Here is a 56,163-nt window from a genome sequence, read left to right as displayed (position 1 = left end):
CGCGGAGCTGGCCGGGCAGGGCATCGGCGTGACCGCGGTCTGCCCCGGCATCGTCAACACCAACATCACGTCGACAGCCACGTTCGCGGGCGTGGACGACGAGGAGCAGCGGCGCCGCCAGAAGCGGGCGGCGCGACTGTACGGACTGCGCAACTACCCGCCGGAGAAGGTCGCCGAGGCGATTCTGCGCGCGGTGGTGCGCAACGAGGCTGTGGTGCCGGTGACTCCGGAGGCACGCGGCGCGCGTCTGCTGTCGCGATGGATGCCTGGGGCGTTGCGGGCGTTGGCGCGGGTGGAGCCGCCGGTTCGGTAGGGCTCTGTCTGCGACTGGGACTGGTTCTGGGACTCGTCCGGGCTCTCGTCCGGGCTCCGGCTCGGGCTCCGGCTCAAGTTCTGGTTCCGCTTGTAGTGAGGGGGCGGCCCGCTCGTGCACCGCGGGCGGTCGTCGGCACTGATATCGGGCACTCCACGAGGACACGTCACATGGTCAACTCCCCGGCTGACGAACCGTCGTACCGCATCGAGGACCTGGCCCACCTGAGCGGGGCCACCGTCCGCACCATCCGTGCGTACCAGGACCGCGGCCTGCTCCCCCGCCCCGAACGCCGAGGCCGGGCCAACGTCTACGCGGACACCCACCTCACCCGTCTCCACCAGATCGCCGCCCTCCTCGACCGCGGCCACACCCTGGCCTCCGTCAAGGAACTCCTGGACGCCCACGACACCGGCCGTGGCCTGGGCGGAATCCTCGGCCTGGTCACCGAGGTGGAGGGCCCCTGGACCGACGAGGAACCCTCCCGTGTCTCCCGCGCCGAACTGACCGCCCGCTTCGGCTCCACCCCCGACGACTCCGCGATCGCCGACGCCGTCGACCTCGGCATCCTGGAACCGGTCCCCGGCGAGGACGACACCTTCCTCGTTCCGAGCCCCCAAGAGCTGGCAGTGGCAGCCGAGTTGCACGCGGCCGGTGTCCCCCTCTCCGCGATCGCCGCCCACCTGCGGGAGTTGAGGCTCCAGGTCGAGCACATCGCCTCCCGCTTCCTGGAGTTCACCACCGAGCACGTCTTCGCCCGCTACCTCGCCGGACCACACCGTCCGACCGACGCCGACGCGGCCGAGGCGGCCTCCCTCGTACGCCGCCTGCGCCCTCTCGCACAGCAGACACTGGACGCCGAACTCGCCCGGGCCATGCGCCTGTTCGCCGCCAGTCAGCTACGACGGCACCTCGGTACGGACGTCGCGCCGCGCCCTCGGAGCGGAACGCGTTCGGTGCCGCTGCCCGAGGAGACAATGCGAGCCGTGGAAGCACTGGTTGGCCTGGAGCAGGCGTCGACCTTCGTCGCTGTGGCCGCCCAACGGGAACTGCAGGCACGCGCCTTGGACCGCCTCGCCACAAGTCACGCCACATCAGTCGATCTTGACGAAACCACCTGAATCGACGGGCGGTTGTCCACAGATTCTCCAATTCCCCTGTGGATAACTACAGTTGGTTGTGGATCAAACATCAACCTCAAAACAAAATGCGTGATCCCCGTCTCGCGCGTCATGCTGTCCGGATGGATGAAAGACGCACCGTGAAGGTGTCGAAGTACCTCTCGAAGCACCTGCGCCACCAGCCCGAGCGCATCGGCCTGACCCTCGACGACGGCGGCTGGGTCGAGATCGAGACCCTGATCGCGGCCGCCGCCGCACACGGGTTCCGCTTCACCCGGGACGAGCTGGACCACGTGGTCGCCGCCAACGACAAGAAGCGCTTCGCGATCGAGGGCACCCGGATCCGGGCCAGCCAGGGCCACAGCGTCGAGGTCGACCTCGGACTGCCGACGGCGGCCCCGCCGCCGTACCTCTACCACGGGACCGTGGCCCGCTCCCTGGACGCGATCCGCGCCGAGGGCCTCCGGCCCATGAACCGCCACGACGTACACCTCTCGTCCGACCGGGAAACGGCGACCCGCGTCGGCGCGCGTCGCGGGCGGCCCGTCGTGCTCTCCGTGGACGCCGCCGCCATGCACCGCGACGGCCACGTCTTCCACGTCAGCGCGAACGGAGTATGGCTGACGAAGGCGGTGCCACCGCAGTACCTGCGGTTTCCTCAGACGCACTGAACGCACTGAACGCACTGAACGCACTCGACGCACTGGACCGTCTGGCCGCCGGACCACTGGACCGCCTGGCCGCCTGGCCAGCGAGCCGCCGAGCCGCCGAGCCGCCGAGCCAGTGAGCCGCCGAGCCACCGAGGCCACCGAGGCCACCGAGGCCACCGAGCCGATTCTCCGGCCGCCTGACATCCGCCACCCCCTCACCGGCATGATCACCGGTATGGACCACCTCCCCACCACCGAGGCCGCCGTGTCCGCCCTCCGTGCCATCGCCGCCACCTACCACCGCGAGATCGAGGTCACTCATGACATCGGCGCCGACCGAACCTCACGCCGCAGCGCCGCCGGCGTGGGTGTCACCACGGACCCGGACGGTTCCCTGCCCCATGAGGCCTACGTCGAGTTCGGTGGCCTGCCCCGGCTGAGCGTGCGCCTCTTCCCCGAGGACGACGCTCTGATCACGGTCGAGGGCGTCGAGTGCCCCGACATCCCGCGCGACGACGTACCCGCCTTCCTTCGCTCCGTCTTCGACGGTCTCGCCCACGTCAAGGCCCGCCGCTTCCCGCCGGGCTACTTCCTGATCGTCCCGCTGCCCGGCGACCGCGGGGTCAAGCAGTACCTGCCGATGTTCGGCCTCAGTCCGTGGCTGAGGCGATGCGTAAGGTGACCGTTTCACGTGAAACCGAGGGGGCGCATACGCTCGCTCCATGAGCCTGCGTCTGAGCACCGTGATCCTCCCGTACCGCCGCTGGAACGAGGGCGGCCGTTCGACATGGACGCGTGCCGAGCAGCTCGGTTTCCACACCGCGTACACGTACGACCATCTGTCCTGGCGCAGTTTCCGGGACGGGCCCTGGTTCGGGGCGATTCCGACACTGACGGCCGCCGCTGCCGTGACCGATCGGCTGCGGCTGGGCACGCTGGTGACCTCGCCGAACTTCCGGCATCCGGTGACCCTCGCCAAGGAGCTGATCTCCCTCGACGACATCTCCGGCGGCCGCGTCACCCTCGGTATCGGAGCGGGCGGCACCGGATTCGACGCCACCGCCCTCGGCCAGGAACCGTGGACCCCGCGTGAGCGGGCCGACCGGCTGGCCGAGTTCGTCCCGCTGCTCGGTCGACTCCTGACCGAGGACTCGGTGTCGCACGAGGGCACGTTCTACTCGGCGCACGAGGCCCGCAACATCCCCGGGTGTGTACAGCGCCCGCGGCTGCCCTTCGCCGTGGCTGCCACCGGCCCGCGCGGGCTGAAGCTCGCGGCGAGCCACGGACAGGCGTGGGTGACCACCGGCGACCCCAGGCTGTACGAGAACGGCACCCCCGACGAGTCGGTTCAGGCCCTTCGCGGCCAGGTCGGGAAGCTGGCCGAGGCCTGCACGGCGGTCGGCCGGGACGTGAACGAGCTGGACAAGATCCTGCTCACCGGCTTCACCCCGGACCGCGGCCGTCCCCTGGAGTCGCTCGACGCGTTCGTGGACTTCGCCGGCCGGCACCAGGAGCTGGGCTTCACCGAGCTGGTGCTGCACTGGCCCATTCCCGATTCGGACTTCGCCGCGGACGAGAAGGTCTTCGAGCAGATCGCGATGGAGGCCCCGACGCAGCTGCGCTGACCGGGACAGCTGGCCGCGACAACAGGTCACCTACGTCTCACCCCTCCGGGCCCCCGCACGGCTGTGCGGACCTATGCGCGAGAATGGCCGGGTGACCTCAGCGACCAGAGAACCCGCGACCCCGGCCGCCGCCGTTCCGCCCCGGCTGATCGCCACCGATCTCGACGGCACCCTGCTGCGCGACGACAAGTCGGTGTCGCCGCGCACGGTCGCCGCCCTCGCCGCCGCCGAGGAGGCGGGCATCGAGGTCTTCTTCGTCACCGGCCGCCCGGCCCGCTGGATGGACGTCGTCAGTGACCACGTCCACGGCCACGGCCTGGCGATCTGCGGAAACGGCGCCGCCGTGGTGGACCTGCACGGCGGTCCGGGAACGCACCGGTTCGTGAAGGTACGGGAGCTGGCGCGGGAGAACGCTCTGGACGCCGTACGGCTGCTGCGCGACGCGGCCCCCGGCACGGTCTACGCCATCGAGCAGACCTACGGCTTCTACCAGGAGCCGAACTATCCGAAGCTGCATCTGGAGATCCCCGACAACCTGGCGCCCGCCGAGAATCTGCTGGCGCCGGACGGGCCCGGTGCCGCCGAGCCGGTGCTGAAGATCCTCGCGTACCACCCCGACCTCGATCCCGACGCCTTCCTCACGGTCGGCCGCCTCGCGATCGGCGCACGCGCCAACGTCACCCGCTCCAGCCCGAGCGCCCTGCTGGAGATCAGCGGCCCCGGGGTCTCCAAGGCCAGCACCCTCGCCCTGTGCTGTGCCGAGCGCGGCATCTCGCACGAGGAGGTCGTCGCTTTCGGGGACATGCCGAACGACGTGGAGATGCTGACCTGGGCGGGCCAGTCGTACGCCATGGGCAACGCCCACCCGGACGTCGTCGCCGCGGCCTCCGGACGGACGGTCGCCAACAACGACGACGGGGTGGCGGTCGTGATCGAACGGATGCTGTCGGAACGGGGATAGCCGCCTGCGGCCGGCCGCACGGAGGGGACGGTCACCTGTAGGACGGGGTGGCTAGGCGGCCGGAGGGTGACGGCGCGCGGTTACCCGACCGCCACCCCGTGATCCCCGAGCCACGGCACCGGATCCAGCGCCGAGCCCGTCTGCGGGGTGACCCGCACCTCGAAGTGCAGGTGCGGGCCGGTGGAGTTCCCGGTGGTGCCGGACTGTCCGATCCACTGGCCGGCCGCCACCCGGTCGTCCTGGGCGACGCTGACGGCGGCCAGGTGGGCGTACTGGGTGTAGTAGCCGTTCTCGTGCCGGACCACGACCTGGATGCCGAACGCTCCCCCGCAGGAGACCTTCACCACGCGGCCCGCACCGGCGGCCCGCACGGGTGTTCCGATCGGCACGGCGAAGTCCTGCCCGGTGTGCCGGTGCGCCCAGCGCTCGCCGCCGCTGCCGAAGCTCGCGGACAGCCGGTACGTCTCCACCGGCGCGACCCACGCTCTCGTCGAACTCGTCCGCGGCCGGTCGAGCCGGACCGCGCTGCCGCAACTGCCCCTCGCGACCGAGACGTCCGCCCGCCCCTGCAACCGCCGCCGGGCCTCGTCCAGCTTCGCCTCGATGGTTCTCTTCACGTCGGCGAGTTCGCGGTTGCGCCTCGCCACCGTCTGCCACCGCGCTGCCGCCGCGGCCTTGTCGGCGGCGAGCCGGGCCTCGGTCCTGCGGCTCCTGCCGATCGCGATACCGACCGCCGGATTCGCCTGCGGTAGGGCACGTCGCAGCTGCGCCGACTGGTCGGGGCCGCCGTATCGGGCGCGGGAGTCACGCCCCAGATCCTCGTGCAGGACGGCGAGCTCGCGGCGTTCGCGGTCCAGGAGCTGCCCGGCCCGCCGCAGCCTGGCCTCCTGCTCGTCGGCCTCGCGCAGCCCCGCCTCGTACTGCTGTGTCACCAGGATGGCGTCCTGGTACAGCCGCGCCACCTCCGAGCCGGTTCCCGAGCCCCGCCCGCCCGGACCGTCCCCGGCTTCTTCGTCGGCCCCCGTGGGACGCGCCACGAGTACCGCGAACGCGCACAGCAGGACGGGAACGAGCAGCGGGTGACGACGAGACAGACGCATGTGACTGATCGTCACCTGATCCGGACGGCCCGGTCCTGTTCACGTCGTACGCACGGGGGACCGACCGCCCCGGACGGCTCAGTACGGGCCGTTCGGACCGTCCGTCGGACCGGGGTTCAGCGGTGCCTGCCAGACCACCGTGGTACCGCCGCCGTCCCCGGTACCCGGCCCGTACCGGCTACCGCCGCCGAGGGACTCGGCCCGCCGTTCGAGGTTGCGCAGCCCGCTGCGCCGGCCGCCCTCGACGATGCCCACGCCGTCGTCCGCGACGGTCAGGCGGACGCCGGGCCGCCCGTCCGGCAGGGTCACCGTCGCGTCGACCACGACGTCGATCCGGGACGCCCCGGCATGCCGGAAGGCGTTGGAGAGGACCTCACGCAGAGCGGCCACGAGGTTCATACCGGTGAGGTCGCCGACCCGTTCGTCGACGGCTCCGACGAAGCGGTGCGAGGGCCGGAAGCCGAGCGGTACGGCCGCCATGTCGATCTCGCGAAGGACGCGCGTGCGCAACCCCGACGCGGCCTGTGCGGGGCCCTGTTGCAGCGCGAAGATCGCGGTACGGATCTCCCGGATGGTGACGTCCAGTTCCTGGACCGCCTTGCCGACACCCTCCCGCACCTCGGGCACGACGGAGCCGCGCCGGGCGCTCTCCAGCATCATCCCCGTCGTGAACAGCCGCTGGATGACGAGGTCGTGCAGGCCGCGGGCGATGCGGTCGCGGTCCTCGTACACCGCGAGCCGCTCCCGGTCGCGCTGTGTCTCTGCCATCATCAGGGCGAGCGCGGCCTGCGAGGCGAACTGCTCCGCGAGGGTGCGCTCGGTCCGCGTGAACGGCCGCTCACCACGCTCGCGTGGTGTGACGAGGCCGCCCAGGACCCGTCCCTCGCTCTCCAGCGGAAGCAGCATGATCGGCCCGTAGGCATGCGCGAACCCGGCTTCCAGACGCGGGTCGGTGGCCGCGTCGTCGGCGAAGACGGCGCGTCCGTGGAGGAGTTCGGCGACGATCCCGTTCTCCGCCGGTACGACCATGCCCAACAGGGCCGACGGCCGGTCGGAGGCCACCGCGACGACCTCCAGGCCCCCCTCGTCGGCGGGCAGGAGCACGGCTCCGGCGGCCGAACCGGAGAGCCGGCAGGCCTGTTCGGCGACGACCTGGAGGGCGTCGTCGGTGTCACCGCCGGACAGCAGGGCGGTGGTGACGGCGACCGATCCGTCGATCCAGCGCTCACGCTGCTGGGCGGCTTCGTACAGCCGGGCGTTGCCGACGGCGATGCCCGCCTCCGTCGCCAGCACTCTGACCATGTCGAGGTCGTGGTCGTTGAACGGCCCCCCGCCGCGCTTCTCGGCCAGATAGAGGTTGCCGAAGATGTCGCCGTGGACGCGGATGGGGACGCCGAGGAAACTGCGCATCGGCGGATGGTGCCGGGGGAATCCGCAGGAGCGCGGGTCAGTGGCCACGTCGGTGAGCCGGACGGGTTCCGGGTCTCGGATGAGCGCGCCCAACAGCCCCTTGCGCCCGTCCGGCAGCCGCCCGATCTGCCGGGCCGTCGCTTCGTCGACCCCGTGATGGACGAAGTCGGACAGCCCTTCCCCGTCCTCGGCGACGACGCCGATGGCCGCGTACCGGGCGTCGGTCAGGTCGGCCGCCGTCGCACAGATCCGGTCCAGCGTCGAATGCAGCTCCAGTCCGCTGCCGACGCACCGCATAGCGTCCAGCAACCGCGCCACCCTCGCGGCCGGCTCGGCAGACAGGTCCGACGGGGGTTCGGAAGGCGACGCGGAGGACATGACCCGAGCCTAATCAGCTGCATTTGTCGCGGAAAGTCGAGTTCCTTCCGGCGGCCGTCCCGCAGCCACGGAACGGCACCCCGTCACCCCGCCCCCACCAGCAGTTCCGACTCCGCCTCCCGCCGCACCATCCCGCGCAGCGGTCCCGCGACCACGGCCAGTTCCGCGTAGGTCCCGCGCTGCACCACCCGTCCCTCCGCCAGGACAAGCACCTCGTCCACGGCCTCCAGGCCGGCCAGCCGGTGAGTGATGAGCAACGTCGTACGGCCCTCGGTGGCGGCCAGCAGATCGGCGGTGAGCTCGTCGGCCGTCGCCAGGTCGAGGTGCTCGGCGGGCTCGTCCAGCACGAGCACGGGAAAGTCGGCGAGCAGCGCGCGAGCCAGCGCCAGACGCTGCCGCTGCCCGCCGGACAGCCGGGCCCCGTGCTCGCCGATCAACGTGTCGAGCCCGTCGGGCAGGCTGTCCGCCCAGTCCGACAGCCGGGCCCGCGCGAGCGCGTCACGCAGGTCGGCCTCGGTCGCGTCCTTCCTGGCGAGGAGCAGGTTCTCGCGCACCGAGCTGTCGAAGAGGTGCGCGTCCTGCGCGCACAGTCCGATGTGCCGCCGCACGTCGTCGCCGTCCAGCGCGTACGCGTCCACACCGCCCAGCGTGTACGAGCCAGTGTCCGCGTCCAGGAAGCGCAGCAGGACCTGCGCCAGTGTCGTCTTGCCGGATCCGGACGGCCCGACCACGGCGATCCGGCGCCCTTCCTCCAGAGTGAGGTCGACTCCGTCGACCGCGTCCCGGGTCTGCCCGGCATGCCGGGCGGCCAGCCCCTTGACCACGACCGGGAACGGTGACGCCGGCGGAGTTCGGGGCCGCTCCGGTTCACGCACGGGTTCGGGAGTGTCGAGCACCTCGTACACACGCTCCGCGCTCCTGCGCACCCGCTGCCTGAACTGCCCGGCGACCGGCAGCCCGAGGACCGCCTCGAAGGCGGCCAGCGGGGTGAGGACGACGACGGCCATCGCCACCCCGCTCAGCCGTCCGGCGGCGACCGCCTGGGCACCGACGACGGCGGTGGCGGCCACGGTCAGACCGGACAGCAGCGCGGTGAGCCCGTCGCCGAGCGCCGTGGCGGTGGCGGCCCGCGAGGCGATCCGGGTGAGCGTGGTGTCGGCCTTCCGGGCCGCGGCGCTGCGCGCGGGCAGCGCGCCGGCGACGGTGAGCTCCGCGGTACCGGTGAGCAGGTCGGCCACCCGGGTGGCGAGCGCACCGCGGGCCGGGGCGAGACGGTCTTCGGCTCGACGGGCTGCGGCAGCGGTCACCAGCGGTACGCCGACTCCGGCCGCGAGCAGCCCGGCCGCGAGCACAGCACCCGCCTCGGGCAGCAGCCAGGCCGTGAAGGCGACGGACCCGGCGGAGACGAGCGCGGCGGCACCGGCGGGCAGCAGCCAGCGCAGCCAGTAGTCCTGCAAGGCGTCCACATCGGTGACGAGGCGCGCGAGCAGGTCGCCCCGGCGGGTCCGGCGCAGTCCGGCGGGCGCCAGCCGTTCCAGCCGCCGGTACACGGCGACCCGGGTGTCGGCCAGCATCCGCAGCACGGCATCGTGCGACACCAGCCGTTCCGCGTACCGGAAGACGGCCCGACCGATGCCGAAGGCGCGCGTCGCCGTCACCGCCACCATCAGATAGAGCACGGGCGGCTGTTGCGAAGCCCGCGAGATGAGCCACCCGGAGGTTGCCATCAGCCCGACGGCGCTCCCGAGCGCGAGGCTGCCGAGCAGCAGGGCGAGCGCGAGCCGCCCCCGCCGCGCACCGGCCATGGCACGGACGCGGGCCAGGACACCGCACGTGCCCGTCGCGGGACGCATCTCGGCCTCGGCCTCCGCGGCGACAGGCGTTCGCCCGGCCTCGAGCTCGACCGGACGCACCTCGGCGTTCCCGCCCCCGGCCACCTCGTGGACGTCGAGCCTCGGCTCGGCCAGGCGCACCACCCGGTCCGCCACAGCCAGCAGCGCCGGCCGGTGCACCACGAGCAGCACGGTCCGTCCCACCGCAAGCCGGCGCACCGACTCGACCACCTCGGCCTCGGTCTCCCCGTCGAGTGCGGCGGTCGGCTCGTCGAGCAGCAGCACGGGCCGGTCCGCGAGAAACGCCCGGGCCAGGGCGAGGCGCTGTCGCTGCCCGGCGGACAGACCCGCCCCGTCCTCCCCGAGCAGGGTGCCGGTCCCGTCCGGGAGAGCGTCGACGAACTCCAGCGCGCCCGCGTCCCCCAGCGCCCGCCGTAGCGCGCCGTCGTCCGCGTCGGGGCGCGCCAGCCGTACGTTCTCGGCGATCGTCCCGGCGTACAGGTGTGGTCGCTGCGGCACCCAGGCGATCCGGGAGTGCCACTGTGCGAGGTCGAGGTCGGCCAGGTCCGTCCCGCCGACCCGGACCCGTCCCTCCGTCGGGCTGACAAAACCCAGCAGGACGTGCAGCAGCGTGGACTTGCCCGCACCGCTCGGCCCCACCAGCGCGACCGTCTCACCGGTTTCGACCGTGAGGGAGGTGTCGGTGACGGCGTCCGAGGACCGCCCCGGATACCTGACCGTCACCCCCTCGAAGGCCACGGCCCCCGTCGGTACGGCGGACGCTCCCGACGCCGGGAGGGGCGCCTCCAGAACGGCGAAGATCTCCTCGGCCGCCGCAAGGCCCTCCGCCGCCGCGTGGTACTGCGCCCCGACCTGGCGCAGCGGTAGATACGCCTCGGGCGCGAGCACGAGGATGACCAGTCCGATGTACAGGTCCATCTCGCCGTGGACCAGCCGCATACCGATGGTCACGGCGACCAGGGCCACCGAGAGCGTCGAAAGCAGCTCCAGCGCGAAGGAGGAGAGGAAGGCGATCCGCAGCGTGCGCATGGTCGCCTGCCGGTACTCGCCGGTGATACGCCGGATCGAGTCCGCCTGCGCCTTGGCGCGCCCGAACACCTTGAGGGTCGGCAACCCCGCGACCACGTCGAGGAAGTGTCCCGAGAGACGGGACAGCAGCCGCCACTGGCGATCCATCCGGGACTGGGTGGCCCAGCCGATCAGCATCATGAACAGCGGGATGAGCGGCAGGGTGCCGACGATGATGGCCGCGGAGACCCAGTCCTCGGTCACGATCCGCGCGAGCACCGCCACCGGCACGACCACCGCGAGCCCCAACTGCGGGAGGTAGCGGGCGAAGTAGTCGTCGAGGGCATCGACTCCGCGGGTGGCCAGGGCGACCAGTGACCCGGTCCGCTGGTCACTCAGCCATCCGGGCCCCAGGGCGGTGGCCCGTTCCAGCAACCTCCCCCGCAGCTCCGACTTCACCGCCGCACTCGCCCGGTGGGCCGCCAGTTCGGTGAGCCAGGAAACCAGGGCACGCCCGCCCGCGACCACCACCAACAGCAGCAGGGGGGTGCGGAGTTCACCTGCCGACATCCCGTGCTGAAAGGCGCCGACCACTACCTCGGCGATGAGCATCGCCTGCGCGATGACCAGCCCGGCACCGAGAGCTCCCAGGCCGACGACCGCCACCAGGAAGATGCGGGTGGCTCGGGCGTACCGCAGCAGACGCGGATCGATCGGTTTCACGTGAAACATGCCCTTCGGCCCAGAGGGGTGTGTTTCACGTGAAACGCACCCCTGGTCGGACTCAGTGCGCGGCTTCGGCGATGTGCTGGGTGCCGATCCGCTTGCGGAACACCCAGTAGGTCCAACCCTGGTAGAGCAGGACGATCGGCGTGGCGATCCCTGCGCACCAGGTCATGATCTTCAGGGTGTACGGGCTCGACGAGGCGTTGGTGACCGTGAGGCTCCAGTCCGCGTCGAGCGAGGACGGCATGACGTTCGGGAAGAGCGACAGGAAGAGCATGGCCACGGCGGCCACGATGGTGACGCCGGACAGGGCGAACGACCAGCCCTCACGCCCGGCCTGGATCGCCACAAGAGCCGCGACAAGCGCCACCACCGCCACGACCAGGGCCACCAGACTCTGGCCGTCCCCACTGTCGACCTGTGTCCACAACAGGAAGACGAGCGCCAGCACGGCAGCCACCAGGCCGACCCCGAGCGCCAGCTTCCGCGCACGTTCCCGGATGTCCCCGACGGTCTTGAGCGCCGTGAACACGGCACCGTGGAAGGTGAACAGCGACAGCGTCACCAGGCCGCCGAGCAGCGCGTACGGGTTGAGCAGATCCCAGAGGTTGCCGACGTACTCGAAGTTCTGGTCGATCTTCACGCCCCGCACGATGTTGCCGAAGGCCACACCCCACAGGAAGGCCGGGACAAGCGAGGTCCAGAAGATCGCCGTCTCCCAGTTGCGCTGCCAGTTCTCCTCCGGCCGCTTGGCCCGGTACTCGAAGGCGACGCCCCGGACGATCAGACAGACCAGGATGACCAGGAGGGGCAGGTAGAAGCCGGAGAACAACGTGGCGTACCACTCGGGGAACGCCGCGAAGGTCGCGCCGCCCGCCGTGAGCAGCCACACCTCGTTGCCGTCCCAGACGGGGCCGATGGTGTTGATCAGTACCCGCTTCTCGGTCCGGTCCCGGGCGAGCAGCTTGGTGAGGATGCCGACCCCGAAGTCGAAGCCCTCCAGGAAGAAGTAGCCGGTCCACAGGACGGCGATCAGGACGAACCAGACGTCGTGCAGTTCCATGACTGTGCAGCTCCCTCGGCCTAGTACGAAAAGGCCATCGGCTTGTCGGCGTCACGAGGGTCGCCGCCGATCTTCGTGGGCGGATTGAGGTCGGCCTCGGTGAGCTCCGGCGGTCCTGCCTTGACGTACTTCACGAGCAGCTTGACCTCGACGACGGCGAGGACGGCGTACAGCGCGGTGAAGACGATCATCGAGGTGAGGACTTCGCCCTGGGAGACACCGGGGGAGACCGCCTGACGGGTCTGGAGGACGCCGTAGACGACCCACGGCTGGCGGCCCATCTCGGTGAAGATCCAGCCCCAGGAGTTGGCGATCAGCGGGAAGCCCAGGGTCCAGATCGCCACCAGCCAGTACAGCCTGCCGATCTTCGGGCTGAGGGCCTTGTTCTTGAAGAGCACCAGGTGCGGCACCTCGTCGTCACCGACCCGCAGATGCTCGGGCAGCATGAACTTCTTGCGGGTCAGCCAGAGTCCGACCAGGCCGATGGCGAAGGACGCCATGCCGAAGCCGATCATCCAGCGGAACGCCCAGAAGGTGACGGGGATGATGGGCCGGTAGTCGCCGGGACCGTACTTCTCCTGCTCGGCCTTGTTGGTGTCGTTGATACCGGGGACGTACGAGGTGAAGTTGTCGTCGGCGAGGAACGACAATATCCCTGGGACGGACAGCTCGACGGTGTTGTGGCCCTTGCTCACGTCTCCGTACGCGAAGATCGAGAACGGCGCGGAGTCCTGGCCGTCCCACAGGGCCTCGGCGGCGGCCATCTTCATCGGCTGCTGCTTGAACATGACCTTGCCGAGGGTGTCGCCGCTGATCGCGGTGAGCAGGCCGGCGATGACGACAGTGACCAGGCCCAGCCGCAGCGAGGTCTTCATCACGGAGATGTGCTTCTTACGGAACAGGTGGAAGGCGGCGATGCCGACCATGAACGCGCCGCCGGTCAGGAACGAGGCGCTGAGCGTGTGGAACGCCTGGGTGAGCGCCGTGTTCTGGGTCAGCACGTGCCAGAAGTCGGTGAGTTCGGCACGCCCCCTCACCTTGTTGATCCGGTAGCCGACAGGGTGCTGCATCCACGAGTTGGCCGCGAGGATGAAGTACGCCGACAGGATCGTGCCGATCGAGACCATCCAGATGCAGGCCAGGTGGATCTTCTTGGGCAGCTTGTCCCAGCCGAAGATCCACAGACCGATGAAGGTGGACTCGAAGAAGAAGGCGATGAGGGCTTCGAAGGCCAGCGGGGCGCCGAAGACGTCACCGACGAAGCGGGAGTAGTCGGACCAGTTCATGCCGAACTGGAACTCCTGCACGATGCCGGTGACGACGCCCATCGCGATGTTGATCAGGAAGAGCTTGCCCCAGAACTTCGTCGCCCTGAGGTACTTCTCCTTCTCGGTGCGCACCCAGGCGGTCTGGAGGCCGGCCGTGAGAGCGGCGAGCGAGATCGTCAGGGGGACGAACAGGAAGTGGTAGACGGTGGTGATGCCGAACTGCCAGCGCGCCAGTGTCTCCGGCGCCAGAGCCAAATCCACGTCGTCAGTCTCCTTACGTCGCCGCAGCAAAGCGGCAGTTTGCCCCTTTTGTCACACGCGTCATCGGAACAAACGGGACACGCTTGTGAACGCGTTCACATTCACAAGCAATTATGACGCATGGCCGTTCGAAGCCGGAGCGGCGGGGGCCCCTAAGGAAGTCCTGCACAGAAACGGGCGCCCGTTCCACGTGAAACGGACGCCCGGCGCTCCCCGCAGACCCTGCGGAGTTCCCTGTGGGTTCTACAGCTCCTTGCGGAACCCCTCCGCCACCTTCAGGAAGATGTCGTTCGCCTCGTTCTCCCCGATCGTCACCCGGACACCCTCACCCGGGAACGGGCGGACCACGACGCCCGCCTGCTCGCACATCGCCGCGAAGGCGGCGGTACCCTCGCCCAGCCGCAGCCACAGGAAGTTGGCCTGGGTATCGGGGACCGTCCAGCCTTGAGCGCGCAGGGTGTCGACCACGCGTGTGCGCTCACAGACCAGCGAGCCGACCCGGCCGAGCAGTTCGTCCTCGGCGTTCAGGGAGGCGACCGCCGCGTCCTGCGCGAGCTGACTCACGCCGAACGGGACCGCCGTCTTGCGCAGCGCCGCCGCGACGGGCTCATGGGCGATGGCGAAGCCGACGCGCAGGCCGGCGAGGCCGTACGCCTTGGAGAACGTGCGCAGGACGCAGACATTCGGCCGGCTGCGGTACAGCTCGACGCCGTCCGGCACCTCGGGGTCGCGGATGAACTCGCGGTACGCCTCGTCGAGCACCACCAGCACATCGCCGGGCACCCGGTCCAGGAAACGTTCCAGCTCGGCCCGCCGCACCGCTGTGCCCGTCGGGTTGTTGGGGTTGCAGACGAAGATCAGCCGAGTGCGGTCGGTGATCGCGTCGGCCATCGCGTCCAGGTCGTGCACGTCGCCCGGCGTCAGCGGTACCCGCACCGACGTCGCACCGCTGATCTGCGTGATGATCGGGTACGCCTCGAAGGAACGCCAGGCGTAGATCACCTCGTCCCCCGGCCCGGCGGTCGCCTGGATCAGCTGCTGGGCGACGCCCACGGAGCCGGTGCCCGTCGCCAGATGGGAGACCGGGACGCCGAAGCGGTCGGCCAGCTCGTTCATCAGGGCCGTGCACGCCATGTCCGGGTAGCGGTTGAAGGCGGAGGCCGCGGCCGTCACGCTCTCCATCACACCGGGCAGCGGCGGGTACGGATTCTCGTTGGAGGACAACTTGTAGGCCACCGGACCTTCGGCCGCGGCGGCCTTGCCCGGCTTGTAGGTGGGGATCCCCTCCAGCTCGGCGCGCAGCTTGGGGCTCGTCTCGCTCACCGCAGTCCTCCTTGTGACCACCACCGCTTCCAATACTCCTCACCTTATGAGGATTCGGCCCGGCTGCGTACTGGTGGTGCCCAACCTCCTCGGCACAGCGGGCCGCATCCCGCACCGATCTCACCCGTCCCACCAACATCAGGGGCATCACCGTATGAAGGCGTACGAATCAGGGGGCGCGCCATACATATATCTATGCGCCGGTAGCTCACGCCGTGGCGCGCATCGCCCGTGCAGGTGAGTTGAGACCTCTTCGAAACATCGGACACTTGGCAGGTCCGTGCACGCCGACAAGACAGGTATTGGCATTGAATCGTTCAACTGACTTATTTTCTAGGATAGTTGACGCCAAATGACCATGCAGAAACGTGCCTGTCAACGCGTGCATATGCGTCCGCACTACCCCACCGCATGAGCCCTACTATCGGCTCGCCATGACAGCAGCAGGGAAGCACCAGGTGAGCCGCGCGGAAACCTCACGCCGAGGCAACCGGCCGGGCCGGGCGGGTATCAGGGACGTGGCCGCCGCCGCCGGGGTCTCCATCACGACCGTCTCCGATGCCCTCAACGGCAAGGGCCGGCTCCCCGACGCCACCCGACGCCATGTCCGCGAGGTCGCCGACCGACTGGGCTACCGCCCCTCGGCCGCGGCCCGAACCCTCCGTACCGGCAAGTCGGGCCTCATCGGCCTGACCGTGACGACCTACGGGGATGAACCTTTCACCTTCACCGAGTTCGCGTACTTCGCGGAGATGGCCAGAGCCGCCACCTCCGCCGCGCTCGCCCGCGGCTACGCCCTCGTCATTCTGCCCGCGACCTCGCGTCACGACGTGTGGTCGAACGTCGCCCTGGACGGCACGGTCGTCATCGACCCCTCCGACCAGGATCCGGTCGTCAGTGAGCTGGTCCGCCAGGGCTTACCGGTCGTCTCCGACGGCCGCCCGGCCGGCTCGCTGCCGGTCACCGCATGGGTCGACAACGACCACGAGGCCGCCGTACTCGGCATCCTCGACCACCTGGCCGACGCGGGTGCCCGACGGATCGGCCTGCTCACCGGGACGACGACCGACACGTACACCCGCCTGTCGACCACGGCGTATCTGCGCTGGTGCGAGCGCGTCGGCCAGGACCCGGTGTACGAGGCCTACCCGGCACACGACCCGTGCGCGGGCGCCGTCGCCGCCGACCGACTGCTCGCGCGCCCCGACCGCCCCGACGCGGTCTACGGTCTGTTCGACCCCAACGGCACCGATCTGCTCGCCGCCGCCCGGCGTTACGGACTGCGCGTCCCGGACGACCTGCTGCTGGTCTGTTGCAGCGAGTCCACCGTGTACGCCAACACCGAGCCGCCCATCACCACGCTCTCGCTGAAGCCGCGCCGCATCGGCACGGCGGTGGTCCAGCTCCTCATCGACGCCATCGAGGGGGTCGATTCGGACCTGCCGGTCGAGCAGGTGATACCCACTGAGCTGATCGTGCGCACCTCCTCCGAGCGACGCCCGCCTCGCACGACGGTGAGCCCGCCGAGGGCGCCTGAGAAGGGGTGATGTGGCAGGGCGCGGAGCCTCCGGGGCGGTCGGGAGGACGGCAGGGCAGCCGGCCGGGAAGCCGGCCGGGCCAGGCGCATCGGCCCCCGAGTGCTGGACCGGTGTCCCGCCCGGATGTCGTGTCCGGGTGCTGCGCCGGGTGGCGCGCCGCCCGGACACGACATCCGGGTACCGCGGCGGCGGTCGGCTCGTTCGGTCGGCGGCGCCGACGGCGGGCACTCGGCCGCGGCGCGGCAGGCGGCGGACCGCCTGCCCCCCAGGAGCACTGCGGGTTCCCTGACGGGAGCCCTGCCTGCTCGCCGGCACGGGCGGGGGCGCTGCGCGTGTCTCTCCGGCGAGTGACGGTGGACCGGTACCGGGCCGGAGGGACGCCGGCCGGATCCTGGTGACGGTAGAAACCCCGGGGCCGGCCTCCGCGCGGTCCCCGCTTCGTCGACATGGTGGACCGCGGCACACCCGATCGTGGGAAGCAGCTGTGAAAACGGCGTCCGGCGCACCCCTCAGCCCGGCGAACCCCTAGTCAGCAGGTGGTCGAAGCCCTGCCCAATCGGGGCGAAAGCCGCACCGAACTGGAGTCGTGCGCTGATTCACCACCCCTGGGTCATCACACGGCCCGATCCGCATTCCTATGATGGGCCCACGGCACCCCGGGCCGCTGCGACCAGGCAGTCCGAAGCGGTGCAGATGCGGCGCGATGGTGGAGGGGTCTGATGACTCAGGGGGCCGGTCAGGGACCCGAGGTGGAGCGGACGGCGACGTTGCGCGACTTCCGGGTACCCGCGTACGTCCACGAGACCGGTCCGTACGCCCACAGCACCCACCCCGGTGAGGCCGTCGTCCCGGTCGAGGAGCCGGTGGAGCACCCTGACGGGTACACCCCCACCCAGCGCGACCTGCCCGTCATCAACCGGGGTGACACCCTTCAGGTGGCGGTCGAGCCGGCGATCACGACGGCCCCGCAGCCGAGTGTCGGCCCCGGCCCGCTGTACGTCGTCGGAGACGTGCACGGCTACATCGACGAGCTGCTGGCCGCCCTCCAGGCCCAGGGCCTGATCGACTCCGCGGGCCAGTGGTGCGCGGGCACCGCGCGGCTGTGGTTCCTGGGCGACTTCACCGACCGCGGTCCGGACGGCATCGGCGTCATCGACCTCGTGATGCGGCTGTCCGCCGAGGCCGCCGCGGCCGGCGGCTACTGCAAGGCGCTCATGGGCAACCACGAGCTGCTGCTGCTCGGCGCCAAGCGGTTCGGCGACACCCCCGTCAACTCCGGCGCGGGCACGGCCACCTTCCAGGCGGCCTGGCTGCTCAACGGCGGCCAGAAGACCGACATGGACCGCCTCCAGGACCACCACCTCCAGTGGATGGCCCGCCTCGACGCCATCGAGGAGGTCGACGGCCACCTGCTCGTCCACTCCGACACCACCGCCTACCTCGACTACGGCGACTCGATCGAGGCGGTCAACGACACCATCCGCGAGACTCTCACGCGCAACGACGCGGACGAGGTCTGGGATCTGTTCCGCAAGTTCACCAAGCGCTTCTCCTTCCGTGACGAGGGCGGCGCCGACGCCGTACGCTCCCTGCTCGATACGTACGGCGGCGCCCGCATCGTTCACGGCCACAGCCCGATTCCCTACCTGCTGGGCGAGGTCGGCTCCGAGGACGACGAGGACGGCACCGGCCCCGTGGTCGACGGACCGCACGTCTACGCCGAGGGGCTCGCCATCGCGATGGACGGCGGCGTGACCATGGCCGGAAAGCTGCTGGTCCAGCAACTGCCACTGAATGCCTGAACGTTCACCGGACATATGTCCGGCGGCCGACGTCCGTGCAGGCCGTCACCCAATTCTGGAAACCCCCTGTCACCCCGAGCCGTAGCCGCTCTACTATCGGCTTATCCGTAGCAGGCTCCCCTCCGTTTCTGCCCGACGGCTCGTCGCCATGCGAGCCTCAAGCCCTACGGAGCATCGGGGGATGCACATGAACAGCGTTCCGCAGCACCTGCTGAGCGAGGACCGCCAGGAATACGAGCGGATCCTCGGTGAGGCGCTGCGCTCCGCACCACAACGCCCGGAACTGGCCGCGGTAGGACAGCGGCTCAACGCCGAACAGCTGCGCACCATGGCGCTCAACGCCACCGCACTCATCACGGTGGCCGCGGCGACCGAGTACCAGCACTACGTGAAGGTCCGCGAGGAACTGCGCCAGCCGGCGCAGTCCACCCCGTCGTCCGTGTCCGCAGTCGGCTCGGCGGAGCCGGGCGCGGGTGCGATGGGGCTCGCCGCCACCATGGGAGAGGTCGCCGAGACCGCCGGCGCGGGTGCCGTCGCCGTCGTCGCCGTCCTGGCCCCCGTCCTCGCCGGAACCGCCGCGGCGATCTTTCTGCTCGTGGGCTACCTGCTCAAGATGCTCGACCCCGAGCCGACGTTCGCCCAGACCATGATCACCGCCGGGTGGGTGTTCGGCGCCATGACGGCGGCCGCGATCCTCGTGGCCACCGTCGGGCTGCTGCTCACCGCACTGCGCAACCGGCCCTCCGAGAGCGGACCACACTCCGAACTCCTCGAGGAAGTCGCCCAGGCCAAGGCAGCCTGGTGCGAGGCCCTCCTGGAACGGGGCATCCTGCCGTTCCTGCGGGAAGCACTGGCCGACCCCGGCACGGCGGTGGCGGGGTATCGCACGCCCCCGCCGACGCCGACCGGTCGCATGCCGCGCCTGGGCTACGACCGTCCGGGCTTCACCAGCCCCGACGACGGCCCCGCCGCGGGACCACGCCCGAGCTACACGAGCCCGGACTTCACCAGTCCGGACTTCGGCGGACCGGAGCACCAGCCGGAATAGCCCCTCGGCTTGCGCCCCCGCAGGGGAGGCGCAGGCCGAGCATCCGCCTCCGTCTGCCGGGTTTGGCGCGTGCTCATGCCGTCGACAGTTCCTCGGCGACGTCCGTCGTGGCCCGTACGAACTCGCGTACGCGCTCCGTGGTGTTCCCTTCCAGCCAGACCGGACCCCGTTCGATCGGCCGCGCGTCGTGAAGGGACACGTAGGAAACGTCCGGGCGGGGGTAGTAGCGGCGGGAGTGCTCGCCGACCGGAAGGACGCCCCTGCCCATCGCGACCAGCGTGAGCATCTCGGAGAACGAGCCTCCGGCCGGCCCCTTCGGCACCGGTCTGCCCGACGGGGTGTGGTCCGGAGTGCGGTCCCGCTTGAACGCCGCCGAAGTCACCTCGGGGTACTGCACCACAGGGTGTTCCGCGAGCACTTCGAGCGACACCGACTCCTCATCGGCGAGCGGATGCCCGGCGGCGACGGCGAGTACCCGCTCCTCCGTCAGCAGTACCGGCCCACGGGCCATCCCGTCGAACGGGTACGAGGCGATGAGGACATCGACCGAGCCGTCGAGCAGGCTCGCACGGGAATTGGACAGCTGAACCTCCCGCACAGCCACCCGGCAGTCGGGGTGCCGCTCGCCGAACAGCGCGACCGCTTTCAGAAGAGCCGGCGCCGTCCACTCGCCGAGGAAGGCGACCCGCAGTTCTCCCGTGACACCGCGGCCGGCGTCAGCGGCTCTTCGGACCGCATTCTCGATCCCGGCGACCAGCGGTATCAGGTCGTCGGCCAACTGCCGCCCGATCGCCGTGAGCCGTACGGTTCTGCTGTTCCGCTCGAAGAGTGGGCCGCCGATCCGACGCTCCAACTTCTTGATCACCTGGCTGACCCGCCCGGTCGTGATGTGCAGGCGCTCGGCGACACGGCCGAAGTGCAGCTCCTCGGCAAGCGTCAGGAAGATCTCGATCTCCACCCGTTCCAGCATGATCCCCCACCGTTTAATCCGACTCAACGATCGTATGCCGATCGCGTCTTGATGACGGATTTCCCCCGGCGGATCGTAGAAGGCGTCCACCCGCACTCCACGAGCCGAGGAATCCCCTTGACCGTCTCCGCCACCGCCACCTCTCCGGCCGGGCCCGACGACGTGAAGCTGATGACCGTCGACGACATGGACCCCGACCTGCTGACCGACCGGCCGCACCGCGCCATCGCCCTGGAGACGACATGACCTCTCTGCGCGTCAAGGCATTCGACCATCTGGTCCTCAACGTCCAGGATGTCGAACGGTCCCTGGAATTCTACACCGGGCTCCTCGGTCTGGATCCGGTCCGCGTGGCCGAGTGGCGGTCCGGCCGAAGCCCGTTCCCCTCGGTACGGATCACCCCCGAGACCATCATCGACCTGGTCAGCGGTCCTCGTGGGGAGTCCAACGTCGACCACATCTGTCTCACCGTGGAACCGCTGGACTGGGCGGAGGTCATCGAGTCAGGGGCCTTCACGGTTCTCGAAGGCCCCGTTCAGCGCTTCGGCGCACGCGGCGCCGCCACGTCGGTCTACGTCCAGGACCCGGACGGCAACACCGTGGAACTCCGCTGGTACCCGCAGGACGCCGTGGTCTGACCACGGTCCGGCTTCCCCGGTCCGGGTCGGCTCACACCCGGACCGGGATCCGCCACGACGACCTCGGTCGGCCTGGGCCCGTGTCAGTCCGCCAGGGGCAGGTAGACCCGGTTGCCGCTCGCCGCGAACTCCTTCGACTTCTGGAGCATCCCCTCGGCGATCTCCTCCGGAGAGGCCCCCTCGGCCGCCGCCCCGCCGAACCGCTCCGTGATGGTCTGGCTGATCTTCATCGAGCAGAACTTCGGCCCGCACATCGAGCAGAAGTGGGCCGTCTTGGCGGGCTCGGCCGGCAGGGTCTCGTCGTGGAACTCCCGTGCCGTGTCCGGGTCGAGGGCGAGGTTGAACTGGTCCTCCCACCGGAACTCGAAGCGGGCGTCGGACAGCGCGTCGTCCCACTCCTGCGCACCCGGGTGTCCTTTGGCGAGGTCTGCTGCGTGGGCGGCGATCTTGTAGGTGATGACGCCGGTCTTGACGTCGTCACGGTCAGGGAGGCCCAGGTGCTCCTTGGGCGTGACGTAGCAGAGCATCGCCGTGCCCCACCAGGCGATCATCGCGGCACCGATGCCGGAGGTGATGTGGTCGTACGCCGGCGCGACGTCCGTGGTCAGCGGGCCGAGCGTATAGAACGGAGCTTCATCGCAGATCTCCTGCTGAAGGTCGATGTTCTCCTTGATCTTGTGCATCGGGACATGTCCCGGGCCCTCGATCATGGTCTGTACGTTGAAACGCTTGGCGATCGTGTTGAGTTCCCCGAGCGTGCGCAACTCCGCGAACTGCGCCGCGTCGTTGGCGTCCGCGATCGACCCCGGCCGCAGACCGTCGCCCAGCGAGTAGGTGACGTCGTAGGCGGCGAGGATCTCGCACAGTTCCTCGAAGTTCTCGTACAGGAACGACTCCTTGTGGTGCGCGAGGCACCAGGCCGCCATGATCGAGCCGCCGCGCGAGACGATGCCGGTCTTGCGGTTGGCCGTCAGCGGCACGTACGGCAGCCGGACCCCGGCGTGGACGGTCATGTAGTCCACGCCCTGCTCGGCCTGTTCGATGACCGTGTCCTTGTAGATCTCCCAGGTCAACTCCTCGGCCCTGCCGTCGACCTTCTCCAGGGCCTGGTAGAGCGGCACCGTCCCGATGGGGACGGGGGAGTTGCGCAGTACCCACTCCCGGGTGGTGTGGATGTTGCGTCCGGTGGACAGGTCCATGACCGTGTCGGCGCCCCACCGAGTCGCCCAGGTCATCTTGTCGACCTCCTCCTCGATGGAGGAGGTCACCGCGGAGTTGCCGATGTTGGCGTTGACTTTCACCAGGAACCGCTTGCCGATGATCATCGGCTCGATCTCCGGGTGGTTCACGTTCGCGGGCAGCACAGCCCGGCCCGCCGCGATCTCCTCCCGGACCACCTCGGGCGCCACGTTCTCCCGGACGGCCACGAACTCCATCTCCGGTGTGATCTCGCCGCTGCGCGCGTAGGCGAGCTGGGTGACCGCCTTGCCGTCGCGGCCGCGGCGGGGCTGGCGCGGTCGTCCGGGGAAGACCGCATCGAGGTTGCGCAGGCCGCCACGCGGCGAGGTGTGCTTGATCCCGTCGTCCTCGGGACGGACGGGACGGCCCGCGTACTCCTCGGTGTCTCCGCGCCCGATGATCCAGTTCTCCCGCAGCGGTTGCAGACCCCTACGGACATCGGTGGCGAGGAGGGGATCGGTGTATGGGCCCGATGTGTCGTACAGCGTGACCGACTGCCCGTTGGTGAGGTGCACCTGACGGACCGGCACGCGCAGGTCGGGGCGCGAGCCCTCGACGTACGACTTGTGCCAGCCGATCGACTTCCCGGCCTCCTGGGGCTGTTCGCCCTGGTCGGAGACAGGCGTGCGTACGTCCTTGTTGGTCATGAGACCTACTCCCTACGCCGGCATTACCCGGTAACAGGTTCAGCGGTCGACGCAGCGGCTTCCGTCGGCAGACGTTTCATGTGAAACATCACTCGTTCCACGTGAAACATCGCGAAGACGAAGGTCAGCGCCCTCTCAGCCCGGTGCTCCGAGCTCCCGCGTGTGCAAAGGTGCCTCCACGCTAGCGTCATTTGTGGCGCGGTGAACAGTGGGCCTCTGCCGTTCTTGCGATGATCGGTCGGTGACCACGACACACGAGCCGCCGTACCCCTCGCCGGAGCCGCCTCGCGGACCCGGAGCCGACCACGGCACCGGGAGCGGCAACGGCCCCGGATACGGCCATGGTTCCGGTGCAGGGCACACCCACGGACATCACCCCGGACACGGCACCGGACCTGGGCAGGGGGCGGTACATGGGCCGGGGCCCGGGCACGGCCCCGGACCAGGACACGGACCGGAGCGGGGGCACGGGCACGGACCCGGGGATCAGGATCCGGGGTCGGGCGGCGGACACGGTCCCGGATCCGGTGGCGGGCACGGTCATTCGCACAGCCATGGCCCCGCCGCCCCCGTCTCCAAGCACCTGCGCAAGGTCATCGCGGCGATCCTCGTGCCGTTCGCGGCGGCGGTGGTGGTCGGCCTCGCGGTGCTGTGGCCCGGTGGCGCCCCGGCACACGAGCGCACCGGGGTCGGGTTCGACCGGCAGACCCAACAGGCCACGGTCACCACAGTGGACGGTGTGAGCTGTCGTTCGGTGAACGCCTCGGGGGACACCCCGACCGGCGACACCTCGACCGCCGAGGGTTCCTCCGCCCAGCAGGAAGCGAACGGCACCTGCAAGAAGGCGACGATCCGGGTCGACACCGGTTCGGACAAGGGTCGTACGTTCACCGAGATCGTCCAGCCGGACCAGTCGCGCCAGCTGCACCAGGGTGAGAAGGTCGTGGTCGCCTACGAGCCCTCCGCGCCGAAGGATCTCCAGTACTCGGTCACCGACGTCAACCGCCGGATCCCGATGACGCTGCTCGCGGGCATCTTCGCGCTCGCCGTCGTGATCGTCGGGCGGCTGCGTGGCGTGATGGCGCTGGTGGCACTGGCCATCAGCTTCCTGATCCTGAACTTCTTCATCCTGCCCGCCATCCTCCAGGGTTCGAACCCGCTGGTCGTGGCGGTGGTGGGGTCGAGCGCCATCATGCTGATCGCCCTGTATGTCTGCCACGGACTGTCGGCCCGCACATCCGTGGCGGTGCTCGGCACTCTGATCTCACTGGTGCTGATCGGCATCCTGGGCTCGCTGTTCATCGACTGGGCCTCGCTCACCGGCAACACCGACGACAGCACCGGTCTGATCCACGGTCTGTATCCGGCGATCGACATGAGCGGTCTGCTGCTCGCCGGCATCATCATCGGGTCGCTCGGTGTCCTCGACGACGTGACGGTGACGCAGACGTCGGCGGTCTGGGAGCTGCACGAGGCCAATCCGTCGATGGGCTGGCGGGGGCTGTACCGGGCGGGCATCCGCATCGGCCGTGACCACATCGCCTCGGTCGTCAACACGCTCGTCCTCGCCTACGCGGGCGCGGCGCTGCCCCTCCTGCTGCTGTTCTCCATCGCGCAGAGCAGTGTCGGCACGGTCGCCAACAGCGAGCTGGTCGCGGAGGAGATCGTGCGCACGCTGGTGGGCTCCATCGGCCTGGTCGCGTCGGTGCCGGTCACCACCGCGCTCGCGGCGCTGGTGGTCGCGGCCGACCGGTCGGGTCAGGACGGCGCCGTCACCACGGGCCCGACGGGTGCCCCGCCGGCTCCGGCACGCGCGGGAAGGGGCCGACGGCGCAAGCGGTGACGCACGCCTGACATCACCCGAACGCCTCGGCCCGGCGTCACCCGAACGCCACAGCGGCAGCGCCGTGGCGTTCCCACCCGACTTCCACAGAAGCGTTCCTGCAGGCCCTCAGGGAGCCCACAGAAGCGTTCCTGCATGCCCTCCACGCGCCGTTCTGACGCGTCCGACGCCCCCAGGCGCCCTCGCTTCAGCCCGCGCTCTGTTCCTCGGCCAGGATGCGGTCCAGCGCCTCGTCGAGATGGGCGTCGAAGTCGGCGAGCGAACCTTCCTGGCCCAGCGGCACCAACTTGTCCGTGCGGTCGAGGAAGGCCACGAGCGGCGCGGTCGACGAGCGGAACAACGCCTGATCCACGCCGACCTGAAGCCGGATCAGGACCTCGCCCAGCGAGTCGGGGTCGACGGGCGAGACCCGCACGTCCCCCTCACCGCACGCCCGGCCCACCCCGTCGATCAGGAGTTCCCGCCCGAACGCCCAGGTCACCGGGGCGTCTCCGGGAAGGTGGAAGGTCAACCGCACGGCGTACGGATCACAGGACTCGTAGCGCAGTTCCACCGGGATGCGGAAGGAGAGCTCCTCGGAGACGAGAAAGCTCATCATGACCTCTGCCTGTACGGACTCGCGCATCGCCTACCCCGTCATATGCCGTCGAATGGCCGGGAATGAACCCCTGACATTTGGTGGCATCTTGCTGAACGTACATGGCAGATCACAAGGAGTGATTTTTCAGATGCTGATAGAGAGCCCGAACGACCCCAGCAGGCGTCCGATCTCGGCCTGCAACTGCTGCACGGCGGGGAGCAGCCGGTCGGCCTGATGGGAGGGCAGCGAAATGGCCATCGTCGCGGCCGTCGCACCCAGTGTGATCGGGATAGCCGCGCACACCGTCCCCAGCGCGTACTCCTGACGTTCGGTCACCGGGCCGGTCCTCCTGGTGCGTTCCAGCCGTCGCAGCAGTGTGTGGCTGTCACGCACCGTGTACGGGGTGAGGGACTGCACGGGATAGCGGTCCAGGTGGTCGCGGCGGGATTCGTCGTCCAGCTGGGACAGCAGACACTGCCCGATGGCATGCGCGTGCCCGGTCTCACGGAAGTCGGCCCACTCCTCGACCGCCGGATTGCCCGGGGTGTCGGAGACGCACAGGAGCTCGATCTCGCCTCCGCGGTACACGGCGTAGTACACGGGCACACCGATGGAATCACGCCATCGCGCGAGCGCGTCGACGACCGTGCTGCGACGTTTCTGCCCCGCTCCGCTACTGCTCAGCAGTTCGGCGGCCTCGCCGAGGAAGAACAGCCCCTTGTCACGGCGCAGATAGCCCTCGTACACAAGGGTGCGCAGCAGGTGGTAGGCCGTGGGCAGGGCGAGTCCGGTCTCACGGGCCAGCTGCTTGGCCGGGGCTCCGTGTGCGTGCGTGGCGACGGATTCCAGCAGACGCATCGCGCGCTGCACCGATCCGATGAGGGTGGTCGTCGCGGAATGCGGCTGCTCGGGAACCGACGTGGAGGGCGGACGCTGAACCAGGGAGGGGGCGGAGCGCGGCCGCGCGAAGGGAGCCTGCGGATCCGCGGATGCGGTGTCAGCCGTGGCCAAGGGTCACTCCGGTTGCACGAGGGGGCAGCCCGCGCGGGGAACACGGGTGGGGGGTGTACGCCGCCCGCGGGGTCCGCCCCGCGTGGGATTCCGGACTTTATCCGGCTCCCACCGCTTGCAGCCGGGCTGTCCGGAAAACTTCCCCCGCCCGAGGGAACCGGTGATTCCTGTTACCGGTCACCGATTGCCCGCGCGGTCACCAGTCGCTGCGCGACGAGGAGCTCGAGGTGAACTTACGCACGACGTAGATCAGTCCGCCGACCAGGGCCACGAAGATCAGCGCCTTGAAGAGCAGGCCGATCACGATGCCGACGACCGTGGCTATGAGGCTGCCGAACACGAACAGAGCGATGACCGGCACCGCGATCCACTTCACCCACCACGGCAGTCCCGCGAAGATCTCTCGCATCGCCCTCGTCCTTTGCTTCTCCGCCCGGTTGTCCGGGACCTGTTGATGTCCTGCCGTCGATGCTAGGGCCGGCAGGGGGGCCGGCGGGGGCCGCGCACCCCTTGTCCTCCCCTGACCGTTCCCCTAGGGAACCCCGAGGGAGAGGCTCAGGCCTCGGGCGGAGAGAAGACCACCAGGACCCTGAGGTCCTCGCTGATGTGGTGGAACTTGTGGGCGACCCCGGCCGGAACGTACACCACGCTGCCGCGCGCCACCGGCGTCGTCTCCAGGCCGACGGTGATCGAGGCGCGGCCGCTCACCACGAAGTAGATCTCGTCCTGGTTGTGCGGCTTCTGTGCATCGTGATCACCGGCGTCGAGCGCGTACAGGCCGGCCGACATGTGCCGTTCCCGCAGAAACTGCAGGTAGGCGCCGTCGTTGGCGGCGCGCTCCGCCTCCAGTTCGTCCAGCCGGAATGCCTTCATCGCTCTTGTCCGCCCTCACACCACTGCTCGTATCCGATCTCTTCTGCCACGATCAGACACATGAAGAATTTCGTAGTCAAGACGATCGCCAACGCGGGCGCTCTGGCGGTCGCCGTCTGGCTGCTCGACAAGATCACCCTGACCGGTGACAGCACGGGCAAGAAGGTCGGCACCCTGATCCTCGTCGCCCTGGTCTTCGGACTGGTGAACTTCCTGGTCAAGCCGGTCGTGAAGGTACTCACCTTCCCGCTGTTCATCCTCACGCTCGGCCTGATCACCCTCATCGTCAACGCGCTGATGCTGCTGCTGACCTCATGGGTGTGCGACAAGCTCGACCTGAGCTTCCACGTCGACGGCTTCTGGACCGCCGTCCTCGGCGGCCTGATCATCTCGGTCGTCTCCTGGGCCCTGAACGTCGTCCTGCCCGACGGCAAGGACTGAGCGAGCGATGACCTACCGCGTCTGCTTCGTCTGCACCGGCAACATCTGCCGCTCGCCGATGGCCGAGTCCGTCTTCCGCGCGCGCGTGGCGCAGGCCGGGCTCGACGACCGGGTCGAGATCGACAGTGCCGGCACCGGCGGCTGGCACGAGGGCGACGGAGCGGACCCGCGCACCGTCGCCGTCCTGGAGGACAACGGCTACGCCAGCGGTCACACGGCCCGGCAGTTCCGCTCGTCCTGGTTCTCCCGCCTCGACCTCGTGATCGCCCTCGACCACGGCCACCTCGCGGCGCTGCGCCGCCTCGCACCGACCGAGGAGGACGCGCGGAAGGTACGGCTGCTGCGCTCGTACGACCCTGCCGCCGTCGACGACCTCGACGTGCCGGACCCGTACTACGGCGGCACGGACGGCTTCGAGGAGTGCCTGGAGATGGTGGAGGCGGCGAGCACGGGGCTGCTCGCCGCGGTACGTGAACAGGTGGAAGGGCGGGCGGCATGAGCGACTCTGCCGGGGACCACGCGACCGGGGACAACAGAAACGGTTCGGCGGGGGCTCCGACCGACGGTGACGGGACGCGCGCGGTGCGGGCGGGACTGCCGGCGCCGGTCAAGCACGAGCCGACGTTGCCGGGGCCGGTGTTCGCCGCCCACTTCCATCTGCCGGGTGACCCTACGGGCCCCTACACCTACGGCCGCGACGAGAACCCGACCTGGACGCTTCTGGAGCGGGCCATCGGCGAGTTGGAGGCGCCGGCCGAGGACGGCGCCCAGACGCTCGTCTTCGCCTCCGGGATGGCCGCCATCTCGTCGGTGCTCTTCTCCCAGCTGCGCGCGGGAGACACGGTCGTGCTGCCCGGCGACGGGTATCAGGCGCTGCCCCTGGTGCGTGCCCAGTTGGAGGCGTACGGCATCGAGGTGCGTACCGCACCGACCGGCGGCGACGCCCAGCTCGACGTCCTCGACGGCGCCAGGCTGCTGTGGATCGAGTCCCCGTCGAACCCAGGACTCGACGTGTGCGACATCCGACGGCTCGTCGAGGCGGCACACGCGCAAGGTGCCCTGGTGGCCGTCGACAACACCCTCGCGACACCGCTCGGACAGCGCCCGCTGGAACTCGGCGCCGACTTCTCGGTGGCCAGCGGGACCAAGCAGCTGACCGGGCACGGCGACATCCTCCTCGGATACGTCACCGGTCGCGATGCCGAGACCATGGCCACCGTACGCCGCTGGCGCAAGATCGTGGGGGCGATCCCCGGGCCTATGGAGGCCTGGCTCGCGCACCGTTCGATCGCCACACTCCAGCTGCGCGTCGACCGGCAGAACGCCTCCGCCCTGACCCTCGCCGAGGCGCTGCGGGGGCGGCCCGAGGTGACCGGACTGCGCTATCCGGGGCTGCCCGACGACCCCTCGCACGAGATCGCCGCGCGGCAGATGCGACGCTTCGGGTGTGTGGTGTCCTTCACGTTGCCCACGCGCGCGCGTGCCGACCGTTTCCTCGGCGCGCTGCGGCTCGTGGACGACGCGACGAGCTTCGGCGGAGTGCGCTCCACAGCCGAGCGGCGCGGCCGCTGGGGCGGCGACGCGGTGCCCGAGGGGTTCATCCGCCTGTCCGTCGGTGCCGAGGACCCCGTGGACCTGGTGGCGGATGTACTGCGTGCGCTGGAGGCGTCGGCGGACTGACCGGTCCGCCGACGCCCCATCGGTGTCCTGCTACGTACAACGGACGGTCCGAGCCTCCCCCCTCGTGGCTCGGACCGTCCTCGGTTCCACTCGCCGAGAACCGCGCGCACAAGGCTAGTTGACTCTGTGTCAGTGTCCAATCACAGTAGCGACAGAGACCTATCGACATATTTATAGTTGGCCCGGCCGGGGGGCCTGGGCGGGCGGTGAGAGGGGAGGGCGCGGCATGGATCTCGCGTTGCTGCGCACCTTCGTGACCGTGCACCGCGCCGGCTCCTTCACTCGTGCCGCGGCCCTGCTCGGGCTCTCCCAGCCGGCCGTCACCTCACAGATCCGCACCCTGGAACGACAGGTGGGCCGGCCCCTTTTCCTGCGGCAGGCCCGTGGCGTGACACCGACGACCATCGGCGACGAACTCGCCCACAAGGCCGCGCCCCATCTCGACGCCCTGGTCGAGATAGCCGAGACCGGCCTGGACGACGAGTCCTCCTTACGCACCCTGCACCTGGCCGGCCCCCCGGAGTTCACCGCGGAGCGGGCCCTGCCCGCGCTGACGGCGCTGACCGGCGACGACGGTCAGCGCCTCGCCCTGCGGGCCTCCTTCGGCAACACCGAGGAGATCCTCGAAGGGCTGGCGGCCGGACATCATGATCTGGCCATCACCACGGCCCGTCCGCGCGGTGCCCTGCTCACCGCGACTCCGCTGTGCGACGAGGAACATGTCCTGGTCGCGGCCCCCGGCTGGGCCGAGCGGATCGGGCACTGGAAGCTGCGCCGCAAAGGCGCACCCGCCCTGAAGAACCTCCCCGTCGTCGAGGTGCACGAGTCGCTGCCCTTCGTCTCCCGCTACTGGGCCTCCGTCTTCGACTCCCGGCCCGCCACTTCCGGTGCCGTCGTCGTCCCCGACCTGCGCGCCGTCCTGGCCTGCGCGTGCGCGGGCGCCGGGCTGGCGGTGCTGCCGCGTTATCTGTGCGCCCCGGCTCTGGAGCGCGGTGACGTGGTCACGCTGCACGAACCCGTGGTGCCGCCGCTGCGGACCTACTTCCTCGTGGTGCGCACCGGCACGCTGGCGATGCCGCACATCGCCCGGGCGCACGAGTGGTTGCAACAGGCTTCAAGCGACTGGTGTTGACCCTGATCCCGCGCGCTGTCACGGGGCGGGCTCGTCCGATGACGGTTCGCGATGTTTCACGTGGAACCAACCGGGCCACATTTCTCCCATGACCGTCCGACCCGTGGTCAAGCGCACCGCCCGAGCCGTCCTCCTGGACGGCGACTACCTGATCCTGATCAAGCGCACCAAACCCGGCGTGGATCCCTACTGGGTCACGCCCGGTGGTGGGGTGGAGCAGGAGGACACCACCGTCGTCGACGCCCTGCACCGTGAGGTGTACGAGGAGCTCGGCGCCAAGATCACCGATGTGGTGCCCTGTTTCGTGGACACCGTCGAACACATCGGCGCGGACAGCAGCACGACCGGGGTGAAGGTGCAGCACTTCTTCGTCTGCCGCCTGGAGTCCATGGACCCGGCCCTGCGGCACGGCCCCGAGGTCGACGAGCCCGCCGGTGAATACGAGATCGTCAGGGTTCCGTTCACCCGGGTCGGGATCGCCTCCGTGCACCTGGTGCCGCTGTCGCTACGGCACTACCTGGACGGCAACATCGAGGGCGTACGGGCCATGCACGCCCCCGACCTGGGCTGACCGGCCGCGATCGGCTCAGTTCCCGGTGACGACGAGTTCCTCCACCGAGTCGTGGCGTATGCGGTTCGAGGGGATGCCGATGTCCCGCAGCGCGTCGACCCCACTGCGGATCATTCCGGGTGGGCCCGACAGATACGCGTCGAACTCGTTCCAGGGGCCGTAGGCGCGGATCGCGTCCGGAAGCTGGACGTGCGCCTGCTGGTCGACGACAGTCCGCACGGAGAGCCAGGGGTGGGACTGCTGAAGCCTCAGCATCGTGTCGATGTCGTACAGGTCGTCGCCGGTGCGGGCGCCGTAGAACACCTCTACCGGCCGGCGTTCGCCGTGCTCGGCGACGTCCTCGACCAGTGCCTTGATGGGGGCGATGCCGGTCCCGCCACCGAGGCAGAGCAGTCCGCTGTCGGAGCTGTGGTCGACGGTCATCGAGCCGGTCGGCGGGCCGAGGCGGATGACGTCGCCGGGCCGGGCGCGATGCACCAGCGCGTTGGAGACCCAGCCCGCGGGAACCGCCTTCACGTGGAACGTCAGCAGTCCGTCCGAGCGGGGCGCGGAGGCGAAGGAGTAGTGCCGCCAGACCCTGGGCCACCAAGGGGTCTCCACACTCGCGTACTGCCCGGCGAGGAAGGGGTAGGGCTGGTCCGGTCGGACGGTGACGACCGCGACGTCCGGGGTCCTGAGATCGTGCGAGACGACCTGCGCGTGCCACCAGGCCGGGGCGCGCATTTCGTCGACGGCCGCTGCGTCGATCATGACCTGGGAGATCGTCGTGTACGCCCGCACCCAGGCCGCCTCCGTCTCCGCGTCCCAGACGGCGGAGGCGAACTTGTCGAGCGCACCGATGAGGCACTCGCCGACGGCCGGATAATGCTCGGCCCGGGTGCCGTATTTGCGATGACCGCGGCCGAGGTTCTGCAGGTAGTCGACGAGGACCGGCGTGTTGTCGATGTGTTCGGCGGCGGTGAGCAGCGCCTTCAGCAGCCGGTCGCGCTGGGTGTCCATCGCAGCCGGGAACAGCGAGCGCAGCTCGGGATGGCGCACGAAGAGCAGAGCGTAGAAATACGAGGTGACCTTGTCGGCCACGGGTGCGACCTCCGCCATCGTCCGGCGGATGAGAAAGGCGTCCGGGGACTCCTGCACCGCGGGCGTGGACCGCTGGGCGGGCACGCGGTGCTCTGCGGACGCGGCTCCACTCGAGACGGACGGCTCCGCGCCGGGCGCAGGCGCCCCGGCGGGCGCGGCCGGTACCAGGGTCGGCGCGGCAGACGGTGCGGCGGTCGGAGCCGGGCCCGGGGCCATCGACCGGGTGACCGACGGGTCGGTGGGCGCCGGCCGGGGTTCGGTGGGCCGAGACGCGGGTGCCGTCGGCGGGGTCCGGGGGAAGACCGGTGCAGCGGCCTCTGCCGACGGTGTCCGGGGGGTGGTGTGCGGCGCATCCGCCGGCGGCCGTATTCGGGGGTCGGTCGGCGCGGCCACGCGGTCGGTGCCTGCCGTGGCCTCCGTCAGCGGGCCGCTGCCCGAGGCCGAGTGGGTCCGGCCCATCGGGCGCATCGCGGCCAGGCGGCTGCCCTCGGTCGTCTCCCGTTCGCCGCCCGGAGCCGACTCCGGCTCCTTGCGCGGGGTGAACCAGCCGCTCCCGCCGCCGGAAGTGCCGTTGTCGGCCGACGCGGTGGTCTGAGCGTCCATGGTGTGCCTCGCCTCGAACATCTTTCGGTCGGTCTGCGCGCTTCCTCGGTCGGAAGGTGCCTGCTTTCCCCCGTAGACGGCTTTCGGTGCCTGTTCGGTGCCATGGCCAATGCGGCCATATTCAACCCACAATCCCACTCCGTACCGACAAGTAGGGCGGGAGTGTGACATGAGCCGCAGTGCACACAACAGCGTCCCGCTCCGGGCGGCCGCCCTCGTCGCATAGTCGAAAATGCGAGTCTTCGATCTCTCCGTCCCTTACGCTGCACTGCTCTCCGTCCGCGCAGGGTGTACACACCCCGCCCAGGACCGAACCCGGCCACGAACCGGAGTCGACCCTACCGGCCACCGCTCCGCACACAAGTCCCGCCTTCCTCAGGGTGGGCGGCGGTGTCGGGCGAACCGTGAATTTCTCAATTACCGGGCGCCACGCACCAATTCATAGGCATCCCATAGATCCTTCCCCTCGTAGGCATGGGTCGCGAGACCGGACAGATGGCCGTCCCCATTGATCGAAACCGAGACGGATACCACTCCGAACAGGTCCTTGTCCGACAGCGAGTCGCCATAAGCGACACAGTCGGCTCTCGTCACCCCGAACTCCCGACAGAGCACATCGGCGACCCGTACCTTGGCCGCGGGATTGAGCACTCCGGCAGGGTCCACGGGTTCGGTGAAGGGAATCGCGGGAAAACGCGAACCGTATGCGGCGTGCGCACCCCAGCCCAGAAGCCGTTCCACGAAGAAGGACGGCGAGAGGGATACGACGGCGCAGTAGTCGCCCTCCTGTCTGATCGCCGCCCAGACCTCACGAATGCGGGTCAGCCACGGTGCTCCCTCGAAAGCCGCTGTGACGTGCGCCTCCGTGAGATGCGCCCACAGGGCGCGGACCTGTGCCGCGTACTCCGGCGGTTCCACCCGCCCCGTCGAGGCCGCCAGGTCCAGCGCCATCGCCTCGGCTTCCCGACCGAGTTGCCGTGAGATCTCCACCGGAGCGGAAGTGCCGTGCAGCAACGTGCCGTCGAGATCAAAGAGATGAAGGCGCGCCATGGTTCCTGAGGCTAGTGGCATGCCCTGTCAGCGCCGAGCGGGGCCACGCATCGCCGGTCGCTCGCCGATGTTTCACGTGAAACGCCCTTTGCCCGGTTCGCCTTCTGTGGGGGCTGGCCGCGACATGGCCAAAAGCACGTGCGTCTCCCCTGAAACAGGTGGACGCCGAGGGTCCCCGTCGGACAGCCTGACCTGCGTGCCCACTCCTTCCCCCGCCGCTCTCCCCATCCGCCGGCTGACGCTTCGCGATCTCTCCGCCTGCGCCGACCTGTCCGAGGATCGGAGGTGGCCCAGGGAGGAGCACAAGTGGGGTTTCCTGCTCACTTCCGGGAAGGGTTACGGCATCGACGACCCCGTCGGCGGACTTGTCGCCGCGTGTGTCGTCACCGAGTACGGCCCGCGGGACCAGCCCGATCTGGCGGCCATCGGCATGGTGCTGGTCGCCGAACGGCACGCTCGGCAGGGCGTTGGGCGTGGTCTGATGCACCACGTGGTCGCCGCGACGGGACCCACCCCGCTGACCCTCCACGCCACACCGAACGGCCGTCCGCTGTACGAGGAGCTGGGCTTCAAGGCCATCGGACGGGCCGAGATGGTGGCCGGTCACTTCACGCCCGGGGGGACACAGTCCGGCGTCGTCACGCGTGCGGCCACCGCCGAGGACCTGACGGTGATCCTCCGGCTCGACGAGGAGGTGTTCGGCCTTGATCGCACCCACATCGTCACGCGTCTGCCGGCCTTCGCCGACCAACTCCGCGTGGCCGTGGAAAACGGCCGGATCATCGGTTACGCGGCCGCCTGGCCCAACATGGACACCCATGTGGTGGGCCCGCTGATCGCCCGCGACACGGAGACGGCCAAGGCCCTCATCACCTCCCTCGCCGCCCACACCGACCGCCGGTTGCGGACCGACATCGACGTACGGCACGAGGAACTGCTGGCGTGGGTGAAGGAGCGGGGCCTCGCACCGGTCGCCTTCAACGCGGTCATGGCGTACGGCATCCCGGAACTACCGGGCGACTGGACTCGGCGCTTCGCTCCCGTGACCGTGGCGGCGGGCTGACGCTCGCGACGAAAGCGCCGGTCCCCCGTCGGGAACCGGCGCTTCCTGCCGCACGGGCTGCGTCAGACGAGTGTGTCCGCGGCAGCCGTGGCGAAGCCGTGATCCTGCTCCGGCGCGCCACCGCCGACGCCGATCGCGCCGATCAGACGGCCGTCACGACGCACGGGCACGCCACCCGCGATGAACAGCAGCGGCCGGTCGAGCGCGGTGGGCAGGGTGTGGAAGGGACCTCCGGGCTGTACGGCGTCGACGAGGTCGGCGGTGGGCGCGTTCAACTGGAGCGCCGTGTACGCCTTGCGGGTGCTCGTCTCCCCGGAGATCAGCACGGCCCGGTCGTCCCGCCGGAAGGCGAGGAGGTGGCCGCCCGCGTCCAGGACGGTGACGCTCACCGTGACCCCGGCGGACTCGGCGGCCTGCCGGGCGACAGTGACGAGGGCCTCGGCGTCCTGGATGGTCAGCGGGGCGAAGGTGGTGGTGCTCACGTGGGTTGTCTCCTTGCGGGTGTTTCTCGAGGGGCGGTGGACCGAGGGGTGCGGGGCCGGTACCGGCCTCGCATCCCGGGGGCTCAGTGGTGGACGGCCGTCCGCTGCTCGGCGGGCGCCGCGTCCGCGACGACGGCGCCGGACGCGCTGTCGCGGCGCTCCAGGCCGGCTGAGAGCAGGGCGAGGAGCAGGGCACCCGCGGCGAGGGCGGCGCCGACCCAGTTGGGAGCTGTGTAGCCGAGGCCGGCCGCGATGACGAGGCCGCCGAGCCAGGCCGAGAGGGCGTTGCCCAGGTTGAAGGCGCCGATGTTCACAGCCGAGGCCAGGGTCGGGGCGCCGTGCGCCTGATCGAGGACGCGCTTCTGGAGCGGCGGGACGGTGGCGAAGCCCAGGGCGCCGATCAGACCGATCGTGACGGCCGCCAGCACCTTGTTGTGTGCGGTGAGCGTGAACAGGGCGAGGACGACGGCCAGGGCGCCGAGAGAGACGTACAGCATGGGCATCAGGGCACGGTCGGCGAACCTGCCGCCGACGAGGTTGCCACCGACCATGCCGAGACCGAAGAGGACCAGCAGCCAGGTGACGGAGCCGTCGGCGAAACCGGCGACATGGGTCATCATCGGCGCGATGTAGGTGATGGCCGCGAAGACGCCTCCGAAGCCGAGGACGGTCATCGCCATCGCGAGCAGGACCTGGACGTTCTTGAAGGCGGCCAGTTCATGGCGCAGGCGTACGCCCTCGGGCCGAGGCATCTCCGGGACCAGCCTGGCGACCCCCGCCAGGCCGACGACGCCGAGCGCGGCGACAAGGCCGAAGGTGACGCGCCAGCCGACGTTCTGTCCCACGAGGGTGCCCAGCGGGACGCCGACGACGTTGGCGACCGTCAAGCCGGTGAACATCATCGCGATGGCTCCGGCCTTCTTGTCCGGGGCCACCAGGTCGGCGGCGACGACCGAGCCGATGCCGAAGAACGCGCCGTGGGCGAGGGAGGCGACCACGCGGCCGATCAGCATCACGGCGAACGTGGGGGCGAGAGCGGAGAGCAGGTTGCCGGCGATGAACAGGACCATCAGCAGCATCAGCATCCGCTTGCGGGAGACCTTGGTGCCGAGGACGGTCATCAGCGGAGCGCCGAACATGACGCCGAGCGCGTAGCCGGTCACGAGGAAGCCGGCGGTGGGGATGGAGACCCCGAAGTCGCCTGCGACCTGGGGCAGCAAGCCCATGATCACGAATTCGGTCGTCCCGATTCCGAAGGCCCCGATCGCGAGGGCCAGAAGCGCGAGAGGCATGGAGGGTCCAACCTTCCCAAACGATTGCAGATGCGCTTTGCGTGCGCCCACAATAGTTGCACACGCGGGTTATATGCAACAGCGGGCTATTGCGGGCGTGCCCTATCCTGGATTCAGCCGCTCCGGGACGGAGGAACCCATGACAGCGACGGACCCCGCGCTCACCGCCCTCTCCCAAGGCTGGTGCGCCCTCTCCCTGCTCCACGGGAGGATCGAGGCCAACATCGAGCGCGCCCTACAGGCACGGCACGAACTGAGCGTGCGCGAGTACTCCCTGCTCGACGTGCTCAGCCGGCAGCACGACGGCGAGGGCGGTCATCTGCAGATGAAGCAGGTCGCCGACGCGGTCGTCCTCAGCCAGAGCGCCACCACGCGGCTGGTCACCCGGCTCGAGGACCGTGGCCTGCTCGAGCGCTACCTGTGCCCCACCGACCGGCGCGGCATCTACACCAACGTCACCGAGGCCGGCCTCGAGCTGCTGTCGGAGGCGCGGCCCACCAATGACGCCGCCCTGCGCGAGGCGCTCGACGAGGCCGCGAAGAGCCCCGAGCTCGCACCGCTGGTCCGGGTCGTGGAGTCGCTGAACGTGCCCGCATAGGCTGCGACCATGGCAGATCTCGAAATACGGCCCGCCACGGCGGAGGACGTCCCGGCGATCGTGGCGATGCTCGCCGACGATCCGCTGGGCGCACAGCGTGAGTCACCGGAAGACCTGACCCCGTACCTGACGGCGCTGGAGCGGCTGGCCGCCGATCCGAACCAGCATGTGATGGTCGCGGTGCGCGAAGGCCGTGTCATCGGCACCCTTCAGCTGACGGTCAATCCCGGCCTCTCCCACAAGGGCGCCGCCCGCGCGATCATCGAAGGCGTACGGATCCACACGGACGAACGCGGCAGTGGCCTGGGCACCCAGCTCATCGAGTGGGCCGTCGACGAGTCCCGGCGCCAGAACTGCCGGATGGTGCAGCTGACATCCGACAACTCCCGCACGGACGCACACCGTTTCTACGAGCGGCTCGGCTTCACGGCGTCACACGTCGGTTTCAAGCTCCAGCTCTGAACGACCGGGGGCGGCCTGTTTCACGTGAAACAGGCCGCCCCCGGTCGTCGACGCATACCCGCGCAGCGCCGAAGGCCCTACTTGACGCCTCGCCACCCCTCCGGGTCCACACCACCGGGCACCGAAGCCGCCTCGTCGTACGGCTGACGCGTGAACGCGAACGACCCGAGGTCCAGGTGGTCCACGGACCCGTCCGGGCGCCGTACGGCCCGGAGAAGCTCTCCGGCGAAGTACCCCTCCAGCCCCGTCCAGGTGCCGTCGCCGTTCGCCCGGAACCGCGAGCGCCGACCGTTGCCGGTCAGCGGCTCCAGCGAGGCCAGTCCGTAGGCCGTCAGCCGCCACGCGAAGGCATGGGTCCCCCAGTACCACTGCCCCGCCAGCTCCAGTACCGCCGGGTCGACTTCGGGAAGCGGGCGCCAGGGCGCCGGGATCCGTGGCTCTGCCTCCGCGACGATACGGACGAGGTCGGCTCCCACCGCGCCCAGTAGCGGCCCGGAGGTGCAGTTGGCCAGCACCACCGCGGCAATGTCGTCGTCCACGCTGATCGTGAGGTTCGCGAGGAAGCCCGGCAGTGAACCCGAGTGGCCGACGAGCAGCCGTCCGTCCCGCTGTTGGATCTGCATCCCGAGGCCGTAGCTGACACCGTCCGCCACATCCGCGGCTTCGGGCGGCGCAGCCGGCGTGCGCATCTCCCGTACGCTCTCGGCGCTCAGCACCCGCTCGTCGCCCCGGGCCAGGAAGGTGGCGAACCTGGCCAGGTCGCCCGTGGTGGACCAGAGTTGACCGGCCGGTGCCATGCGCCCGAGATCCTCTACGGGTTCGGGAAGCAGCGCGTCGGCCCAGGGATGTACCGCCCACCCGCCCGCGTGGGGCGCCAGAGGCTGGGCACTTGTCCGGTCCAGGCCCAGGGGTTCGAGCACTTCTCGCCTGAGAACGTCCTCCCACGGGGCGCCCCGCAGTTCCTCCACCAGCGCGCCCAGCAAGGTGTAGCCCGGGTTCGAGTAGTGGAAGCGACGGCCGACGGGGTGCAGGAAGGGCTGCTCACCGAGCACGTCGGCGAGTTCGGGGCGCATGGATCCGGGGGTGCGCTCCCACCATGGCGCGGGCGACTCCGCCGCGAGCCCGCTCGTGTGGGCGAGGAGGTCGGCGATGGTGGCTTCCCCCGCGCCGGTGCCCGGCAGATGCTTCTCCAGCGGATCGGCCAGGTCGAGCACGCCCGCGTCGCGCAGCCGCAGGACGAGAACGGCGGTGAAGGTCTTGGTGATCGAGCCGATCCTGTACTGCACGTTCTCGTCCGGCCCGTGCCCGTCCACCGAGGTACGCGCACCGTGCCACAGGGCCTGCCCGTCCCGTACGACGGCCGCGACCAGCGACGGCGCACGCCCCTCGGCCTGCGCCACGGCGATCCGGTGGAGCAGCGCACGGCGCGTGCCGGGAAGGAGTTGTTCGTGAGAAGACGTCATGGGCCCAGTCCACCCGGCCGGACACCCCGCGTCGAGCGCATTTCGCCGGTTGCGGGCTCTCGTCACGTGTGACGCGTGGGTCTTGGCTGACCTGCGGGTTCCCGACCCGTCCCAGGAGGCGTGCCGGATCAGGTCTGTGCCATGTCCACGAAGCGCGAGTAGTGACCCTGGAAGGCGACGGTGATCGTGGCCGTCGGGCCGTTACGGTGCTTGCCGACAATGATGTCCGCCTCGCCCGCCCGGGGCGACTCCTTCTCGTAGGCGTCCTCACGGTGCAGCAGGATCACCATGTCGGCGTCCTGCTCGATGGAGCCGGACTCACGCAGGTCGGACACCATCGGCTTCTTGTCCGTGCGCTGTTCGGGACCACGGTTGAGCTGAGAGAGCGCGATCACGGGCACCTCGAGCTCCTTGGCGAGGAGCTTGAGGTTACGGGACATGTCCGAGACCTCCTGCTGACGGCTCTCGGAGCGCTTGGAACCACCGGACTGCATCAGCTGGAGATAGTCGATGATCACGAGCTTGATGTCGCTGCGCTGCTTGAGCCGCCGGCACTTCGCGCGGATCTCCATCATCGACAGGTTCGGGGAGTCGTCGATGAAGAGCGGCGCGGACGACACCTCGGGCATACGGCGGGCCAGCCGTGTCCAGTCCTCGTCCGTCATGGTGCCGGAACGCATGTGGTGCAGGGCGACACGAGCCTCTGCGGACAGCAGACGCATCGCGATCTCGTTGCGGCCCATTTCGAGGGAGAAGATGACGCTCGGCAGGTTGTGCTTGATCGACGCGGCCCGGGCGAAGTCCAGCGCGAGGGTGGACTTACCCATGGCGGGACGCGCGGCGATGACGATCATCTGGCCCGGGTGCAGGCCGTTGGTCAGTGAGTCGAGATCGGTGAAGCCGGTGGGCACACCGGTCATCTCGCCGCTGCGGGAGCCGATCGCCTCGATCTCGTCGAGTGCGCCCTCCATGATGTCGCCGAGCGGCAGGTAGTCCTCGCTGGTGCGCTGCTCGGTGACCGCGTAGATCTCGGCCTGGGCGCGGTTGACGATCTCGTCGACGTCGTCGTCGGCCGCGTATCCCATCTGGGTGATGCGCGTACCCGCCTCGACGAGACGGCGCAGCACGGCCCGCTCGTGAACGATCTCCGCGTAGTACTCGGCGTTCGCAGCCGTCGGTACGGTCTGGACGAGCGTGTGCAGATACGAGGCGCCGCCGACCTTGTTGATCTCGCCACGTTTGGTGAGCTCGGCGGCAATCGTGATGGGGTCGGCCGGCTCGCCCTTGGCGTAGACGTCCAGGATCGCCTGGAAGATCGTTTCGTGCGCCGGCTTGTAGAAGTCGTGGCCCTTGAGGACCTCGACGACGTCCGCGATGGCGTCCTTGGACAGGAGCATGCCACCGAGAACGGACTGTTCGGCGTCGAGGTCCTGCGGTGGTACGCGTTCGAAGGACGTCCCCCCGCTCTCCCACTCGCTGTCGTCCCGACCCCGGTCATGCTGCTCGCCTCGGCCTCGGCCCCCCTCACCGCGGCGACGAGAGGCGGGCAGACGATCACTCGGACCGCTGTCGGCCCACGGATCGTCCAAGGGCTCGGAAATGCTCACCGAGCCACCTCCTCCCGTCCGCCGGAGCGGACCTCGCCGTGCCTGTCTTTTCTACGGCACGGCACTGACAAATAAGAGGCCCTTCTCCGGTTCGGACGCGTCGGTTTTGTGACGGTTTCACGGCCGACGGACGGAGCGGGCGCCGCACCACGGTAGGCCTGTCGGCACCGTCAGCCAATCTGGTTATCCACAGGCCATGTGGACGACGGCCCGGATGCTGTGGAGAACTCCGCAAAACCTGTGCACGACCCGGTGGACAGGCCTGTGAACAAGCTCCCACCCACCTGGGGAGAGCTGCCCTGAGCTGCGAGTATCCCGTCCACCGGCTGTGCAGAAGAAAAACTTTCCCAGCCGGACCAAGATCGGCTCGAACGGTGCGCGAAAGTCCATACGACCAGAGGGCCAGTAAGGGTCAGTCGCACATTGCATCTCTTACCTGTGGACGATTAGATTAGTGCTCATGACACAGGCTCCCGCGCCCGCCAGGACCCCTCGGCGACAGCACGACCGTGAGATCGTGGCGCTGGCCGTTCCGGCCTTCGGCGCACTCGTCGCCGAGCCCCTTTTCGTCATCGCCGACAGCGCGATCGTGGGCCACCTCGGCACCGCGCAACTCGCCGGACTCGGCGTCGCCTCGGCCCTCCTCACGACGGCAGTCAGCATCTTCGTCTTCCTCGCTTACGCCACCACGGCCGCCGTCGCCCGCCGCGTCGGCGCCGGCGATCTGAAGGCGGCCATCCGCCAGGGCATGGACGGCATCTGGCTGGCGCTGCTGCTCGGCGCCGCGGTCATCATCACCGTTCTGCCCACGGCCCCGGCCCTCGTGGACCTCTTCGGCGCCTCGGACACAGCAGCCCCCTACGCGACGACCTATCTGCGTATCTCGTCTCTCGGCATCCCGGCCATGCTCGTCGTGCTCGCTGCCACCGGTGTTCTGCGCGGCCTGCAGAACACCAGGACACCGCTCTACGTCGCCGTCTCCGGCTTCGTCGCCAATGCCGCCCTGAACGCGGGCCTCGTCTACGGCGCCGGCCTCGGCATCGCGGGCTCCGCCTGGGGCACCGTCATCGCACAGGTCGCCATGGCCACCGTCTACCTCGTAGTGGTCGTGCGCGGAGCCCGCAGGCACGGCGCCTCGCTGCGCCCCAATGCCGCCGGCATCAAAGCCTCCGCGCAGGCTGGTGTACCTCTGCTGGTCCGTACGCTCTCCCTGCGGGCGGTCCTGATGATCGCCACGGCCGTCGCGGCCCGTCTCGGCGATGCCGACATCGCGGCCCACCAGATCATCCTGTCCCTGTGGAGTCTGCTGGCCTTCACCCTCGACGCCATCGCCATCGCGGGGCAGGCCATCATCGGTCGCCACCTCGGTGCCGGTGACACCAAGGGCGCCCGCGAAGCCTGTCGCCGCATGGTGGAGTGGGGCATCGCGGCAGGCTTCGCACTCGGCCTGCTCGTGGTGATCGCCCGGCCGCTCTTCCTGCCCCTGTTCACCAGCGACACCCTGGTCAAGGACACCGCCCTGCCCGCGCTCCTCATAGTGGCGCTCGCCCAGCCCGTCTGTGGCATCGTCTTCGTCCTGGACGGGGTCCTGATGGGAGCGGGAGACGGCCCATATCTGGCCGGGGCAATGGTGGTCACCTTGGCGGTCTTCACCCCGGTCGCTCTGCTGGTCCCGGTTCTCGGCGGTGGCCTCACCGCGCTGTGGGCAGCCATGACGCTGATGATGGCCGTGCGGATGCTGACCCTCTGGTTGCGTGCCCGTTCCGGACGCTGGATCGTCACGGGCGCCACGCGCTGACCGTTTCACGTGAAACCGGCGTTTCACGTGAAACACGCGCGCAGCCTGACGGCATCGGGCCGGCGAAGGCCCACTGGCTCTCGCGTGCGCAAGAACAAGGGCGTGGACCAAGCACGCAGAAGGGGCCGCACCCGGCAGGGCGCGGCCCCTTCTTTGGCTGTTCAAGCCAAACGCAGCGGTCAGGCCGCGACGACCTCGATGTTGACCTTGGCGGCAACCTCGGGGTGCAGACGCACGAACGTCTCGTGGGCGCCCAGCGTCTTGATCGGCGCGCCCAGCTCGATGCGGCGCTTGTCGACCTCGGGGCCACCGGAAGCCTTGATCGCCGAGGCGACGTCGGCCGGGGTGACGGAACCGAAGAGACGACCGGCGTCGCCGGAGCGGACGGCCAGACGGACCTTGACACCCTCGAGCTGGGCCTTCACAGAGTTGGCCTGCTCGATGGTCTGGATCTCGTGGATCTTGCGAGCGCGACGAATCTGCTCGACATCCTTCTCGCCACCCTTGGTCCAGCGGATAGCGAACTTCCGCGGGATCAGGTAGTTGCGAGCGTAACCGTCCTTGACGTCGACAACGTCGCCCGCGGCACCGAGGCCGGAGACCTCGTGGGTGAGGATGATCTTCATTAGTCGGTCACCCTTCCCTTATCGCGCGGTGGAGGTGTAGGGCAGCAGCGCCATCTCACGGCTGTTCTTGACGGCCGTGGCGACGTCACGCTGGTGCTGCGTGCAGTTGCCGGTCACGCGGCGGGCACGGATCTTGCCGCGGTCGGAAATGAACTTCCGCAGCATGTTCGTGTCCTTGTAGTCCACGTACGTGACCTTGTCCTTGCAGAAAGCGCAGACCTTCTTCTTAGGCTTGCGCACAGGCGGCTTCGCCATGGTGTTTCTCCTGTGTGATCAAGAAGTTGGGATACGACCCACCTTCGACCCGGTCAGGCCCGACAGGGCCTAGGCCGCGGGCCTAGAAGGGGGGCTCGTCCGAGTAGCCGCCGCCGTTGCCGCCGGAGCTTCCGCCCCAGCCGCCGCCACCGCCGCCGCCACCAGCGCCCTGGTTGCCACCGGCGGGAGTGCCGGAAGCCCACGGGTCGTCAGCGGGAGCGCCGCCGCCCTGCTGGCCGCCGCCGGAGCTTCCGCCCCAGCTGCCGCCACCCTGGCCGCCACCGCCGCCGTAACCACCCTGGCCACCCTGACCACCGCGACCGGCGGTCTTGGTGACCTTGGCCGTGGCGTTGCGCAGGCTGGGGCCGACTTCCTCGACGTCCAGCTCGTAGACCGTGCGCTTGACGCCCTCGCGGTCCTCATAGGACCGCTGCTTCAGCCGGCCCTGCACGACGACGCGCATGCCTCGCTGAAGCGACTCGGCGACGTTCTCCGCCGCCTGACGCCAGACCGAGCAGGTGAGGAAGAGGCTTTCGCCGTCCTTCCACTCGTTCGTCTGACGGTCGAAGGTGCGGGGAGTGGACGCGACGCGGAACTTCGCGACCGCCGCACCGGACGGGGTGAAGCGCAGCTCGGGGTCGTCGACAAGATTGCCGACGACCGTGATGACGGTCTCGCCTGCCATGGGGGAACCTCTCGGCGGGTTTGCTGCTGGCTGCTGGTGCTGCTACTCGAATCCCGAGATCGTCTGAGCGGGAGAGCTCAGTGGGTCTCGGGACGGAGGACCTTGGTCCGGAGGACCGACTCGTTCAGGTTCATCTGGCGGTCGAGCTCCTTGACGACCGCAGGCTCGGCCTGCAGGTCGATGACCGAGTAGATGCCCTCGGGCTTCTTCTTGATCTCGTACGAGAGACGACGACGGCCCCAGGTGTCGACCTTCTCGACCTTTCCGTTGCCCTCACGGACGACGGAGAGGAAGTTCTCGATCAGGGGGGCGACAGCGCGCTCCTCCAGATCGGGGTCGAGGATGACCATCACCTCGTAGTGACGCATGTGGAACCCACCTCCTTTGGACTCAGCGGCCACGGTCGTTCCGTGGCAGGAGGGTTGTGATGCGTTCGCAACGGTATCGGCCGCCACTGACAATCGAGGGCCGCCGGGTGGCGTCCCTGCTCTGTTCTGGGCGGATCCTGGCTGTGCCTGGGCAGACACCGGTGCAGACGCTACAGACTACCCGCACACCCGCTTCCGGTTGAAATCCGGCCCCGTAGACCCTCAATCTGTACACATCGGGTGTGTACGGCGCTACGATGCGCCGCCTTCCGCAGGAGGTGCCCTATGGCACAGGCATTGCGACCCAACACCGTCGGCGGCCTTTTCGCCTCGGACGGAAAGTCCCATCCCCTCCAGGTCACGCTGCTCGCGGTGACCCTGGTGCTGGGCATCACGGCTTTCGTCTCGGCGATGTTCCACAACCTGCACCTGCTCAGCTCCTGGGCCGGCCTGGTGGGCATCTTCACCGGGGCCTACGGGCAGTGGATCTCCGAGACGACCCGCGAACGTTTCGGTCTGATCCTGGGTCTCGGCGCCGCTGCCATCGGTTTCTTCCTCGGCATGGCGCACGGCGGGCTCTTCGGCGGCGTCTTCTGAGTCGCGCCGAAGCACCCTCGAACGCTGTGTGAAGCTCCCCGGAACGCCCCGGCCGGCCTCCGCGCCGGGGCGTTGGGCCCGTACGCCCAGTGAGGCCGCCCGCAAGGCGCAGTAGGCTTCGCCGCGAGAGCCGGAGCCCCTGTACCCATGGGGACACACCAGCCCGAGGAGCGCCCGGAATGAGCCTGACCCTGAGGACCATCAGTCGAGAGCAGCATCTGGCATACATCCAGAGCCTGCCGTCGGCGAGTCACATGCAGGTTCCGGCCTGGGCGGACGTAAAAGCGGAGTGGCGCTCCGAGAGCCTCGGCTGGTTCGACGACCGCACCGGTGAGATGGCCGGCGCCGGCCTGGTCCTCTACCGACAGCTGCCCAAGATCAAGCGCTATCTGGCCTATCTGCCCGAGGGCCCGGTCATCAACTGGTTCGCACCGAATCTCACCGACTGGCTGGAACCGATGCTCGCGCATCTGAAGCAGCAGGGCGCCTTCTCCGTGAAGATGGGCCCGCCGGTGATCATCCGGCGCTGGGAGGCCATCTCCATCAAGGCCGGCATCCAGAACCCGGACGTGAAGCGGCTGCGGGACATCGAGGCGGACTTCATCGAGCCGCGCGCCTTCGAGGTGGCCGACAAGCTGCGCCGCATGGGCTGGCAGCAGGGCGAGGACGGCGGCGCCGGCTTCGGCGACGTGCAGCCCCGCTACGTCTACCAGGTGCCGCTGGCCAACCGCTCCCTGGAAGAGGTCCACAAGAACTTCAACCAGCTGTGGCGCCGCAACATCAAGAAGGCCGAGAAGGCAGGTGTCGAGGTCGTCCAGGGTGGCTACCACGACCTTGAGGAATGGCAGCGCCTGTACGAGATCACGGCCGTGCGCGACCACTTCAGGCCCCGCCCGCTCTCGTACTTCCAGCGCATGTGGACGGCCCTCAACACCGAGGACCCCAACCGCATGCGGCTGTACTTCGCCCGCCACAACGGCGTGAACCTGTCGGCGGCGACGATGCTGATCGTCGGCGGCCACGTCTGGTACTCCTACGGCGCCTCCGACAACATCGGCCGTGAGTTCCGCCCGTCCAACGCGATGCAGTGGCGGATGCTGCGGGACGCCTACGCACTCGGCGCCACCGTCTACGACCTGCGCGGAATCTCCGACTCGCTGGACGAGACCGACCATCTCTTCGGCCTGATCCAGTTCAAGGTCGGCACGGGTGGACAGGCCGCCGAATACCTCGGCGAGTGGGACTTCCCGCTGAACAAGCTGCTCCACAAGGCTCTCGACATCTACATGTCGCGACGCTGACGTCACGTTCAGTGCTTCCATACCTCTGATACACCGCTGCCACGAGAAAGGTTCCAGGTCCGGCCATGGCGCTCACCCTCTACGTCGACACCGCGCGCTGGCGGGCGCACCACAAGCACGTGCAGGAGCAGTTCCCGGGACTCGTCCCGGTCTGCAAGGGCAACGGCTACGGCTTCGGTCACGAGCGCCTCGCGGAGGAGGCCACGCGGCTGGGCTCGGACGTCCTGGCCGTCGGCACGACGTACGAAGCCGCGCGCATCAAGGACTGGTTCGGCGGTGACCTGCTGGTGCTGACGCCGTACCGGCGCGGCGAGGAGCCCGTGCCGCTGCCCGACCGGGTGATCCGCTCGGTGTCGTCGATCGACGGCGTGTACGGCCTGGTGGGCGCCCGGGTGGTCATCGAGGTCATGTCGTCGATGAAGCGGCACGGCATAAGCGAGCAGGACCTGGCCCAGCTGCACTCCGCCATCGAGAACGTCCGTCTCGAGGGCTTCGCGATCCACCTTCCGCTGGACCGCACCGACGGCTCGGACGCCGTCGAGGAGGTCATCGGCTGGATGGACCGGCTGCGCGCGGCCCGACTGCCGCTGCACACCATGTTCGTCAGCCACCTCAAGGCGGAGGAACTCGCCCGCTTGCAGCAGCAGTTCCCGCAGACCCGCTTCCGCGCCCGCATCGGCACGCGCCTGTGGCTCGGGGACCACGACGCCACCGAGTACCGCGGTGCCGTCCTGGACGTCACGCGCGTCGCCAAGGGCGACCGGTTCGGCTACCGGCAGCAGAAGGCGGCCTCGGACGGCTACCTGGTGGTCGTGGCGGGCGGTACGTCGCACGGGGTGGGCCTGGAGGCCCCCAAGGCTCTGCACGGCGTCATGCCGCGCGCCAAGGGCGTCGCCCGCGCCGGTCTGGCCACCGTGAACCGGAACCTCGCCCCGTTCGTCTGGGGCGGCAAGCAGCGCTGGTTCGCCGAGCCGCCGCACATGCAGGTCTCCATCCTGTTCGTGCCCTCGGATGCCCCGGAGCCGAAGGTCGGTGAGGAGCTGGTGGCCCATCTGCGGCACACCACCACCCAGTTCGACCGCATCGTGGACCGCTGAGCGGTGGGCACAGGCACCTGAGCCGCCCGGCAACGCCGAAAGGCCGTACACGGAGTCTCCGTATACGGCCTTTTACGTGGGCCGCCCGCCCTTGTTCGCTCAGAGCGAACTGTCGGTCGACTCCCGTTTGCCCCACTCCACCTGCGGCCCGTCGAAGTGGGCCGCGTGCCTCGGCGGATGGGCAGCCGAACCGAGGACGAACACGTCCTCCGCTCCATCGAGCACACCGCCCGAGGGGTCGTCGTCGCCGGCCTGGCGCACCACGTCCCGCTCCGGCATGAGGATGTCGCGCACGACCACGACGCAGAGGTACAGCGTCCCCAGAAGATGCGCGCCGATGGCCCAGTGATAGCCGTCGGTCGGCAGGCCCTTGTGGGCGTCTCCGCTCGTCGTGTACGCGAGGTACATCCAGATCCCCAGGAAGTACGCCACCTCGCACGCCTGCCAGATCAGGAAGTCCCGCCACTTCGGCCGGGCCAGCACGGCCAGCGGCACCAGCCACAGGACGTACTGCGGGGAGTACACCTTGTTGGTGAGGATGAACGCCGCGACGATCAGGAACGCCAGCTGGGCGAAGCGCGGCCTGCGCGGGGCGGTGAAGGTCAGCGCCGCGATACCGCCGCAGCAGAGCAGCACCAGGACCGTGGCCAGGGTGTTGACCGTGTCGGTGCTGAGCGGGTCGGTCGAGTTCTGCGCCATGATCAGCCAGAAGGACCCGAAGTCGACGCCCCGCTCCTGGCTGAACGTGTAGAACTTCGACCAGCCGTCGAAGGCGAAGAGCATCACCGGCAGGTTCACCACGAGCCAGGAGACGGCCGCGCCTGCCAGGGCCTTGCCGAAGTCCCGCCACTTGCCCGCACGCCAGCACAACAGGAACAGCGGGCCGAGCAGGAAGACGGGATACAGCTTGGCGGCCGTGGCGAGCCCGAGGAGGACTCCGAAGGCCAGCGAGCGGCTCCGTGACCACATCAGCATCGCGGCGGCCGTCAGGGCCACCGCCAGCAGATCCCAATTGATCGTGGCGGTCAGCGCGAAGGCGGGTGCCAGAGCCACCAGCAGGCCGTCCCAGGGTCGGCGCGCCTGCGTGCGGGACACACAGACCACGATGACGGCCGCGCAGACCATCAGCATCCCGGCGTTGACCATCCAGTACCACTGTTCCTGGTGCTGGATGGAGCCGCTGCCGGGCGTCAGCCAGGCGGCCACCTCCATGAACACACCGGTCAGCACCGGGTACTCGAGGTACTGCATGTCACCGGGGAGCTTGTCGAAGTACGGCACGAGTCCGTCGGCGAATCCGCGACCCTGGTAGAGGTGCGGAATGTCCGAATAGCACGCGTGCGTGTACTGGGAACTGGCGCCAAAGAACCAGCCACCGTTGTAGCAGGGCGCCTTCTGGACGAGACCGAAGGCGAACACTCCGATGGCCACAAGCGCGACGACTCGTACGGGAGTCCACCAGGACGCCCCGAGGAGGGCACGCCGTCCGATGGGGCCGCCGATCAGCTCACTGGCGGCCGCGGCGACCTCGTCGTCCCTGGTCGGCCGTACCGGATCGGGCTCGTGCACGCTCGTCGGCGTCGCTTCTGCACTGGGCATGGGGCACATCCTGCCGTACGCGCCTAGGAATACGCCGAGGGCCGCCACACCTCAGTCGGTGTGACGGCCCTCGTTTCACGTGAAACATTCGGGCGTTTCACGTGAAACACTCATGTCGGGCGATAGGCGGCTATCCGGTTGGGCCGCCGAAGAGCGACCCATTACCGCCGTTTCCATTGCCTCTGTTGGAACCAGTCGATTCCGAGGACGACGGTGAGCTGGTCACTCCGCCGTCGGTACTGCCACCGTTCGTGGTACCCGCGTCGGTACCGCCGTTGTTGCCGCAGTTCCAGGTGAACCTGCCGCAGGTCTCGCTGGCCGAGGGAGAGGGGCTGGTCAGCGTCTCCGACGGCGTGGGAGACGGTGTCGGGCTGGCCTCCTCGGTCTCGGTGGCGGACGGCGTGGGCGTCGGCGACGGCTCCTCGTTCACGACCTCACCGATGGGCTCGGGGGTCGGGAAGTCCTCGGCCTTCTCGCCCTTCAGCGCCTCCGCCATGTAGTCGTGCCAGATCTGGGCCGGGAACGACGCACCGTGGATCTTCTTCTGACCACCCGTTCCGTACATCTCGAGGAACGTGCGGTTCTTCTTGGTCTCGTCGTCGTCGTACCGGAACATCGTGATCGACGTGGACAGCTGCGGCGTGTAGCCGACGAACCAGGCCGACTTGTTGCCGTCGGTGGTACCGGTCTTGCCGGCCACCTCACGACCGGGCAGCTGGGCGTTGGTACCCGTGCCCTTCTCGACGACGGTCTTCAGGACGTCGGTGACGTTGTCGGCGACCGCCGGGGTGAAGGCCTCTTCGAACTCGACCTTGTGCGTGTAGACCACGCCGTCCTTGCTCTTCACCGACCGGACGGAGAACGGGTCATGCTGTTTCCCGCTGGCCGCGAAGGTGCCGTAGGCGCCCGCCATCCGGATGGCGCTGGGGTCGGAGATACCGATGGAGAAGGACGGGAAGCTGGTGCCGGTCAGGCTGGACGGCAGGATCCCCGCGTCGACGGCCGACTGCTTCACCTTGTCCAGACCGACATCCATGCCGAGCTGCACGAAGGCGGAGTTGACCGACTCCCGCATCGCCTCACGAAGGTCGATCTGGTACTTCGGGGCGCCGCCGTACGAGGCGTTGCCGTCGTTGGTCTGGAGCCACTCCTCGCCCTTCTCGTTCTTCCAGACTTCCTTGTTGTACTCCTTGATCTTGAGCTTGTTCTTTCCGCTGAACAGGCTCTTCGGAGAGGCGATGGTGCGTTCGTCCTGCGCCTGCGACTCCGGGCCGTCGGGATTGCGCACGCCCCACTTCATCGCCGCGGCGAGCACGAACGGCTTGAACGTGGAGCCGACCTGGGCGCCGGTGGTGTCGGCATTGTTGGTGAAGTGCTTGGTCGCGCTCTCACCGCCGTAGATGGCCTTGATGGCACCGGACGCCGGGTCCACCGAAGCTCCGCCGAACTGGACGTGCGTGTCCGTATCCGGTCGCTCCTTGGGCTTGATGCTCGCCTTCTGGACCTTCGTGACGGACGCCTCGAGCTCCTTGACCTTCTTCTTGTCGAAAGTCGTGTAGATGGAGTAGCCGCCCTGGGTCAGCTTTTTCTGGGTGATGCCGGTTTCTTTGCTGTGGGTGACCACGTAGCTGTTGGCGAGATCGACGAGGTAGCCGATCTGACCGCTCAGTTCGGTGTTCGAGCGCGGGTTCTTCCAGTCGGGCAGAGTGGTGTACTTGGCCCGTTCCTGGGCGTCCAGATGACCGTACTCGACCATCTTGTCGAGCGTGTCCTGCATCTGCCGCAGGGCCCGCTTGCTGTTCGCCCCAGCGGTGGCGGACGAGTCGAAGGCGGTCGCACCGGCCGGGTCGTAGTACGTGGAGCCCTTGAGCATCGCCGCCAGGAAGGCGCACTCGCCCGGGTTCAGCTTTATGGCGTCCTTGGCGAAGTAGGCGCGGGCCGCGGCCTGGATCCCGTAGGCGTTGCGCCCGTAGTACGCGGAGTTCAGGTAGCCGGCCATGATGTCGTCCTTCTTGACCGTGGCCCCCACCTTTATGGAGATGAAGATCTCCTTGAACTTCCGCGTGATGGTCTGGGACTGGTCGTCCAGACGCGCGTTCTTCACGTACTGCTGGGTGATGGTGGAACCACCCTGCGTCTCACCGCCCTTGGCCATGTTCAGCACGGCGCGGGCGATGCCGTTGGGGTCGATGCCGCTGTCGGTGTAGAAGGTCTTGTTCTCCTGCGACACCACGGCGAACTGCATCGCCTTCGGGATCTGCGACAGGTTGATGATCTGGCGGTTCGTCTCACCGCCCGTGGCGACCATCGGGCTGTCGTCGGCCCAGTAGTAGACGTTGTTCTGGGACGTCGCGGTGTCAGCGACGTTCGGCACACTCACCATGGCGTATCCGATGCCCGCCACGGCCACCAGACTGCCGATGAAGCCGACGCACAGGCCGGAGACGAGCTTCCAGGACGGCACCCAGCGGCGCCACCCGTCCTTACCGAAGCGCGGGTAGTCGATGAAGCGCTTCTTGCCCGAAGCGACTGCACGCCCCCTGCCCCGCCCAGGGCCGTCGGAGCCGCCCCGGCGGCCTCCGGGGCCGTTCTCGGCCGCTCTGCGGCGGCCACCTCTCTGTGCCGCGCGCCGGGCCTCGGCACGGCCGCCGTACGACGACTCCTCGCCTGCCGGCTCATAGGAATCCGACCCGTACGCATCGGACTGAGACCCGGTGGCGCCACGCGGTGCCGCTCGGCGGCCGGAGGACGAGCCGGACTGGCCGCGTCGGGCCGCGGCACGTCCGCCTCCCTGCGGCTGCGGCGGTTTGCGACGGTGCTCGCTCATCGAACGATTACTCCTCGGGCAGGCGCACCCGTGCGCGCCTGGAAACGGCAGCTGGTTTCCGGTCCCCCCGAAGTACGGATGTGGTCGGTCACGCATTCACCCGTACTGCACCGAGGACGAGGACGTCCCCAAGCGTCACTCGGTTCCCGGTGGTGTGCATGGCGCACAGACTACGCACCGTCAAAACCCGCCGAGCCCCGAAGTTCACCCCAAATCAGGCAACTTGCATCCAACGAATCGGTGATGTGATCCCGTTCACCATCTTCCCTCTTGTCGCGCGCGGAAGGCCGTTCTATCGTTCTGATGTATCGAGTCGATACATCAGCTCGGCATAAAGACCGTCACGGCCCGTCCGCGGCAGAGAGGAGGCGACGATGAGCCGGCGTTCCGGGATCCTCGAGTTCGCCGTACTCGGCCTGCTCCGCGAGTCCCCGATGCACGGCTATGAGCTGCGCAAACGACTCAACACGTCACTGGGTGTGTTCCGGGCGTTCAGCTACGGGACGCTTTACCCCTGCCTCAAGACGCTGGTCGCCAGCGGCTGGTTGATCGAGGAGACGGGAAGCACCCCCGAGGACGCTCTCGCCGCTCCACTCGCGGGGCGTCGCGCCAAGATCGTCTACCGGTTGACGGCAGAAGGTAAGGAACACTTCGAGGAACTGCTCTCGCAGACGGGACCCGACGCGTACGAGGACGAACACTTCGCCGCTCGCTTCGCTTTCTTCGGGCAGACGTCACGCGATGTACGCATGCGCGTACTGGAGGGTCGCCGTAGCCGGCTGGAGGAGCGTCTCGAAAAGATGCGCGCCTCCCTGGCACGCACCCGGGAGCGCCTCGACGACTACACGCTTGAGCTTCAGCGCCACGGAATGGAGTCCGTGGAGCGCGAGGTGCGCTGGCTGAACGAGCTCATCGAGAGCGAGCGGGCCGGACGGGACCTGAAGGGTTCCGCCTCCGGTGGGCTCGCTCAGCACGACACCACATCTGGAGCGACGGGCGGCCTGCCCCGGCCGGGGGACGACCCCCGGCCGGATACGCCCGACGACACCGCCACGTGAGTCCCCTTCAGGGCCTCACTCGTACACACAGGGAGCAACCGGAATGGGTTCGGTTCGCGTAGCCATCGTCGGCGTGGGCAACTGCGCTGCATCGCTGGTGCAGGGCGTCGAGTACTACAAGGACGCCGACCCGGCGTCCAAGGTCCCGGGCCTGATGCACGTCCAGTTCGGCGAATACCACGTGGGTGACGTCGAGTTCGTCGCCGCCTTCGACGTCGACGCGAAGAAGGTCGGCCTCGACCTCTCCGACGCCATCGGCGCCAGCGAGAACAACACCATCAAGATCTGCGACGTCCCGAACAAGGGCGTCACGGTCCAGCGCGGTCACACCCTGGACGGTCTCGGCAAGTACTACCGCCAGACCATCGAGGAGTCCGCCGAGGCCCCCGTCGACATCGTCCAGATCCTCAAGGACAAGCAGGTCGACGTCCTCGTCTGCTACCTGCCCGTCGGTTCCGAGGACGCGGCGAAGTTCTACGCCCAGTGCGCCATCGACGCCAAGGTCGCCTTCGTCAACGCTCTCCCGGTCTTCATCGCCGGCACCAAGGAGTGGGCGGACAAGTTCACCGAGGCGGGCGTCCCGATCGTCGGCGACGACATCAAGTCGCAGGTCGGCGCCACCATCACGCACCGTGTGATGGCGAAGCTGTTCGAGGACCGCGGTGTCCGTCTCGAGCGCACCATGCAGCTCAACGTGGGCGGCAACATGGACTTCAAGAACATGCTGGAGCGCGACCGCCTCGAGTCGAAGAAGATCTCGAAGACGCAGGCCGTCACCTCGCAGATCCCCGACCGCGATCTGGGCGAGAAGAACGTCCACATCGGCCCGTCGGACTACGTGGCCTGGCTGGACGACCGCAAGTGGGCCTACGTCCGCCTCGAGGGCCGCGCCTTCGGCGACGTTCCGCTGAACCTCGAGTACAAGCTCGAGGTCTGGGACTCCCCGAACTCCGCGGGTGTCATCATCGACGCCCTGCGCGCCGCGAAGATCGCCAAGGACCGCGGCATCGGCGGTCCGATCCTGTCGGCCTCCTCGTACTTCATGAAGTCCCCGCCGGTCCAGTACTTCGACGACGAGGCCTTCGCCAACGTCGAGAAGTTCATCAAGGGCGAGGTCGAGCGCTAGGCGCCGGCAAAACGGAGCGCTGTGCGTCGACAGGACGCCGCAGCGCCGACACTGCTCCTGCCAGGGCGGTTGAGGGTCCCCGGGTCCATGACCCGGGGACCCTCCGCGTGTGTGAGGCTGTGCCCCATGTCCGTCGTCCGCGATCTGCGTGTTCTTCTGCGCTTCCAGGACTTCCGGCGCCTGCTGGGCGTGCGACTGCTCTCCCAGGGCGCCGACGGCGTCTATCAGGTGGGGCTCGCCACCTACGTCGTCTTCTCGCCGGAGAAACAGACCTCGGCCGCCGCGATCGCCTCCGCGATGGCGGTACTGCTGCTGCCGTACTCGCTGGTGGGCCCCTTCGCCGGCGTTCTGCTCGACCGCTGGCGCCGTCGTCAGGTCCTCCTCTACGGCAATCTGCTACGTGCCCTGCTGGCATCGGTGACGGCGACCCTGATGATCGGCCACGTTCCGGACTGGCTCTTCTACGTCTCCGCCCTGTGCGTCACCGCCGTCAACCGATTCGTCCTCGCGGGGCTGTCCGCGGCACTGCCCCGGGTGGTCGACGCCGAGCGGCTCGTGATCGCCAACTCCCTCTCCCCGACCGCCGGAACGCTCGCCGCGACCGCCGGCGGCGGCCTCGCCTTCGCCGTCCGGCTGGTGGTGGCGGACTCCGACGCCGCCGTGGTGCTGCTGGGCGCCTCGCTGTATCTGTGCGCGGCTCTCGCTTCTCTGCGCATGGCAGCGGAACTGCTGGGGCCCGACCACGCGTTGGTACGGCCGCGGCTGGGAGCGGCGCTGAGCGGTACCGCGCGAGGGCTCGCGGCGGGGGTACGGCATCTCGCCGCGCCGGGCAGGAGGGAGGCCGCCTGGGCTCTGGTCTCGATGACGCTGATGCGGTTCTGCTACGGCGCCCTGACCGTCACGGTCCTCATGCTCTGCCGGTACGCCTGGTCGTCCGGTTCGAACGAGGGTCTGGCACTGCTGGGAGTGGCCGTGGGCGTCTCGGGAGCGGGATTCTTCGCGGCGGCCGTGGTGACGCCGTCGGCGGTGGGACGGCTGGGGCCAGGACGCTGGATCGTCGTCTGTTCCGGGTCCGGCGCCGTCCTGGAGCTCGCGCTCGGCCTGCCCTTCGCCGAAGTCCCCATGTTCGTCGCGGCGTTCGTCCTGGGACTTGTCACCCAGGGCGCGAAGATCGCGACCGACACGGTCGTGCAGTCCTCGGTCGAGGACGGCTTCCGCGGCCGGATCTTCTCCCTGTACGACGTCCTGTTCAACATCGCCTTCGTCGGCGCCGCCGGGGTGGCCGCCGTGATGCTGCCGCCCGACGGCCGCTCGGTTCCGCTGGTGGTGTTCGTGGCCGCGCTCTACGGAGCGATTGCTATGACTATGGCCCGCTTTGAGCGTCAGTGAGTGTCACATCAAAGCCACAGACTGCTCTCGGAAAAGCAAAGTGACCAATGGGGCCCGGTAGCTTACCTGCGTCTTACTTCGCGCCAAGCGCATCCATGTTCTAGGGGGACCCCCAACGTGACAACTCCGCCGCCGCCTCAGGGCCAGAACCCGTACGCCCAGACGCCTCCGCCGCCCGCGGGGCAGCAGCCCGTCCAGCCGGGAGTTCCGCCGCAGGGTGCGCCCTACGCCCCGTTCCCCAACCAGGGCGCTCCGGTTCCTCCCCCGCCCGCCCCGGGCCGGAGGACCGGCAAGAAGGTCATGCGGATCGTCGGCGTGATCGTCGTCGCCGTCATCGTCGGCCTCATCAAGTTCGGCATCGGCTTCTGGGCGAGCGAGACCGACGCGGAGACCACCTCGGTGGGTTCTTGCATGCACAACGACGGAACGGACAGCAAGGCCGACCTCAACGAGGTCGACTGCTCCTCCAGCGACGCCCAGTACAAGGTCGTGAAGAAGTTCGACGACACCAGTGACGACAGCAAGTGCGAGACCGTCACGGACGCGACGATCTCCTACGTCCAGTACGGCAACGGCCACGACGTCGTGCTCTGCCTGAGCGAAGTCAAGTAAGACCTCGTCGGCTCAGCGATCAGGGGCGGTGTTTCACGTGAAACACCGCCCC

At 69.1% G+C, this 56,163-nt stretch carries 52 protein-coding genes and 1 riboswitch (1 of these 53 only partly in view); of the genes, 28 read left to right on the top strand and 24 right to left on the bottom strand.

Annotation, left to right across the window (positions count from 1 at the left end; translation table 11 throughout):
- The 6 genes from ACFV0T_RS06785 to ACFV0T_RS06760 form a co-directional block, all read left to right on the top strand.
- A protein-coding gene (locus tag ACFV0T_RS06785) for an SDR family oxidoreductase (protein ID WP_385775226.1) crosses the window boundary here: on the top strand, window positions 1-313 show its 3' end. Its footprint begins 1,457 nt before the window's first position; the window shows 313 of its 1,770 coding nt (coding positions 1,458-1,770); its start codon lies beyond the left edge, outside the window; it ends in the stop codon at window positions 311-313.
- 170 nt (window positions 314-483) lie between these two features.
- Window positions 484-1,434, top strand: a complete 951-nt coding sequence (locus ACFV0T_RS06780) for a MerR family transcriptional regulator (RefSeq protein WP_385775224.1) — start codon at window positions 484-486, stop codon at window positions 1,432-1,434.
- A 122-nt stretch (window positions 1,435-1,556) separates the two neighbouring features.
- Window positions 1,557-2,105, top strand: a complete 549-nt coding sequence (locus ACFV0T_RS06775; protein WP_385775222.1) for an RNA 2'-phosphotransferase — start codon at window positions 1,557-1,559, stop codon at window positions 2,103-2,105.
- 202 nt (window positions 2,106-2,307) lie between these two features.
- Window positions 2,308-2,766: a hypothetical protein gene (locus ACFV0T_RS06770; RefSeq protein ID WP_385775523.1), complete on the top strand. Its 459-nt coding sequence runs from the start codon at window positions 2,308-2,310 to the stop codon at window positions 2,764-2,766.
- 40 nt (window positions 2,767-2,806) lie between these two features.
- Window positions 2,807-3,709 carry an LLM class flavin-dependent oxidoreductase gene (locus ACFV0T_RS06765; RefSeq protein WP_385775220.1) on the top strand — a complete coding sequence of 301 codons (903 nt, stop codon included), beginning with the start codon at window positions 2,807-2,809 and terminating at the stop codon, window positions 3,707-3,709.
- A gap of 73 nt (window positions 3,710-3,782) precedes the next feature.
- Entirely contained in the window at window positions 3,783-4,670 is an 888-nt protein-coding gene (locus ACFV0T_RS06760) for an HAD hydrolase family protein (protein ID WP_385775219.1), read from the top strand.
- 80 nt (window positions 4,671-4,750) lie between these two features.
- Here the strand turns inward: ACFV0T_RS06760 and ACFV0T_RS06755 are convergent, their stop codons facing one another.
- The 6 genes from ACFV0T_RS06755 to hisC all read right to left on the bottom strand — a co-directional run bounded on the left by ACFV0T_RS06755 (window position 4,751) and on the right by hisC (window position 15,060).
- The gene (locus tag ACFV0T_RS06755) at window positions 4,751-5,770 is read right to left on the bottom strand and encodes a M23 family metallopeptidase (protein WP_385775217.1); all 1,020 of its coding nucleotides are present in this window, start codon (window positions 5,768-5,770) and stop codon (window positions 4,751-4,753) included.
- Between the two features lie 78 nt (window positions 5,771-5,848).
- On the bottom strand, window positions 5,849-7,558 hold the full coding sequence (locus ACFV0T_RS06750) for a GAF domain-containing sensor histidine kinase (protein ID WP_385775215.1): 1,710 nt from the start codon (window positions 7,556-7,558) through the stop codon (window positions 5,849-5,851).
- 83 nt (window positions 7,559-7,641) lie between these two features.
- The gene (cydD, locus tag ACFV0T_RS06745) at window positions 7,642-11,151 is read right to left on the bottom strand and encodes a thiol reductant ABC exporter subunit CydD (protein WP_385775213.1); all 3,510 of its coding nucleotides are present in this window, start codon (window positions 11,149-11,151) and stop codon (window positions 7,642-7,644) included.
- Window positions 11,152-11,203: 52 nt separating this feature from the next.
- Complete coding sequence (gene cydB / locus ACFV0T_RS06740) at window positions 11,204-12,208, bottom strand: cytochrome d ubiquinol oxidase subunit II (RefSeq protein ID WP_385775211.1); 1,005 nt, start codon at window positions 12,206-12,208, stop codon at window positions 11,204-11,206.
- Between the two features lie 20 nt (window positions 12,209-12,228).
- Window positions 12,229-13,737, bottom strand: coding sequence for a cytochrome ubiquinol oxidase subunit I (locus ACFV0T_RS06735; RefSeq protein ID WP_385775209.1), 1,509 nt, complete (start codon window positions 13,735-13,737; stop codon window positions 12,229-12,231).
- 243 nt (window positions 13,738-13,980) lie between these two features.
- Complete coding sequence (hisC, locus tag ACFV0T_RS06730; RefSeq protein ID WP_385775207.1) at window positions 13,981-15,060, bottom strand: histidinol-phosphate transaminase; 1,080 nt, start codon at window positions 15,058-15,060, stop codon at window positions 13,981-13,983.
- 434 nt (window positions 15,061-15,494) lie between these two features.
- On the opposite strand from hisC, the gene ACFV0T_RS06725 reads away from it, so the two are divergent.
- The 3 genes from ACFV0T_RS06725 to ACFV0T_RS06715 all read left to right on the top strand — a co-directional run bounded on the left by ACFV0T_RS06725 (window position 15,495) and on the right by ACFV0T_RS06715 (window position 19,448).
- On the top strand, window positions 15,495-16,607 hold the full coding sequence (locus ACFV0T_RS06725) for a LacI family DNA-binding transcriptional regulator (RefSeq protein ID WP_385775205.1): 1,113 nt from the start codon (window positions 15,495-15,497) through the stop codon (window positions 16,605-16,607).
- A gap of 710 nt (window positions 16,608-17,317) precedes the next feature.
- Window positions 17,318-18,400: a metallophosphoesterase gene (locus tag ACFV0T_RS06720; RefSeq protein WP_385775203.1), complete on the top strand. Its 1,083-nt coding sequence runs from the start codon at window positions 17,318-17,320 to the stop codon at window positions 18,398-18,400.
- A 181-nt stretch (window positions 18,401-18,581) separates the two neighbouring features.
- Window positions 18,582-19,448, top strand: a complete 867-nt coding sequence (locus ACFV0T_RS06715; RefSeq protein WP_385775201.1) for a hypothetical protein — start codon at window positions 18,582-18,584, stop codon at window positions 19,446-19,448.
- A 73-nt stretch (window positions 19,449-19,521) separates the two neighbouring features.
- Here the strand turns inward: ACFV0T_RS06715 and ACFV0T_RS06710 are convergent, their stop codons facing one another.
- On the bottom strand, window positions 19,522-20,508 hold the full coding sequence (locus tag ACFV0T_RS06710; protein ID WP_385775199.1) for a LysR family transcriptional regulator: 987 nt from the start codon (window positions 20,506-20,508) through the stop codon (window positions 19,522-19,524).
- A gap of 27 nt (window positions 20,509-20,535) precedes the next feature.
- On the opposite strand from ACFV0T_RS06710, the gene ACFV0T_RS06705 reads away from it, so the two are divergent.
- Entirely contained in the window at window positions 20,536-20,664 is a 129-nt protein-coding gene (locus ACFV0T_RS06705; RefSeq protein ID WP_385775197.1) for a hypothetical protein, read from the top strand.
- The gene (locus ACFV0T_RS06700; protein ID WP_385775195.1) at window positions 20,661-21,056 is read left to right on the top strand and encodes a VOC family protein; all 396 of its coding nucleotides are present in this window, start codon (window positions 20,661-20,663) and stop codon (window positions 21,054-21,056) included. The genes ACFV0T_RS06705 and ACFV0T_RS06700 overlap by 4 nt, the downstream gene beginning before the upstream one ends.
- 83 nt (window positions 21,057-21,139) lie before the next feature.
- Here the strand turns inward: ACFV0T_RS06700 and thiC are convergent, their stop codons facing one another.
- Window positions 21,140-22,942, bottom strand: coding sequence for a phosphomethylpyrimidine synthase ThiC (gene thiC, locus ACFV0T_RS06695; RefSeq protein WP_385775192.1), 1,803 nt, complete (start codon window positions 22,940-22,942; stop codon window positions 21,140-21,142).
- Window positions 22,935-23,112, bottom strand: a riboswitch (TPP riboswitch). (Overlaps the previous gene by 8 nt.)
- Window positions 23,113-23,183: 71 nt before the next feature.
- Between thiC and ACFV0T_RS06690 the strand changes: the two genes are divergently transcribed.
- Window positions 23,184-24,785, top strand: a complete 1,602-nt coding sequence (locus tag ACFV0T_RS06690) for a YibE/F family protein (protein ID WP_385775191.1) — start codon at window positions 23,184-23,186, stop codon at window positions 24,783-24,785.
- A gap of 187 nt (window positions 24,786-24,972) precedes the next feature.
- On the opposite strand, the gene ACFV0T_RS06685 is transcribed toward ACFV0T_RS06690, so the two are convergent.
- The 4 genes from ACFV0T_RS06685 to ACFV0T_RS06670 all read right to left on the bottom strand — a co-directional run bounded on the left by ACFV0T_RS06685 (window position 24,973) and on the right by ACFV0T_RS06670 (window position 27,249).
- Window positions 24,973-25,410 carry an SsgA family sporulation/cell division regulator gene (locus ACFV0T_RS06685; protein WP_385775189.1) on the bottom strand — a complete coding sequence of 146 codons (438 nt, stop codon included), beginning with the start codon at window positions 25,408-25,410 and terminating at the stop codon, window positions 24,973-24,975.
- 99 nt (window positions 25,411-25,509) lie between these two features.
- Entirely contained in the window at window positions 25,510-26,376 is an 867-nt protein-coding gene (locus tag ACFV0T_RS06680) for an IclR family transcriptional regulator (RefSeq protein ID WP_385775187.1), read from the bottom strand.
- 196 nt (window positions 26,377-26,572) lie between these two features.
- Entirely contained in the window at window positions 26,573-26,785 is a 213-nt protein-coding gene (locus ACFV0T_RS06675; RefSeq protein WP_385775185.1) for a DUF5326 family protein, read from the bottom strand.
- A gap of 146 nt (window positions 26,786-26,931) precedes the next feature.
- Complete coding sequence (locus ACFV0T_RS06670; protein WP_385775183.1) at window positions 26,932-27,249, bottom strand: cupin domain-containing protein; 318 nt, start codon at window positions 27,247-27,249, stop codon at window positions 26,932-26,934.
- Window positions 27,250-27,309: 60 nt separating this feature from the next.
- On the opposite strand from ACFV0T_RS06670, the gene ACFV0T_RS06665 reads away from it, so the two are divergent.
- From ACFV0T_RS06665 to ACFV0T_RS06645, 5 genes are all read left to right on the top strand, one after another.
- Entirely contained in the window at window positions 27,310-27,690 is a 381-nt protein-coding gene (locus ACFV0T_RS06665; RefSeq protein ID WP_385775181.1) for a phage holin family protein, read from the top strand.
- Window positions 27,691-27,697: 7 nt separating this feature from the next.
- Entirely contained in the window at window positions 27,698-28,189 is a 492-nt protein-coding gene (locus ACFV0T_RS06660; RefSeq protein ID WP_385775179.1) for a low molecular weight protein-tyrosine-phosphatase, read from the top strand.
- Window positions 28,186-29,370, top strand: a complete 1,185-nt coding sequence (locus ACFV0T_RS06655) for a cystathionine gamma-lyase (RefSeq protein ID WP_385775177.1) — start codon at window positions 28,186-28,188, stop codon at window positions 29,368-29,370. Before ACFV0T_RS06660 ends, ACFV0T_RS06655 begins: the two co-directional genes overlap by 4 nt.
- 226 nt (window positions 29,371-29,596) lie before the next feature.
- On the top strand, window positions 29,597-30,502 hold the full coding sequence (locus ACFV0T_RS06650) for a LysR family transcriptional regulator (protein ID WP_385775175.1): 906 nt from the start codon (window positions 29,597-29,599) through the stop codon (window positions 30,500-30,502).
- Between the two features lie 88 nt (window positions 30,503-30,590).
- Window positions 30,591-31,073, top strand: a complete 483-nt coding sequence (locus ACFV0T_RS06645; RefSeq protein WP_385775173.1) for an NUDIX domain-containing protein — start codon at window positions 30,591-30,593, stop codon at window positions 31,071-31,073.
- A gap of 15 nt (window positions 31,074-31,088) precedes the next feature.
- Here ACFV0T_RS06645 and ACFV0T_RS06640 read toward each other — a convergent pair whose 3' ends face one another.
- Both ACFV0T_RS06640 and ACFV0T_RS06635 read right to left on the bottom strand, forming a co-directional pair.
- Complete coding sequence (locus ACFV0T_RS06640) at window positions 31,089-32,756, bottom strand: globin domain-containing protein (protein ID WP_385775170.1); 1,668 nt, start codon at window positions 32,754-32,756, stop codon at window positions 31,089-31,091.
- Between the two features lie 417 nt (window positions 32,757-33,173).
- Entirely contained in the window at window positions 33,174-33,806 is a 633-nt protein-coding gene (locus ACFV0T_RS06635) for an HAD family hydrolase (RefSeq protein ID WP_385775167.1), read from the bottom strand.
- Window positions 33,807-34,002: 196 nt separating this feature from the next.
- Here ACFV0T_RS06635 and ACFV0T_RS06630 point away from each other — a divergent pair, with 196 nt between their 5' ends.
- Entirely contained in the window at window positions 34,003-34,869 is an 867-nt protein-coding gene (locus ACFV0T_RS06630) for a GNAT family N-acetyltransferase (RefSeq protein ID WP_385775166.1), read from the top strand.
- A 62-nt stretch (window positions 34,870-34,931) separates the two neighbouring features.
- On the opposite strand, the gene ACFV0T_RS06625 is transcribed toward ACFV0T_RS06630, so the two are convergent.
- Both ACFV0T_RS06625 and ACFV0T_RS06620 read right to left on the bottom strand, forming a co-directional pair.
- Window positions 34,932-35,351: a heme-binding protein gene (locus ACFV0T_RS06625; RefSeq protein ID WP_385775164.1), complete on the bottom strand. Its 420-nt coding sequence runs from the start codon at window positions 35,349-35,351 to the stop codon at window positions 34,932-34,934.
- A gap of 83 nt (window positions 35,352-35,434) precedes the next feature.
- Complete coding sequence (locus ACFV0T_RS06620) at window positions 35,435-36,643, bottom strand: MFS transporter (RefSeq protein ID WP_385775162.1); 1,209 nt, start codon at window positions 36,641-36,643, stop codon at window positions 35,435-35,437.
- A 139-nt stretch (window positions 36,644-36,782) separates the two neighbouring features.
- Between ACFV0T_RS06620 and ACFV0T_RS06615 the strand changes: the two genes are divergently transcribed.
- Window positions 36,783-37,241 carry a MarR family winged helix-turn-helix transcriptional regulator gene (locus tag ACFV0T_RS06615; protein ID WP_385775160.1) on the top strand — a complete coding sequence of 153 codons (459 nt, stop codon included), beginning with the start codon at window positions 36,783-36,785 and terminating at the stop codon, window positions 37,239-37,241.
- Between the two features lie 9 nt (window positions 37,242-37,250).
- Window positions 37,251-37,703, top strand: a complete 453-nt coding sequence (locus tag ACFV0T_RS06610) for a GNAT family N-acetyltransferase (protein ID WP_385775158.1) — start codon at window positions 37,251-37,253, stop codon at window positions 37,701-37,703.
- A gap of 77 nt (window positions 37,704-37,780) precedes the next feature.
- On the opposite strand, the gene ACFV0T_RS06605 is transcribed toward ACFV0T_RS06610, so the two are convergent.
- Entirely contained in the window at window positions 37,781-39,166 is a 1,386-nt protein-coding gene (locus tag ACFV0T_RS06605) for a serine hydrolase domain-containing protein (protein WP_385775156.1), read from the bottom strand.
- A 128-nt stretch (window positions 39,167-39,294) separates the two neighbouring features.
- Window positions 39,295-40,773, bottom strand: a complete 1,479-nt coding sequence (dnaB, locus tag ACFV0T_RS06600) for a replicative DNA helicase (RefSeq protein ID WP_385775154.1) — start codon at window positions 40,771-40,773, stop codon at window positions 39,295-39,297.
- 460 nt (window positions 40,774-41,233) lie between these two features.
- Between dnaB and ACFV0T_RS06595 the strand changes: the two genes are divergently transcribed.
- Window positions 41,234-42,571 (top strand): MATE family efflux transporter, encoded by a 1,338-nt coding sequence (locus tag ACFV0T_RS06595; RefSeq protein WP_385775152.1) that lies wholly within the window; start codon window positions 41,234-41,236, stop codon window positions 42,569-42,571.
- 179 nt (window positions 42,572-42,750) lie between these two features.
- On the opposite strand, the gene rplI is transcribed toward ACFV0T_RS06595, so the two are convergent.
- From rplI to rpsF, 4 genes are all read right to left on the bottom strand, one after another.
- Complete coding sequence (gene rplI / locus ACFV0T_RS06590; RefSeq protein WP_351695817.1) at window positions 42,751-43,197, bottom strand: 50S ribosomal protein L9; 447 nt, start codon at window positions 43,195-43,197, stop codon at window positions 42,751-42,753.
- Between the two features lie 18 nt (window positions 43,198-43,215).
- Entirely contained in the window at window positions 43,216-43,452 is a 237-nt protein-coding gene (gene rpsR, locus ACFV0T_RS06585; protein ID WP_003949403.1) for a 30S ribosomal protein S18, read from the bottom strand.
- Window positions 43,453-43,534: 82 nt separating this feature from the next.
- The gene (locus tag ACFV0T_RS06580; RefSeq protein WP_385775150.1) at window positions 43,535-44,137 is read right to left on the bottom strand and encodes a single-stranded DNA-binding protein; all 603 of its coding nucleotides are present in this window, start codon (window positions 44,135-44,137) and stop codon (window positions 43,535-43,537) included.
- Window positions 44,138-44,214: 77 nt separating this feature from the next.
- The gene (gene rpsF / locus ACFV0T_RS06575; protein WP_005482942.1) at window positions 44,215-44,505 is read right to left on the bottom strand and encodes a 30S ribosomal protein S6; all 291 of its coding nucleotides are present in this window, start codon (window positions 44,503-44,505) and stop codon (window positions 44,215-44,217) included.
- A gap of 285 nt (window positions 44,506-44,790) precedes the next feature.
- Between rpsF and ACFV0T_RS06570 the strand changes: the two genes are divergently transcribed.
- The 3 genes from ACFV0T_RS06570 (at window position 44,791) to ACFV0T_RS06560 (ending at window position 47,500) form a co-directional block, all read left to right on the top strand.
- Window positions 44,791-45,102, top strand: coding sequence for a hypothetical protein (locus ACFV0T_RS06570; RefSeq protein ID WP_385775148.1), 312 nt, complete (start codon window positions 44,791-44,793; stop codon window positions 45,100-45,102).
- A 179-nt stretch (window positions 45,103-45,281) separates the two neighbouring features.
- Window positions 45,282-46,403, top strand: a complete 1,122-nt coding sequence (gene femX / locus ACFV0T_RS06565; RefSeq protein ID WP_385775146.1) for a peptidoglycan bridge formation glycyltransferase FemX — start codon at window positions 45,282-45,284, stop codon at window positions 46,401-46,403.
- A gap of 65 nt (window positions 46,404-46,468) precedes the next feature.
- Window positions 46,469-47,500, top strand: coding sequence for an alanine racemase (locus tag ACFV0T_RS06560; RefSeq protein ID WP_385775144.1), 1,032 nt, complete (start codon window positions 46,469-46,471; stop codon window positions 47,498-47,500).
- Between the two features lie 99 nt (window positions 47,501-47,599).
- Here the strand turns inward: ACFV0T_RS06560 and ACFV0T_RS06555 are convergent, their stop codons facing one another.
- Together ACFV0T_RS06555 and ACFV0T_RS06550 are read right to left on the bottom strand one after the other, a co-directional pair.
- Window positions 47,600-49,099: a glycosyltransferase family 87 protein gene (locus tag ACFV0T_RS06555; RefSeq protein ID WP_385775142.1), complete on the bottom strand. Its 1,500-nt coding sequence runs from the start codon at window positions 49,097-49,099 to the stop codon at window positions 47,600-47,602.
- A gap of 130 nt (window positions 49,100-49,229) precedes the next feature.
- Entirely contained in the window at window positions 49,230-51,926 is a 2,697-nt protein-coding gene (locus ACFV0T_RS06550) for a transglycosylase domain-containing protein (protein ID WP_385775140.1), read from the bottom strand.
- A gap of 374 nt (window positions 51,927-52,300) precedes the next feature.
- Between ACFV0T_RS06550 and ACFV0T_RS06545 the strand changes: the two genes are divergently transcribed.
- The 4 genes from ACFV0T_RS06545 to ACFV0T_RS06530 all read left to right on the top strand — a co-directional run bounded on the left by ACFV0T_RS06545 (window position 52,301) and on the right by ACFV0T_RS06530 (window position 56,111).
- Window positions 52,301-52,984: a PadR family transcriptional regulator gene (locus ACFV0T_RS06545; RefSeq protein ID WP_385775138.1), complete on the top strand. Its 684-nt coding sequence runs from the start codon at window positions 52,301-52,303 to the stop codon at window positions 52,982-52,984.
- A gap of 43 nt (window positions 52,985-53,027) precedes the next feature.
- Window positions 53,028-54,110 carry an inositol-3-phosphate synthase gene (locus ACFV0T_RS06540; RefSeq protein WP_385775136.1) on the top strand — a complete coding sequence of 361 codons (1,083 nt, stop codon included), beginning with the start codon at window positions 53,028-53,030 and terminating at the stop codon, window positions 54,108-54,110.
- 126 nt (window positions 54,111-54,236) lie between these two features.
- Complete coding sequence (locus tag ACFV0T_RS06535) at window positions 54,237-55,499, top strand: MFS transporter (RefSeq protein ID WP_385775134.1); 1,263 nt, start codon at window positions 54,237-54,239, stop codon at window positions 55,497-55,499.
- 117 nt (window positions 55,500-55,616) lie between these two features.
- A complete protein-coding gene (locus ACFV0T_RS06530) occupies window positions 55,617-56,111 on the top strand; it encodes a hypothetical protein (RefSeq protein WP_385775132.1) in 495 nt (164 codons plus the stop codon).
- Window positions 56,112-56,163 lie beyond the last annotated feature (52 nt).

It is taken from the genome of Streptomyces sp. NPDC059582, from assembly GCF_042735715.1.
Lineage (GTDB): Bacteria > Actinomycetota > Actinomycetes > Streptomycetales > Streptomycetaceae > Streptomyces.
The sequence above is the reverse complement of the archived record's forward strand: the minus strand, read 5'-3'. Positions and strand labels throughout refer to the sequence as shown.

Bases quoted from the DNA above. Each gene is read 5' to 3' on its own strand.
- ACFV0T_RS06660 (WP_385775179.1), top strand. From the start codon at position 27,698: ATGACCTACCGCGTCTGCTTCGTCTGCACCGGCAACATCTGCCGCTCG.
- ACFV0T_RS06675 (WP_385775185.1), bottom strand. From the start codon at position 26,785: ATGCGAGAGATCTTCGCGGGACTGCCGTGGTGGGTGAAGTGGATCGCG.
- rpsR (WP_003949403.1), bottom strand. From the start codon at position 43,452: ATGGCGAAGCCGCCTGTGCGCAAGCCTAAGAAGAAGGTCTGCGCTTTC.
- ACFV0T_RS06635 (WP_385775167.1), bottom strand. From the start codon at position 33,806: ATGGCGCGCCTTCATCTCTTTGATCTCGACGGCACGTTGCTGCACGGC.
- ACFV0T_RS06725 (WP_385775205.1), top strand. From the start codon at position 15,495: ATGACAGCAGCAGGGAAGCACCAGGTGAGCCGCGCGGAAACCTCACGC.
- rplI (WP_351695817.1), bottom strand. From the start codon at position 43,197: ATGAAGATCATCCTCACCCACGAGGTCTCCGGCCTCGGTGCCGCGGGC.
- ACFV0T_RS06780 (WP_385775224.1), top strand. From the start codon at position 484: ATGGTCAACTCCCCGGCTGACGAACCGTCGTACCGCATCGAGGACCTG.
- ACFV0T_RS06615 (WP_385775160.1), top strand. From the start codon at position 36,783: ATGACAGCGACGGACCCCGCGCTCACCGCCCTCTCCCAAGGCTGGTGC.
- femX (WP_385775146.1), top strand. From the start codon at position 45,282: ATGAGCCTGACCCTGAGGACCATCAGTCGAGAGCAGCATCTGGCATAC.
- ACFV0T_RS06650 (WP_385775175.1), top strand. From the start codon at position 29,597: ATGGATCTCGCGTTGCTGCGCACCTTCGTGACCGTGCACCGCGCCGGC.
- ACFV0T_RS06580 (WP_385775150.1), bottom strand. From the start codon at position 44,137: ATGGCAGGCGAGACCGTCATCACGGTCGTCGGCAATCTTGTCGACGAC.
- ACFV0T_RS06605 (WP_385775156.1), bottom strand. From the start codon at position 39,166: ATGACGTCTTCTCACGAACAACTCCTTCCCGGCACGCGCCGTGCGCTG.
- ACFV0T_RS06645 (WP_385775173.1), top strand. From the start codon at position 30,591: ATGACCGTCCGACCCGTGGTCAAGCGCACCGCCCGAGCCGTCCTCCTG.
- ACFV0T_RS06685 (WP_385775189.1), bottom strand. From the start codon at position 25,410: ATGCGCGAGTCCGTACAGGCAGAGGTCATGATGAGCTTTCTCGTCTCC.
- ACFV0T_RS06700 (WP_385775195.1), top strand. From the start codon at position 20,661: ATGACCTCTCTGCGCGTCAAGGCATTCGACCATCTGGTCCTCAACGTC.
- ACFV0T_RS06755 (WP_385775217.1), bottom strand. From the start codon at position 5,770: ATGCGTCTGTCTCGTCGTCACCCGCTGCTCGTTCCCGTCCTGCTGTGC.
- ACFV0T_RS06760 (WP_385775219.1), top strand. From the start codon at position 3,783: ATGCGCGAGAATGGCCGGGTGACCTCAGCGACCAGAGAACCCGCGACC.
- ACFV0T_RS06640 (WP_385775170.1), bottom strand. From the start codon at position 32,756: ATGGACGCTCAGACCACCGCGTCGGCCGACAACGGCACTTCCGGCGGC.
- ACFV0T_RS06545 (WP_385775138.1), top strand. From the start codon at position 52,301: ATGAGCCGGCGTTCCGGGATCCTCGAGTTCGCCGTACTCGGCCTGCTC.
- ACFV0T_RS06610 (WP_385775158.1), top strand. From the start codon at position 37,251: ATGGCAGATCTCGAAATACGGCCCGCCACGGCGGAGGACGTCCCGGCG.
- ACFV0T_RS06535 (WP_385775134.1), top strand. From the start codon at position 54,237: ATGTCCGTCGTCCGCGATCTGCGTGTTCTTCTGCGCTTCCAGGACTTC.
- ACFV0T_RS06570 (WP_385775148.1), top strand. From the start codon at position 44,791: ATGGCACAGGCATTGCGACCCAACACCGTCGGCGGCCTTTTCGCCTCG.
- ACFV0T_RS06715 (WP_385775201.1), top strand. From the start codon at position 18,582: ATGCACATGAACAGCGTTCCGCAGCACCTGCTGAGCGAGGACCGCCAG.
- cydD (WP_385775213.1), bottom strand. From the start codon at position 11,151: ATGTTTCACGTGAAACCGATCGATCCGCGTCTGCTGCGGTACGCCCGA.
- ACFV0T_RS06770 (WP_385775523.1), top strand. From the start codon at position 2,308: ATGATCACCGGTATGGACCACCTCCCCACCACCGAGGCCGCCGTGTCC.
- ACFV0T_RS06775 (WP_385775222.1), top strand. From the start codon at position 1,557: ATGGATGAAAGACGCACCGTGAAGGTGTCGAAGTACCTCTCGAAGCAC.
- ACFV0T_RS06750 (WP_385775215.1), bottom strand. From the start codon at position 7,558: ATGTCCTCCGCGTCGCCTTCCGAACCCCCGTCGGACCTGTCTGCCGAG.
- ACFV0T_RS06555 (WP_385775142.1), bottom strand. From the start codon at position 49,099: ATGCCCAGTGCAGAAGCGACGCCGACGAGCGTGCACGAGCCCGATCCG.
- thiC (WP_385775192.1), bottom strand. From the start codon at position 22,942: ATGACCAACAAGGACGTACGCACGCCTGTCTCCGACCAGGGCGAACAG.
- ACFV0T_RS06655 (WP_385775177.1), top strand. From the start codon at position 28,186: ATGAGCGACTCTGCCGGGGACCACGCGACCGGGGACAACAGAAACGGT.
- ACFV0T_RS06665 (WP_385775181.1), top strand. From the start codon at position 27,310: ATGAAGAATTTCGTAGTCAAGACGATCGCCAACGCGGGCGCTCTGGCG.
- ACFV0T_RS06560 (WP_385775144.1), top strand. From the start codon at position 46,469: ATGGCGCTCACCCTCTACGTCGACACCGCGCGCTGGCGGGCGCACCAC.
- rpsF (WP_005482942.1), bottom strand. From the start codon at position 44,505: ATGCGTCACTACGAGGTGATGGTCATCCTCGACCCCGATCTGGAGGAG.
- ACFV0T_RS06620 (WP_385775162.1), bottom strand. From the start codon at position 36,643: ATGCCTCTCGCGCTTCTGGCCCTCGCGATCGGGGCCTTCGGAATCGGG.
- cydB (WP_385775211.1), bottom strand. From the start codon at position 12,208: ATGGAACTGCACGACGTCTGGTTCGTCCTGATCGCCGTCCTGTGGACC.
- ACFV0T_RS06595 (WP_385775152.1), top strand. From the start codon at position 41,234: ATGACACAGGCTCCCGCGCCCGCCAGGACCCCTCGGCGACAGCACGAC.
- ACFV0T_RS06670 (WP_385775183.1), bottom strand. From the start codon at position 27,249: ATGAAGGCATTCCGGCTGGACGAACTGGAGGCGGAGCGCGCCGCCAAC.
- ACFV0T_RS06765 (WP_385775220.1), top strand. From the start codon at position 2,807: ATGAGCCTGCGTCTGAGCACCGTGATCCTCCCGTACCGCCGCTGGAAC.
- ACFV0T_RS06540 (WP_385775136.1), top strand. From the start codon at position 53,028: ATGGGTTCGGTTCGCGTAGCCATCGTCGGCGTGGGCAACTGCGCTGCA.
- ACFV0T_RS06720 (WP_385775203.1), top strand. From the start codon at position 17,318: ATGACTCAGGGGGCCGGTCAGGGACCCGAGGTGGAGCGGACGGCGACG.
- ACFV0T_RS06550 (WP_385775140.1), bottom strand. From the start codon at position 51,926: ATGAGCGAGCACCGTCGCAAACCGCCGCAGCCGCAGGGAGGCGGACGT.